Raw genomic sequence first — 55,786 nt, 5'->3', positions numbered from 1 at the left:
CCCCGCGCGGCCAGGGTGCGCCCGACGCCCTCCATCGGATCGGCGGCGTTGGCGGATGCCCCGTGCAGCAGCACCACGGTGCCCCGCGCGCCCTCGCGGGGCCCGGCCTCGATCGTGGCGAGGCGCCCGCCCGTGACAGCCACGAAGGGGCCGGCGGGCGGATGCTGCGCCCCGACCCGCAGGGTGATGATCAAAGTCGCGAGGGCGCCGGCCGCGAGAACCGCGCCGACCAAAGCCGCCGCGAGGCCGAGGAGCGCCGCGAGCGCATTCAGGGCGACCATCAGAGTTCGCGGCCGTCGACCTCGGGGGTGAGTCGATCGATGGCGTCCTGCAGCTTCTCCATCCGCGGATAGAGGGCGGAGGCGCGCCGGAAGCATTCGAGGGCCCGCCGCTTGTCATCGACGGATTGATAGATCCGGCCAAGGGCCGCCCAGGCCTCGAAATGGCGCGGCTCCAGCACCAGGGTGCGTTGCAGGTCGGCGATGGCGGCGTATTTGTCGGAGAGCATCCAGAAGATCGTTGCCCGCCGGTTCCAGCCCTCGGCCCAGGCGGGTTCGAGGGCGGTGACGCGGTCCATCAGCTCGGCCGCGAGGGGCAGGTCCTGCGTCGACATCGCCTGGCGCGCGCGCTCGGTCAGCAGGTCGGCCGTGGCGCTACCGGAGCGGTCGAGGCGGCGCTCGATGAGCTTGGAGATGCCCTTGGCCTCGGCCGGATCCTCGGCGCTCTTCAGCCGGTCGTAGAGCTCGTCCAGGCTGGCCGGCGGCTGCGGCTTGGCGGGCCTGGCCTCACCGGGTCTGGCCTCGCCAGTCCGGGACTCGCCGGCGCCTTCACGGCCCTGGCCATCGCGCAGGAGGGTGCCGGACGGGGCCGCCTGGGCGGAGATCGAGGCGGCCAGGAGGGCCGCCGCGAGGGGGAGCGGGACAAAGCGCAGCATCCGGGGAGCTTGTGCCCCTCGCGCAAGCGCGTCAACGCGCTCGCTTGCCGCGTGTTGCCGGTGGCGCGCCCGCCAATGCGGCGGGCGCGAGCCAAGCTCAGCCCTGGCGGGCCTTGAAGCGCTTCTGGGTCTTGTTGATGACGTAGACCCGGCCCTTGCGACGCACGAGCTGGTTGTCACGGTGCCGGCCGCGGAGCGACTTCAGCGAGTTGCGAATCTTCATCGTCTTACTCGGCGCGGTGGAGGCCGGCCGCCCATGCAAAGAGTCTCGGGGACGGGGGCGCCTCACGGCATCCCCGGCGATGGCAGCTGACACATCGCGGAAAGGCGGCTCCCTTATCAGGATTCGCCCCGTCAAGGCAAGACTTGGAAGGCAAGACTTGGCGCGATGCGCGGCGCGGCGCGGGGGACGAGGCTCGGGCGGCGTTCGAAGAGAGCCCTGAATGCCTATTCGCCCGTGTTCTCGCCGCGATGCCCCGCGCAAGGCAACGGCCGCCGGAGAGGATTCCGGCGGCCGCTGAGACTGTGTGTGGTCCCGATCCGGCGGATCAGGGTTTCGGCGCGTCGGGCGCCGGGTTGGCGGGCACGGGGCTCGCAGGCGCAGGACTTGCCGGCATCGGGCTCGCAGGCACGGGGCTTGCCGGCATTGGGCTCGCGGGTGCCGGCGCCGGGACTGCCGCGCCGGTCGGTGCTTCCGCCACCACGGGCCCGGCGAGCTCCGGATACGTCTCCACCACGTGGGCGCCGTTCAGGGGCTTGCTCACGCCGTTGTGGCAGGTGGTGCAGTTCACCTTCGGCACGTCGCCCAGCGCGCCGAGGCGGTTGCGCGGGAAGGTCGAGAGCAGCGGCTCGAGGTAGTTGCCGTTGAGGTCGCGCACCATCCGGATGCCGTGCCAGGCCGCGACACGCTGGGGCGTGCTCTCGGACCAGTTCGAGATCGCCCGGGTGTTGTGGCAGAAGGTGCAATTCACCCCCAGCCCCTGCGACATGTGGATCATCAGGCCGTAGGTCTTCTCCGCCGCCTGGATCGGCTTGCCCTTGCCCGTGGGGAGCGCCGTGGTCGCGTTCACCCGGATGACGTTGTTGTCGATCTCCTTCTGGCCGAGGAACTCGGTCAGGGTGTCGTAGGGCAGCGAGCTGAGGCCGACGGAGGGTTTGGCGAGGTTCTGGCCGTTGTTGCGGGGGATGAAGCCCGAGGTCGCGTTCGGGCCCGGATCCGTGAACCAGACGTTGGCGGGGACGGGCTGGCCGCGATGGCAGGTGTAGCAGGTGACGCCGACGTCGTGGACGTGGCTCTCCTTCCAGGTGCTGTTGATGTGCTGGGTCATCTGCAGCATGCGCCGGGCGACGCGCTTCTGGTAGAGGCTGTCATCGGCCATGTTCTCGGTGTTGTGGCAATAGGTGCAGCCCTGTTCCGGGCTGACCCACTCCGTCATCGAGACCATCAGACGGTTGAACTCGTTCGTGGTCAGGTTCTGCAGGACCTTGACGTTCTCGTAGGTCTTGCCGGCGAGTTCACCCCCGGGCTCGGCCGGGTCCGCCGGCGCCGGCGCCACGTTCTCGGCCTTGACCGCGATCGCGTCCGCCCGGGACTCGACCTGGTCCATGCCGGTGCCGCGGAAGCCGTTCTGGCTGACGGCGAGCGGGGGGCGGGTCCATCCCGCCGTCCCGAACATCGCGATGGTGAGAAAGAGCGCGGCGACGGCGCCCGCAACTCCGAGGACAGGCTTCATGGCGTCCCTCCGGGCGCGCTGAGGGGATCGACGATCGGACCGTAGATGTGGGGATAGGACGGGGCGACGCCGTGCTTGACCGCCCAGAGGTACCAGTTGTCCACGACCGTGCCGGTGAGCAGGATGCCGATGCCGCCCGTCAGCGTCGTCAGGACGGCGAACCACCAGGCCCAGCGGTGCACCGATTCCATGGTGGCGTTAAAGCCCATGGTCCAGCGCCAGAACAGGGCGGCGCGCTCGGTGGCGGTGCCGCGGTTGACGATCTGGTCGATCTCACGCTCCGAGCCGTAGCGGCTCGTCGCCAGGATGGTCGCCCCGTGCATGGCGAAGAGCAGCGTCGACCCGTACAGGAAGACGATCGAGAGCATGTGGAACGGGTTGTAGAAGAGGTTGCCGTAGCGCAGCGAGAAGGCGGCCGTCCAATCGAGGTGCGGGAAGATCCCGAAGGGCACGGCCTCGCTCCACGAACCCATCATGATCGGCCGGATGAAGCCGAGGACGAGGTAGAGCCAGATGGCGCTGGCGAAGGCCCAGGGCACATGGGTGCCGAGGCCGAGCGCCCGGGCCCGCCGGTAGAGCCGCACCCACCAGAGCAGGATCGAGGCGGTGAGGAAGAAGCCGGCGATGAGCCACCAGCCGCCCTCGTTGAGCGGTGGCAGGATCTTGAGGCCGTATTGCGGGCGCGGCGGCTCCAGGGCGAGCCAGGGGAGCTGGCGCACGAACTGCACCGGGTCCCAGTTCACCGAGGCCCACATGTTGAGCCCGATGATCTCGAAGGCGATCAGGCCGCAGGCGAAGGAGAGCGCCCCGAGATAGCCGATATAGATCGGACCGACCTGCGCGTTGCCGATCAGCCCCATCAGGTAGCTGTGGAACGGCGTGCCCCAGCGCTCGTCGACCGCGACCGGCACGCCCATCTCGGGCTCGACCGGCCGGACCTGCACCTGTGTGAAGATGTTCTGGTAATAGGCCATTGCCCGCCCTCCCCCTCAGCGCCAGACCGGCAGGTTCAGCCACCAGCCCCACCATTCCGGCCAACCCTGCGTCCAGAACGGCCCGCTGAGCACGATGCAGACGGCGCTCCAGAAGCCCGCCGACAGGGCCAGGAACAGGCCGAGGCGGTGGATGCCGAGCGTGCCGATGGAGTAGCCGATGGTGTCGCGGAAGAAGGTGTCCTCGTGCTCGGGCGTCTTCACCACCTCGCCCTTCGGCGGATTGGTCGAGGACAGGATCAGCGAGCCGTGGAGCGAGAGCGCGAAGGTCGTCGTGAAGAAGAACGACACCGCCAGCATGTGCGCCGGATTGTAGTGGAAGTGCAGGTACTGGTAGCCGGTGTTCGAGACCCAATCGAGGTGGCTCAGGATGCCGTAGGGGAATCCGTGGCCCCAGGCGCCCATCAGGAAGGGGCGGATCACCACCAGCGTCACGTAGGCGAAGATCGCCACCGAGAAGGCGAAGGGCACGTGGTAGCCGATGCCGAGCTTGCGGCAGATCTCGACCTCCCGCAGCGCCCAGGAGCAGAACGCCCCGATGGCGCAGAAGGTGATGAGCTGCCACAGGCCGCCCTCCTTCAGGGGGGCGAGCGCCAGGCCGTACTTGATGTCGGGCGGGGCGATGTTGATCTGCCAGATGTTCCAGGTCGGGCCGATCGCGGCGCCGTACAGGATCAAGGCCGTGCCGAGCACCGAGAAGAACAGCGTCGTGACGCCGAAGAACCCGACATAGAACGGTCCCACCCAGAAATCGAACAGGTCTCCGCCGACGAGCGTGCCGCCGCGGACGCGGTATTTCTTTTCGAAGCTCAGCATCGCCATCGCGGGTACCCTCCGGGCGGAAGCGGTTCAGGCGAACGGGGCCGGTTCGCCACCGGAACAGGCGAGCGCGCGCATCGCGCGGCCGCTCGCGGGGTCGCTGCGGGCGGGGGCGGTCACCCGCGCCTCCGTCCGCTGCTGGTCTCGGGGTGGCGGCCGGCCCCCGGGCGGCGCGCGCGCCGGCCGGGAACCGATGCCTCGGTCACGCCAGAGCCGGCGTCACGCCGGTGTGGGCGTCACGATCTGCAGCGAGATCGCGGTCTTGGGCGCCTTCGGGCCTTCGAGCCAGTTGAACCGGTCGGTGCTGAGCAGGATGAAGTGGATCAGCAGGGCCAGGACGAACAGGAAGGTGAAGAGCGCCACGAGGGTGCGCCGGGGATCGAAGAGAAGCCAAACCTTGTGCATGGTGTGCTCCTCCTCAGGAGATCAGCGAGACGAGGCCGTGGGCGGCGCTCGTCATGCTGTCCAGGGCGGCGTAGCCCTTGGGTCCAGGCAACCACGGGCGCCACATCCAGACGAGGATGTGGGCGACCACGGCGATCGCCGTGAAGATGATGAAGCTCGTCAAGAAGATCGCGTGGAACTCCTTGGCTTCGGGTTCCGTCAGCCCGGACAGGCTGCTGGGTCGTTCAATTCCACCGGCCATCGATCGATACCTCCGCTTTGGCTGGCCGCGCTCCCGGGGAGCGCGGCGGGTGATGCCGGGCGGCATGCTCGCCCCGGCAGCACTTCCACCTGGTCACCGGTACCCGGTCACCCGACGGAAGCGTTTTGGCCGCCTCGGGCTCAGCCCATGAAGGCGAAGGGAATGGCCGAGACCGCCATGGCCTTGGCCTCGCCGAAGACCGAGCGCCGGGCGCTCAGGCCGGAGGGCGGGGCGGTGGGGTTCGGCGACCGGCCCGGCCGCAGGCGCTGCGCCAGGGCCGCCACGAGGAAAAACGGGTAGGTCGCAGCCAGAATGATCCGGAACTGCGTCTCTTCCTGATGGAGGCGCGACGTCGCATTCATCCCACGCATGGTGCTGCTCTCCTGCTGGCGGCCCCGGCGGGGCGACGCTGGCTGAACGGGTCGGGACATCGCCCGGTATCCGTGCGCGAAGGCGCCGGACGGGGCAGGCGATGAGGACAGGGATCGGGTGAGGGAGCCGCCCGCGCTCATGCGGCGGCTCCGAGCTTGAGGCCCTCATGGGCCGCCTCGACATGGTCGGCCGCGACGCCCTCGGCCCCTGCGCGCCGGGCCTCGCGCTCGGCGGCGTCGCGCAGGCGCTTGGCCATCGAGATCCGCACCAGGACCGGCTGGCGCTCGACGAGGGCGTTCAGGGCGACGCGGGCCGCCTCGTCCCAGGCCATCTCCCGGTGGGCCCGGGCGGGCGTCGCCTCCACCGCATCCATGTCGCGGGCGAGCGGCAGGATGTGGAAGAGCATGTCGAAGAGCGCGTTGCAGACCTCCTGCACGAGGTAGGTGGCGCCCGCGTAGCCCATGAAGGGCGTGCCGGTGTGGCGCCGGATGATGGCGCCCGGGAACGAGGCCGGCACGAACACCGCCCGCGCGCCGGCTTCGGCGAGGTACATGCGCTCGTTGAAGGAGCCGAACAGGACCAGGGGCGGGCGCTGGGCGATGGCCTCGCGCACGGCGCCGTTGTCGGGCTTGGCGCCGGGCTTGCGCGCCACCGCGAAGGTGCAGGGCAGGCCCATCTCCGTCTCGAGGAAGTGGCGCACGCCGCGGGCATAGGTCTCGGTCGCCACGATGCCGAAGCTCGCGGTGCCGAAGAAGTCCTGCGTCACCGAGCGCCACAGGTCCCAGACCGGCTTGATCGTGGTGTGCTTCTCGCGCTCGATGAAGGGTTCGGGGTCGAGGCCGAGGATCGCGCCGAGGCTGCGCAGGAAGGCGGTCGTGGAGAGGACGCCGATCGGCGCCTGCAGGTAGGGCCGGTCGAGGGCCTCGCAGAGGAGGCGTCCGAACTCGCGGTAGAGGCAGATATTGGCGTCGGCATTGACGAGCTTCGGCACGTCCTGGAGGTGCGATCCGAGCGGGAAGGTCAGGTTCACCTCCGCCCCGATGCCCTCGACGAGGCGCCGGATCTCGGCGAGGTCGGAGGGCATGTTGAAGGTGCCGTAGGCCGGGCCGATGATGTTGACGCGCGGGCGCTCGCCGTCCTGGCGCTGGGGCCGGGCCGGGATTCCCTTCTTGGCAAAGCGCTTGGCGCCGTGCTCCTGCCACAGCCAGTTGATGGCGCGGTCGGCGGCCTGCCACTGGTCCTCGTCGATGGTGCGCGGCAGGAAGCGCTGGATGTTGGTGCCCTCGGGCGTCACGCCGCCGCCGATCATCTCGGCGATCGAGCCCGTGACGACGACGCTCGGCATCGCCGGGTCGAGGGTGGCGTGCGCCCGCTTCATGGCGCCCTCGGTGCCGTGCCGGCCGAGTTCCTCCTCGGCGAGCCCGGTGACGACGATCGGCAATTCGTGGGGCGGCAGCGCGTCGGTGTAGTGCAGCACCGAGGTGACCGGCAGGTTCTCGCAGCCGACCGGGCCGTCGATGACGACCTGCAGACCCTTGATGGCGGAGAAGACGTAGGCCGCACCCCAGTAGCCGCCGGCCCGGTCGTGATCGAGGACGAGCATCAGGCCATCTCCCCGATCGGATCATGCGCGTGGGGCTTCGCCTTCGGGGCCGGGGCCGCATTCTTGCGGAGCTTCGGGACGTCCTCCCAGATGCCGGCCGCATGGCCCTGCCCGACGCCGGTGAAGAAGCTCCGCATCGCGTCGAAGCGACCCTTGTTGCCGAGAGCGGCGTTGACGACCTGCGCCAGCGAGCCGGCGCCGGCGACGCCCATCAGGGGGCGAGCCGAGATCAGGTTGGTGAAGTAGAGGGCCGGAATGCCGGCCTCCTTGGCCTTCTGCACCACCGGCGTCGTGCCGATGGCGAGGTCCGGCCGGAACGCCTGGAAGGCCGCGAGGTCGTCCTCGAGGGAGGCCCGGTAGCGGACCGTGACGCCGCGGGCTTCGAGCCAGTCGCGATCGGCCTCGGAATGGGGCGTGCGCGGGCAGGCCGTGCCGACATAGGCGAGGTCCGCGCCGCTCTCCACGAGAAGGCGCCCGACCAGAAGTTCCGAGCCCTCGTAGCCCGAGAGCGTGATCCGGCCCCGGATCGGGCTCGCGGACAGGGCGCCCCGGATCGCCGGGAGGAGCCGGTTCTTGGCGGCCTCGACGGTCGCGCGCTTCACGCCGCAGGCCTCGCCGATCCGGTCGAGCCAGCCGGCGGTGCCGTCATGGCCGACCGGGGCCGAGCCCACGATCGGGCGGCCGGCGGCCTCGAATTCGCGGATGCTCGCGGTGTAGAACGGATGGATCGCCGCCACCGCCGCGCCGTCGAGGGCGGCGTAGAGCTCGCGCCATTCCCGGGTCGGCACGACCGGGCCGGCATCGAGGCCGAGGGTGTCGAGCATGGCGCCGATCACGACCGGGTCGGCCGGGAACATCTCGCCGAGGAGCGTCACGGTGGGGCGGCCGGCCCGCCCGCCGCACGGCGCCTGGACGGGACCCTGCTCGGCCTCGTTGCGGGCGACCTTCAGCATGGCGCCGGCCAGCACGTCCTTGGCCTCGGCATGGGTCGGCACGCCGAAGCCCGGCACGTCGATGCCGATGACCCGGACCCCGTCGATCTCCTTCGGCAGGAGTCGCAGCGGCACGCCGGAAGCCGTCGGCACGCAGAGATTGATCACCACCACGGCATCGTAATCGGCGGGCTTGGCCACCTGATGCACCGCCTCGCGGATGTCCTCGAACAGCTTGCCGGTGACGAGGGTCTCGGAATTGAACGGGACGTAGCCGACCGTGCGCTTGGCGCCGTAGAAATGCGACGTGAAGGTCAGCCCGTAGACGCAGCAGGCCGAGCCCGACAGGATCGTGGCCGTGCGGCGCATCCGCAGCCCGACCCGCAGCGAGCCGAAAGCCGGGCACATGCTCTGGGGCTGGTCATGAGGGCCGGCCGGGTAATCCTTGGCGAGCTGATCGAGGGTCTCGCTCATGCCGGCGGCGTTCGCCGCCGCCCGCATCGCATCCTTGCCGGCGTGGCAGCCATGGCCATCCTCGCTGGTCGACGCAAGGCTGACGATCTCGGCGGAGGGCGACACGGATGCCTGCGCGCTCTGGTGAGCCGAGGCGGGCTTGTCGCGGCGGGCGCGCAGGTCGGCGATGTCGAGGGTGACGGCCATCGCCTAGACCTCGTCGTAGACGACTTCGAGGGACGGCTTCGTCACCGGCGCGGTGCCGCACATATCCTCGAAGGTGGCGGGCTCCAGCACCACGTCGCGTCCGACGGTCTCGCTGGCGAAGAGGCCGAGCAGCGCATCCTGGCTCAGCGTCCGGGGCTGGTGCGGGACGGCCTCGGCGACGTTCGCCGCGAGGTCCGCGAAGAGCGGGCCCCAGCGCCCGTCGGGCTTGCCGATGATCTCGTAATTCGCGCTCTTGCGGCGGATGTCCTCGTCGGCCGGGATCGAGGCGAGGACCGGGATTCCGACCGCCTCCGCGAAGGCCTGCGCCTCGCCGGTGCCGTCGTCCTTGTTGATGACGAGGCCGCCGACGCCGACATTGCCGCCGAGCTTGCGGAAATACTCGACCGCCGAGCAGACATTGTTGGCGACGTAGAGGGATTGCAGGTCGTTCGAGCCGACCACGATGACCTTCTGGCACATGTCGCGGGCAATCGGCAGGCCGAACCCGCCGCAGACCACGTCGCCCAGGAAGTCGAGCAGGACGTAGTCGAAGCCCCATTCATGAAATCCGAGCTTCTCCAGGAGTTCGAAGCCGTGGATGATGCCGCGCCCGCCGCAGCCGCGCCCGACCTCCGGGCCGCCGAGCTCCATCGCGTAGACGCCGTCGCGCTTGAAGCAGACGTCCCCGATGGCGACCTGCTCGCCGGCGAGCTTTTTCCGGGTCGAGGTCTCGATGATGGTCGGGCAGGCCCGACCGCCGAACAGGAGCGAGGTGGTGTCGCTCTTCGGATCGCAGCCGATCAGCAGCACCTTCTTGCCCTGCTGCGCCATCATGTAGGAGAGGTTGGCCAGGGTGAAGGACTTGCCGATGCCGCCCTTGCCGTAGATCGCGATGATCTGCGTCTCCTTGGTGGCCGTCGTCGGCACCGGATCGGGACCCTCGCTCGCCTCGGCCCGGAGGGCGCCAGTGAGATGCATGTTCATGACGCGGCCCTCCAATCGAGGATCATCTTCAGGCATTCGGGGTCGCCGAAGGCCGTGCGATAGGCGGCCTGGGCATCGCTCGCCGGCCGGCGATGCGTGATCAGGCCGTCGAGGGAGAGCGCACCGCGCTCGATCAGCGCCGTGACGGCGGTGAGGTCGTGGGGCCGGAACTCCGCCGCGACCCGGATGCGCGCCTCGCGCAGGAAGGCCGGCGGGAAGGTGAAGGCGAGCGGCGCCTCGTAGAAGCCGGCGAGCACGATCTCGCCGGAGCGGGCAAGGCGCGCGATCAGGATGTCGAGGAGGCTCGCATCCCCGCTGACATCCGTGATCGTGGCATAGTCGCGCCGCTCGTCGCTCTCGGGCGCCACGACCGGGTAGCCGAACCGGCCCTTCGCCCGAACGGGGTTCGTCTCCCACACGGTCGGGGCGCCGCCGGCCAGAACCGTGAGGCGCGCCAGGAGACGCCCGAGGACGCCGTGGCCGACGATCAGTGAGCGTTCGCCCGGGCTGATGCCCGCGAGCGCGTGGTAGGCGGTGGCCGCGAGCGCGATCAGGATCGCCCGCTCGCCGAGACCCGGATCGACCGGGACGAGGCGCTGGCCCGGCACGATCAGGTGGGAGGCGGCGCCGCCGAACAGGCCGCGAACCTCGCCGAAGCAGCGGGCGCCGGGAACGAACACGGTCTCGCCGACGCTGCGCCCGCTCGCCGGGCCGGCCGCCATGATGGTGCCGACCGATTCGTAGCCGGGGACCAGCGGGTAGCCCATGCCGGGAAAACTCGGCATGCGGCCGGACCAGAGGAGGCGCTCGGTGCCGGTGGAGATGCCGCTCCAGGAGACGGCCACCACCGCGTCGTCCTCGCCCGCCGGGCTCAGCGGCAGGCGCGAGAGCGCGAGCTGCTCCGGTTGTTCGAGAACGACAGCGAGCGCGTCCATCAATCGATGCCTTTCCGCCCGTGTTTCCCGGCCCTGCTCCCCGGTGGATCCGGGGCTGTGTCCGTTGCTGTCAGATTAAACTGACATTAGAGACCGTCAAGTGTTCTTTACACATGTTCACGATAACGCGTGGCAACCATCATCCCGGCCAAAAGCGGGCGGCGCGTCGGAACCTTGCGGATCCGCGTGAATCCGGCTGCCCTCAAGAGGCTGGCGAGTTCGTCGGGCGTGCGGGCCCGGCCGCTGCCCATCGCCAGCAGGTAGAAGCCGAAATAGGCGTCCGCGACGGGCTCCGCCCCGGGCGTGCCGGCCATCGGCTCGGCGATCAGCAGGGTGCCGCCCGGCGCGAGCGCCGCGTGGGCGGCCCGCAGCAGAACGGCGACCCGGGCGTCGTCGTGATCGTGGACGATGCGCACGAGCGTGATCAGATCCGCGCCCCGCGGCAGCGAATCGGTGAGGAAGCTGCCGCCGTGGCAGGCGATGGGATGATCGAGGCCGATTCCGGCGAGCCGGGCGCGGGCGCGCTCGGCGACCGGCGGCAGGTCGAACAGCATCACGCGCAGGCTTGGGCAACGCCGCGCGGCGGCCTCGGCGAAGACGCCCTCGCCGCCCCCGAGGTCCAGCAGGTCGGCATGGCGTGAGAACGGGTAGGCGTCGAGCACGTCCTCGGCGATGAGCGCCTGGGAGGCCGACATCAGGCCGCTATAGGCGGCGACCGATTCGGGCGCGACGCGACCGGGCTCGGGCGCCCGGGCATAGGGCCAGTAGCCCGAGAGGCGCGTCTCGCCGGCCTCGCCGCGCAGGAGCGCCACCGGATCGCGCAGGTCGTCGTAGAGCATCGCGTGGTGCTCGATCATCGCCCCAATGGCGGGGTTGCCGAGGAGCGCCGCGCCGAGATCGGCCAGCGCGAAGCGCCCGTCAGGCAGGCGCGTCACGAGATCGAGGGCGGCGGCGGCGCGCAGCAGGCGCTCCGCCCGGTCCGGGCTCAAGCCAAGCCGCGATCCGAGCGCGGGGATCGCGAGGGGGCCGTCGCGGAGCAGGCCGAACAGGTCGAGCCGGATGCAGGCGAACAGCACCTGCGCGTAGACGAAGCCGGCGCAGAGGTCGAACAGCGCGCGGGTGTTGCGCTGCGCCGTCCGCCGCGTCAGCCAGAAGCCCGCCGCCCAGCGCTGGAAGGCGGGGCTCGCCACCCGCGCGTTGCGGAAGGCGAGCCAGCGCTCGCGCCAGCTCGGCCGCGGGGCGCGGGTGCCGGGGTCCGGCCCGGTCCGGGTCAGGGGGGCGTCCATGCCGTCCGCGCCCTCGGCCCGCCTCAGACCAGCGCTTCCTGCGCGAGGCTCGCGGGCAGGAACAGTCGGGTCTGCGCCGCGATCTCCGCCCGCAGAGCCTCGGCGCCGGGACAGGCCGGGATGACCTCGATCGCTTCCCGAGCGAGGCGCTTCAGGCGCTCGAGCGCGCCGCCCATGCCGAGGAGCAGGGCCGCGTTCGGGCGCCCGAGGGTGGCGTCGCGCCCCGCCGGCTTGCCGATCTCTTCCTGCCGGCAGGCGACGTCCCGCAGGTCGTCGGCGACCTGGTAAGCCTCGCCGAGGCACTCCCCGAGGAGGCGCCACGGCAGCGGCGAGACCCCCGCCGCTGCCGCGCCTGCCACGGTCGCGGCAGCAAACAGCGCGCCGGTCTTGGCCTGCTGGTAGTTCGAGAGGGCGACCTCGGGTTCCGATTCCCAGGCCTGGCCCGCCACGATGCCGGCGGGCGAGCCGACCGCGCGGGCGACGAGCCCCAGGAGGGCGCCGAGCCGCTGGGGCGAGCGGGCGGTGCCGCGCGCCAGGGTCTCGAAGCCGAGCACGATCAGCGCGTCGCCGGTGAGGACCGCCAGCGGCTCCCCGAAGGCCACGTGCACCGAGGGCTTCTGGCGCCGCATCGGCGCATCGTCGAAGCAGGGAAGGTCATCGTGCACGAGGGAGGCGCAGTGCAGCAGCTCGATGGCGGCGGCGGCGGCGTCCGAGGCGGCCGGGTCGTCGTCGCCGCAGGCCGCCGCGACCGCGAGGCAGAGGCGCGGGCGGATGCGGTGGCCTCCGGGAAAGACCGCGTAGCGGATCGCCTCGGCGAGGCGCGGCGGCGCACCGGGGGCCTCGGCATGGGCCACCGCGATGTCGAGAACACGCTCAATCCGCCTGCCGGCTTCCATGACGACCTCCCTGCGTGTCTTTTCAGATTGTCAGTTCATAGTGTCATCTATTATTGACACTTGTCGGTGTCGAGATCAATCGCGGTTCAGGAATCGGCGTGCGAATGGAGCGGAGGCAGCAGGTGGTCGTGATCGGGGCCGGCATCGCCGGCCTCGTCGCGGCCCTGCGCCTGGCTGCCGCCGGCCTCGCGGTCACGGTCCTGGAACGGGGGGCGCGGCCGGGCGGCAAGATGCGCTCCGTCGCGGTCGGCGGGCGCCCCGTCGAGGCCGGACCGACGGTCTTCACCATGCGCTGGGTCTTCGAGGAGGTGTTCGCCGAGGCCGGCGCGCATCTCGCCGAGCGGGTCAGGCTCAGCCCGGCCGGCATCCTCGCGCGGCATGCCTGGAGTGCGGGCGAGCGCCTCGACCTCTTCGCCGAGACCGATGCCTCGGCGGAGGCCATCGCGGCCTTCGCGGGGCGTGCCGAGGCGGAGGGCTACCGGCGGTTCTGCAGCCGGGCCGCCGAGGTCTACCGGACCCTGGAGGGGCCCTTCATCCGCAGCGAGCGCCCGAGCCCGATCGATCTCGGGCGGCGGGTCGGGGTGTCGGGCCTCGGCGGCCTCTGGCGCATCCAGCCCTTCGCGACCCTGTGGGGGGCGCTCGGCGACTATTTCCGCGATCCGCGGCTGCGCCAGCTCTTCGGGCGCTACGCCACCTATTGCGGCTCCTCGCCCTTCGAGGCGCCCGCCACCCTGATGCTCGTCGCCCATGTGGAGCAGGCGGGCGTCTGGTATGTCGAGGGCGGCCTGAGCCGGCTCGCGCAGGCCGTGGCCGACCTCGCGGCCGAGCACGGAGCCGAGCTTCGGCTCGGAACGCCGGCGCGCCGCATCCTGGTGGAGCGCGGGCGCGTCACCGGCGTCGAGGCCGAGGACGGAACGCGCTTCCCCGCCGACGCGGTCCTGGCGGGTGCCGACGTGGCGGCGCTCGGCGCCGGCCTGTTCGGGCCCGAAGCCGCGCGCGCCATCGCGCCCATGCGGGTGGCCGAGCGCTCCCTCTCGGCCGTGACGTTCTGCGTCGCGGCCGAAGCGGAGGGCTTCCCCCTCGTGCGCCACAACGTCTTCTTCTCGGGCGATTACCGGGCCGAGTTCGCGGCGATCCGGCGCGGGGACCTGCCGCCCGATCCGACGGTCTATCTCTGCGCTCAGGATCGCAGCGACGGCGACGCCGCCCCGGAGGGCCCCGAGCGGATCCTCTGCCTCGTCAACGCCCCCGCCCGGGGCGAGCGCCCCCTCACGCCCCAGGAGATCGACCGATGCGCGACGACGATGCGGGCGCGGCTCGCCGCCTGCGGCCTGAGCCTCGCGACGGAACCGGGCGGCGTGACGACGACGCCCTCGGGCTTCGAGGCCCTGTTCCCGGCGACCGGGGGCGCCTTGTACGGGCGAGCCTCCCACGGCTGGACGGCGACGTTCCGGCGGCCGGGGGCGCGCACGCGCCTGCCGGGATTGTATCTCGCGGGGGGCAGCGTGCATCCGGGCCCGGGGGTGCCGATGGCGGCGCAGTCGGGCCGGATCGCGGCGGACAGCCTCCTGGCGGATCTCGGCCTGAGCCGCGCTTCGACACGCCCGTCGGCCGGGGCGGCTACGCGTGGTGGTACGTCGATGCCCTGAGCCAGGACGGGACCCAGGGCCTGACGCTGATCGCCTTCATTGGCAGCGTGTTCTCGCCCTACTACGCCTGGGACACGGCGCGGGACCCGTTCGACCATTGCGCCCTGAACGTGGTGCTCTATGGGCGGCCGGGGCGCTTCTGCATGACGGAGCGCGGACGCTCCGCCCTGTCGCGGGACGCGGCCGGGATCCGCATCGGTCCGAGCGCGATGGAGTGGGACGGCACCGACCTTCTCATCCGGATCGACGAGGTCACGGCGCCGATCCCCACGCGGGTGCGCGGCACGGTGCGGCTGCGCCCGCCCGGGTTCACGCCGGGCCCCTTCACCCTCGACGCGCACGGAGCCCATCGCTGGTGGCCGATGGCGCCCTCCTCCCCGGTCGAGGTGCGGCTGGAGGAGCCGGGCGTGCACTGGTCGGGCACCGCCTATTTCGACACCAATCACGGGGACGAGGCCCTGGAGGATGCCTTCACCAGCTGGACCTGGTGCCGGGCCGATCTGAGCGACGGCGCGGCGATCCTGTACGACGTGCGCCGCCGGGACGGATCGGGCCAGAACCTGTCGCTGCGCTTCGACCGCACGGGGGCGCGCCGGGAGATCAAGCCGCCCCTCGCGGCCCGCCTGCCGCCGACGCGGCTCTGGCGCATCCCGCGCTCCACCCGCAGCGACGACGGCACGGCGCGGGTCGTCCGCACCTTCGAGGACACGCCGTTCTACAGCCGCTCGCTGCTCACCGCGACGCTGGCGGGCGAGGTGGTGCAACCCGTCCACGAGAGCCTGTCGCTCGACCGCTTCCGCAATCCTCTGGTGCGCCTGATGCTGCCGTTCCGGATGCCGCGCCGGGCCCGCTGAGCCCTCAGCCGAGTCGCGCCGCGATGTGGTCCGCGACCCGGAGCGCGTTGGCCACGATGGTCAGGGTCGGGTTCACGGCGCCGATCGAGGGGAAGAAGCTCGCATCCGTGACGTAGAGGTTGTCGATCTCGTGCGCCCGGCAGGTGAGGTCGAGGACCGAGGCGGCCGGGTCGGTGCCGAAGCGCAGCGTGCCGGCCTGATGCGCCGTGCCGCTCAGCGGGATGTTCTTGCCGAGGTAGAGCGAGCGCTCGAACAGATAGGTATAGGCGCCGCCGGGCCGCAGCAGGTCCGAGAGCTTGTCGCGCAGGCGATCATGGGCCTCGCGGTTGGTCTCGTGGATATCCAGGATGGTGCGCCCGTCCCGGTCGATCGTGATCCGGTTGTCGGGATGGGGCAGATCCTCGCTCTGCAGCCAGAAATCCATCGAGTGGCGCGCCACCATGTCGAAGGGGGCATCCGGCAGGAAGCCGGTCCATTTCGGGAATTCCTCGCCGCGGATCTGGTCCGGATGCGTCTTGGCGCACATCTGGATCAGGCCCATCGGGTATTCCCAATCCTTCGATTCGAAGTAGAAATCCGAGACCGCGAGCGTCTTCTGGAAGACCGTGTCGTTGACCTCCTTCGAGAGCGCCATTAGCACCGACATGTTGTGGCGCATGTAGTTGCGGCCGACCTGATCCGAGCCGTTGGCGAGCCCGTTCGGATGCGCCGCGTTGGCCGAGCGCAGGAACAGCAGCGCCGAGGAGAGGGCTCCGCAGGCCACCACCACGATGTCGGCGCAGTAGCGCTCCTCCGCGCCGTCCCGGGTGACCTGGACCCCGGTCACGCGCCGGCCCGCGGCGTCGGTCTCGAGGCGCGACACGTAGGCGCCCGTGAGCAGCGTGACGTTGGGGTGGGCGGCCAGCGTCGGATCCACGGTCATCACCTGCGCGTCGGCCTTGCCGTTGAGGAGGCACGGGAACCCGTCGAAGGCGTCGCAGCGGATGCAGATGCTCGTCGGCGTCGGCTTGCCGTTCCGCTCGTCGAGGCGAATGCCCAGCGGCAGGTGGAAGGGGCGCAGCCCCACCTTCTCCCAATCGTCCGAGAGCTTCTGGATGCGCGGCTCGTGGGCGACGCCCGGGTAATCGTAGGGTCCGCTGGCCCAGGGCTCGGTCGGGTCCTCGCCGCGATTGCCGTGGACGGCAAAGAGCGTCTCGGCCTCCTGATAATAGGGCTCGAAATCCGCGTAGGAGACGGGCCAGGCCGGCGAGATCCCGTCGACATGCCGCACGGCCTCGAAATCGCGCGCGCGCAGGCGCAGCAGCGCGGCTCCGTAGACCTTGGAATTGCCGCCCACGTAGTAATGCAGAGCCGGGCTGAAGGCGCGCCCGTCTCCGCCGTACCAGGTCTCGCGCGCCTGATAGGCGCCGTCGACGAAGACAGTCCTGGCGTTCCAGTTGTCCTGGCTGCGGGGCAGGTAGTCGCCGCGCTCCAGGAGCAGGATGCGCTTGCCCGTGCGGGCGAGCCGCTGGAACACCGAGCCGCCGCCGGGCCCGCTGCCGATGATGATCACGTCGTAATGATCCTGGGACATGGCCGGCTCCGGGTCTCGCGCGATGCGTGCGGCCAACGTGACCGCAAAGGCTGCGTTCCGCAGCGCAGCGGGATCAAATCTTCGCGTCCCGCAACGCTTCGTCCTGCACCGCACACAGACCGGTGAGCCTCCGCAACCCTGCACAGGCGCGGGCGTTCACCCGCCGGCCCCCGCATCCGGCAGGCCCGGCCCGATCGCGCCATTGCGCCCTGCGCGTGTGGAAGTCCCTGAGGAGAAACCCGATGGCAGACGACACGGCCGGATCCCCGCCGAGCATGCCCTACTGGCACGTCTATACCGATCCCGGGGGCGTCAGCCGCCAGAAGCGATTCCACCTGACGCAGTTCGAGCTGAAGGGCATCGACCCGCAGACCGCGCCGCAATGGAACGACAAGCTGGCGCCTGCGCAGGCCGCCGTGACCTTCACGGTCCTGCCGGTCGGCTGGGTCGGAGAGTGGCACGAGAATCCGCGGCCGCAATGGATCGCGGTCCTGACCGGGCGCTGGTTCGTGGAGACCATGGACGGCCACCGGGTCGAGATGGGCCCGGGCGAATTGATGTTCGGCGAGGACCAGAACACGAGGCCCCGAGACGGGCGCAAGGGTCATCTCTCGGGCACGGTCGGGAGCGAGCCCTGCACCATGATGGTGACGGGACTTCTCGTGGAGCCGACGGTCAACCAGCCCGGCCGCTTCAAGTAGGGCGGCCGGCATGGAGGCCTTCGAGTTCTGCGACCCGCGCTTCAAGGCCTTCGTCCTGCCGAACGCGCCGCTGGAGATGCTCGCCGAGGGCTTCCGGTGGTGCGAGGGCCCGGTCTGGTTCGGGGACCGGGACGAATTGCTGTTCAGCGACCTGCCGAACAACCGCGTCATGCGCTGGAGCGAGGCGGGCGGTCTGAGCGTCTTCCGGGCGCCCTCGAACTTCGAGAACGGCCATGCCCGCGACCGGGAGGGGCGGCTGATCTCCTGCTCGCATCGGGGCCGCTGCATCACCCGGACCGAGCTCGATGGACGCGTCACAGTCCTGGCCGACCGCTATCGCGGCAAGCGCCTGAACTCGCCCAACGACCTCGTCTGCAAGTCCGACGGCACGATCTGGTTCACGGATCCGCCCTACGGCATCCAGACGGATTACGAGGGTGGCAAGCAGGAATCCGAGTTGCCCGCCGCGGTCTACCGGCTCGATCCGCGCGACGGCGCCCTCACGGTCGTGGCCGACGATTTCGCGGGACCGAACGGCCTCTGCTTCTCGCCCGACGAATCGCTCCTCTACATCGCCGAGAGCGGCCTGCAATTCGTGCCCGATCCGGTGCAGCACATCCGGGTCTTCGCCGTGCAGGAGGAGGGTTTGCGAGACGGCCGCGTCTTCCACACGATCACGCCGGGCTTCGCCGACGGCTTTCGCTGCGACGAGGACGGGAATCTGTGGTCGAGCGCCGCCGACGGGGTGCATTGCCTCGACCCCGCCGGGATTCTCCTCGGAAAGATCCGGGTGCCCGCGACCGTCTCGAACCTCGCCTTCGGCGGGCGCAACCGAAGCCGCCTGTTCCTGTGCGCCTCGCACAGCCTCTACGCCATCTACGTGAACCGCCGGGGGGCGCGGCTGCTATGAGCGGGATCCAGGCTCTCCACGCCATCAGCCGCACCGTCGCGGATCTCGCCCGGACCGAGGCGTTCTACCGCGACGGGCTCGGCTTCGTGCGCGAGGCGCCGCCGGAGGCGGTGCCGGCGTCGCTTCTCCAGGCCATGGCTCTCCCCGACGCCCCGGCGCAGCGGCTGACCATGCGGCTCGGGCAGCAGGCCGTCTCCTTCCTGGCCTTCGATCCACCGGTCGCGGCCGACCCGGCCTCGCCGGCCGCGACCGATCCCATCTTCCAGCACATCGCCATTCCGGTCCGCGACATGGAGCGGGCGATGGCGGCGCTCGCGGTGCTTCGTCCCGAGCCGATCAGCCAGGGGGGCGCGCTGACTCTGCCGGAATCCTCCGGCGGCGTCGCGGCCTTCAAGTTCCGCGACCCCGATGGGCACCCGGTCGAGCTGATCCACTTCCCCGGCGGGGATGCCGCGGCGCGCTGGAGCGGCGCGCCCGGGCTGTTCCTCGGCATCGACCACTCGGCCATCACGGTGACGGATCTCGACGCGGCCCTCGCCTTCTATGCCGGCATCCTCGGGCTCGGGCTCGGGAGCCGCAGCCTCAATCGCGGGCCGGAGCAGGCCCGCCTCGACGGTGTTCCCGATCCCGAGGTCGACGTCGTCGGGCTGATGCCCCCCCGGGCGACGCCGCATGTCGAATTGCTGCATTACCGCCGGCCCGTCGCGCATCCGGGCGCGACCGCGCGGTTCGGCCCGCGCGACGCCGCGACGACCCGCTTCGTCTTCACGGCTGAGGACGTGCCGGCCCTCGTGGACCGCGTCCGGGCGGCGGGGTATCCGGCCACCCTGTCGGAGGACGGGAGCCTCGCCTACGGCACCGGCCCGGACGGCCACGGCTTCCTGCTCACCGGCGCCTGAGATCCGCGCGGCTGCGTGGTCGAGGCCGCAACGCCTGGCTCGCCGGCCGCCGGCGCGGCGCCGACCGTTGCGGCGCCGGGGAGACTTGACGCCCCGGAGACCGTGCGTCCAATGCCGCGCCCGATACAGCCTGTCGGGACCGCGCCTCGCCCGGGCTCCGCCGGATTGCCGCGTCCGGCGGGGATCGGCGCCGGAATCCGACAGGCGCCAACACCCGAGGCCCCGGATGCCGCCGCTCCTTGCCCTGCCCTTCCCGGCCATCGACCCCGTCGCGGTGGCGATCGGGCCGATCACCATCAAGTGGTACGCGCTGGCCTACATCGCCGGGCTGGTCGGGGGCTGGTACTACGCCCGCCGCCTCGTCATGGCCGACAGCCTCTGGGGCGTGGTGCGCCGCCCGAGCCTCGCCGACATCGACGACCTCATCGTCTGGGTGGCGCTCGGCGTCGTCCTGGGCGGCCGCATCGGCTACGTGCTGTTCTACAATCTCCCGATGTATCTCGACGACCCGATCGAGATCTTTGCCATCCGCAACGGCGGCATGTCGTTCCATGGCGGCTTCCTCGGGGCCATCCTGGCGATGCTGCTCTTCGCCCGCGTGCGCAAGCTCAACGGCTACACCCTCCTCGACCTCGCCGCCGTGGTGGTGCCGATCGGCCTGTTCTTCGGCCGCATCGCCAATTTCGTGAACGGCGAATTGTGGGGCCGCATCGCGCCCGACTTCCCCTACGCGGTGGTCTTCCCGACCGGCGGTCCCCTGCCCCGCCATCCGAGCCAGCTCTACGAAGCCGCCAGCGAGGGGCTGGTCCTGTTCCTCGTGATGGCGCTGGCGGCCCGGCGCTTCGGCTTCCGCAGGCCTGGCCTCCTCGGGGGCATCTTCGTCCTCGGCTACGCCCTGACCCGGACCTTCTGCGAATTCTTCCGCGAGCCGGACCGTCAGCTCGGCTACCTGTTCGGCAGCGAGCTCGGGCCCCTCGGCGGCGGGATCACCATGGGGATGCTGCTCTGCGTCCCCATGGCGCTGGTCGGGCTCACCTACATCGTCCTGGCGGCGCGCGGCCATACCCGCCCGCGCCGGCCCATCGAGGCGCCGGGTGACACCGCGGTGAAGGCGTGAGCGCGACGCCCCTCGCGGACGAGATCGCGGCCTTGATCCGCGAGACCGGGCCGATCGGGATCGACCGCTACATGGCCCTGTGCCTCGCTCACCCGGTCCACGGCTATTACCGGACCCGCGATCCGCTCGGCGCCCGCGGCGACTTCACCACGGCGCCCGAGATCAGCCAGATGTTCGGCGAGTTGATCGGCCTCTGGGCCGTCGCGCTCCAGGCCGCGATGGGCGCGCCCGAGCGCCTGCTCCTCGTCGAGCTCGGGCCCGGGCGCGGCACCCTGATGGCCGATGCCGTGCGGGCCCTGCGCGCCGCAGCGCCCGGCCTCAAGCCCGAGCTTCACCTCGTCGAGACCAGCCCGATCCTGCGGGCGGCGCAGGCGCGCACCCTCGCCGACGCCGCCGCGGCCTTCGGGGCGCCGATCTGGCACGACAGCCCCGACACCCTGCCGGAGGGGCCCACGATCATCCTGGCCAACGAGTTCTTCGACGCCCTGCCGGTGCGCCAGTTCGCCCGGACCGCCCGCGGCTGGTGCGAGCGCGTGGTCGGTCTCGGGCCCGACGGCCGCCTCGCCTTCGGCCTCGCGCCGGAGCCCGAGCGGAACCTAGCCGCGGAGGGGCCCGAGGGCGTGATCCTGACCCTGCCGGGGCCGGCCCTCGACCTCGCCCGCAGCTTTGCCCGGCGCCTGCGCGACCAGGGCGGCGCCCTTCTGGCGATCGATTACGGCCATGTTCGACCTGGCTTCGGCGACACGCTCCAGGCTGTCGCCGGGCATCGCTTCGCCGATCCCCTCGCGGCGCCCGGGGAGGCCGACCTCACGGCGCACGTGGATTTCGCCGCCCTCGCCCGCGCGGCGGGGGCCGAGGGCGCGCGGGTGCACGGGCCCGTCGATCAGCGCGATTTCCTGATGGCCCTCGGGCTCCTCGCCCGGGCGGAGCGCCTGAAGCAGCGGGCGAGCCCGGCCCAGCGTCTGGCGATCGATGCGGCGGTGGCGCGCCTGACGGATCCGGGCCGGCGCGGCATGGGCCGCCTGTTCAAGGTCATGGCCCTGAGCGCTCCGGGACTGGCGGGCGTGCCGGGCTTCTAGGCACGACGTGAAAGGGCCCGGCCCGCCCTGGTCCGGCGGCCGGGCCCGGTGGGCCGTCCTCGTCCGGGGCTGGCGCTCATCCCTCGAAGGTGCCGAACCCTTCGGAGCTCGTGGCGGGCAGGCGCGGGGCCTGGGGTTCGTTCGGCAGGGCGCCCGGATGGGTGTGCGCGCCCTCGCGGTCGCGATGGGTGTCATTCTCGAAGGCGCCACGCCCGGAGCGGAGCACGGGATCCGGTACGGAGGGCCAGATAGGGCGGTCGGGCTGAATGTTCTGAGCCATCGTCCTTCCTCGACTGGTGCGGCACTGGGCTTGGATCAAGCGGGATTCAAAATGCAGATCCGGGGCCCAGGTTCCGTCCGAAGTGTAGTCCCGTCGGGGCCTCGGGACTACCGGCAAGGCGGGGGCCTTCACACGCCACCGTGCCGGCTCCTGATCGTACCGTTTCCCGCGCGCTTCGCCAGGCTCCCACGACGGAACCCATCGTCTCGCGGGCCCGGCTGAGCTATGCCGACCCGCGCCCCGAACCCGAACCCCGAGACCGCCATGTTCCTCGAAGCGCCCGAGCTCAGCTCGCATTCCTATATCCGCCACGCCTTCTTCACGCGGCAGGGCGGCGTCTCGGAAGGCGTCTACGCCGCGCTGAATGGCGGAATCGGCTCGAACGACGCGCCGGCGCGCGTCGGCGAGAACCGGGCGCGGATGTGCGCGCAACTCGGCCTCCCGGCACCGAACCTCGTCAGCCTCTACCAGGTCCACTCGGCCGAGGTGGTCACCGTCGAGGCGCCCTTCGCGCTGTCCGAGCGCCCCAAGGCCGACGCCATGGTCACCCGCATGCCCGGCCTCGCCCTCGGCATCGCCACCGCCGATTGCGGTCCGATCCTGTTCGCGGACCCCGAGAACCGCGTCGTCGGCGCCGCCCATGCGGGTTGGAAGGGCGCCCTCGGTGGCGTGATCGAGGCCACGATCTCGGCCATGGAGGGGCTCGGGGCCGAGCGCGGCCGCATCGTCGCGGTGCTGGGCCCGACCATCGCGCAGGAATCCTACGAGGTCGGGGCCGACCTGATGGACCGGTTCCGGTCCGAGGCGCCCGGGAGCGAGCGCTTCTTCGCGCAGGGGCTGCGGCCCGGCCACGCCCAATTCGACCTGCCTGGCTTCATCCTGGCCCGCCTGGAGGAGGCCGGGATCGGCGAGCCGGCGTCCGTCAACCTGTGCACCTACGCAGATGCGGAGCGCTTCTACAGCTACCGGCGCACCACCCATCGGGGCGAGCCCGATTACGGTCGGCTGATTTCCGCCATCGCGCTCACGCCCTGAACCGCCACATTTCGCGCCGAGGGGTGCGACATTTTGTCAAAGCGGGCGCGGCGAAAAAAGCGTGGCCGTTATTGAACCTTGGCCATTCGACCGCGTTTTGACTGCAAGGTGCCAGGGAAGAATGAGGCGCACATTGCCACAAAGGGGCCGCCTTCACGGCGGTCGGCGTGGTCGCCCAGCAACAGCATCCCGAGTGCCGCTGACATAAGACGGGGAACCCGTACCGGACGCAATCCGCCAAGGAGCGCCGGTGCTTACGGATAGAGGACCAGACCATGAAATCCATTCTTCGGGGCGCAACCGCCCTCGCCGGCATCGCGTTCGCCGGCTCCGCCCTCGCTGCCGATCTGCCGCGCCGCGCCGCTCCCCCGCCGGTCTTCGCTCCGGTTCCGGTCTTCACCTGGACGGGGTTCTACGCCGGTTTCAACGCCGGCTACGGCTTCGGCACCCAGGATGACCGCGCCCCGACCGTGATCGGCGTTCCCGCCGGCCCGACCGCCGCCTCCAGTCTGTTCGTCACCGGCGCGGGCGCTCCGGCGGCCGGCGTCGTCGCCTTCTCCAACCGCAACAGCAACGACGGCTTCGTCGGCGGTGGTCAGATCGGCTACAACTACCAGTTCACCCCGGGCTCGGGTGTCGTGATCGGCGTCGAGGCCGATGCCCAGTACGTCGATTTCGGCCGTAACCGGAACCGCTTCGCGGCGGCCACCGTGCCGGGCGGCGGCGTGCAGGCCGGTTCGCTGGTCTTCAACCCGAACGGCATCTCGGGCCTCGACTACTTCGGCACCGTTCGCGGTCGCCTCGGCTACGCCTTCGACCGCACCCTCGTGTACGGAACCGGCGGCTTCGCCTACGGCTCGGGCGGCGGTCGCCAGTTCGGCCTGCCCAACAGCTCGACCGACAGCTTCCAGACCGGCTGGGCTGCCGGCGGCGGTATCGAGTACGCGCTGCCCACCGACTCGTTCCTGAACTTCTTCCGCTCCTCGGCCGTGACGCTGAAGGTCGAAGGCCTGTACGTGAACCTCGACCAGGGCAACCGCAACAACGGCGCCTTCGCGGTCACCCCGAACGGCACCGTCCTGACGACCGCCGTCGGCCGCCGTCAGGACACCGAGTTCGCCGTCGTGCGCGCCGGCCTGAACTACAAGTTCGGCAGCTACTAAGCCGAACCGAACGTCCCGCTGGCGCTCTGCCCGCGGGACGCCCGGTCCCAGCGTGATCCTGCCCGATCCCGCGTGATCGCGTGAAGAAGCCCGGCCGAGAGGCCGGGCTTCTTTCGTTGGTGGGGGATGATGGCCCGCCGATCCGGATGCGGATCGACGCGGCCGAAAGCACGGCGAAGTTTCGATCGCCCCCCTGACAAAGTCGGAGCGCCCTCCCCATCTCGATGGCGCCCGCCCGGGGCGCTGAGCGCCGCCGGCAAGCCTGTAGGAGGACGACTCCATGAACAGCGAAGAACGCGACGTCATTGCCGGTATCTTCCAGCGGCTCGAGCAGGCCTCCAGCCAGCCCCGCGACGGAGATGCCGAGCGCTTCATCGGCGAGAAGATCCGGGCCCAGCCCTACGCGCCCTACGCGATGGCGCAGCTCATCTACGTGCAGGAAGAAGCGATCAAGAGCCTGAACCAGCAGCTCGAGGAGGCGCGGCGCAGCCAGCAGGCCCAGCCTCAGGGCGGCGGCGGCTTCCTGTCGAGCATCTTCGGCGGCGGCGCGCGCCAGGAGCCCCAATATCCGCCCCAGCAGCAGCGGCCGGCGGGACAGCCCTGGGGCAACCAGGGTGGCCCGCAAGGCTATCCGCCGCAAGGCTACCCGCAGCAGGGCGGCCCGCAGGGCTACCCGCAGCAAGGTTATCCGCAGCAGGGCGGGCCCTGGAGCGGCCAGCCGCAGGCGCCGGCGCGGGGCGGCGGCTTCCTGGCCACCGCTCTCCCGATGGCGGCGGGCGCGGCGGGCGGCATGCTGCTCGGCAGCGCCCTCTCGAACGCCTTCGCGGGCGGGCATTCCCAGCTCGGCAGCGCCGCGGCAGCCGGCCTCGGCGGGGGCGGCGAGACCATCGTCGAGAACAATTACTTCGGCTCCGGCGATGGCGGCACGCAGGATTTCGGCGCGCCCCTGGGCGGCGCGCAGGATGCGTCCTTCGACAATGATGCCGGCGGTGATTTCGACGGCGATCTCGGTTCGGGCGGCGACGACGACTGGGCCTGAGTTCATCTGACGCGACGGGAAGGCCCGGTGCCGCGAGGCGCCGGGCCTTTCTCATGCGCGCCTCGCGTCGCGCGGCTCAGAGCACCTCGACCCGGGTGCCCACCGGCGCGCGCTCGTAGAGGTCGATCACGTCCTCGTTCATCATCCGGATGCAGCCGGAGGAGACCGATTGGCCGATCGTGTGCGGCTCGTTGGTGCCGTGGATGCGGTAGAGCGAGGAGCCGAGATAGAGGGCTCGGGCGCCGAGTGGGTTCTGCGGCCCGCCTTCCATGTGGCGCGGCAGGTCCGGCCGGCGCTTCAGCATCTCGGGCGGCGGGGTCCAGTCCGGCCATTCCTTTTTCTGGCTGACCGTCTTCAGGCCGGACCAGGCGAAGCCCGGGCGGCCGACGCCGATTCCGTAGCGGATCGCCTGTCCGCCCGGCTGGACCAGGTAGAGATGGTGGGAGGGCGTATCGATCACGATCGTGCCCGGCCGCTGCGAGCCGCTATAGGCCACCACCTGGCGGGTGAATTGCGGATCGATGGCGCGCCCGATGCGGGCGACGTCGCCGGAGGCCTCCGGCGCCTGCGGCAGGGCCGCGAGCCGGACCGGCGGAGCGGCCTGCCCGTAGGCCTGCCCATAGGATTGGCCATAGGCTTGGCCATAGGATTGGCCCTCATCGGGAAGCGGATCGCCGGATTGGAGGCGCCGCGCCGTCGGCCCGCCATACCCGTAGGCCGCCGGATGGTTCGGCAGGGTGCCGCCCAGGTCGACCGGGTTCGGACGAAGGGCCCGGGGCTGCCCGCCTCCCGTGATCAGGTACTCGATGAAGCCGCCGCCATACTGGCCGGCCGACCCGGATTGCGCGTAGCCGGCCCGCGCCTGGGCCGAAGCCGCCCCGCATCCCGGCCCCGCCAAGGCCGCCGCGGCCAGTGCCGCCGTCACGCACAACCCCACACGCATCCCCGAACCCCTCCAGCCCGTCCGGCCGGAAGCAATCAGGCCGGCCTGGACCGACGATCGGCCGCGTCCCCGAGAATCGGATGAAAAAACGTGGTGAATCCTTCACGCGACCCCAGTCGTCCCGAATTCGTCCGCGCGCATCGTCAATGGCCAGTAAAAGTTTCGAACGCGCGCCGCGGCATTCAACAAGTGGCAACCACTCTTCGGCATTTTCGGAGGGACCACTCCTGCGGGCCGATCCGACACGATGACCATCAAGCGCTACCGCATCGAAGACAGCCTCGGACTCGCGCCCGCGTCGGCCGGCGAGGCTGCCCCCACCGCCGGGATGTCCGCCGCCCAGACGGCACGCCTCGACGAGATCCTGGGTGCCATCCAGACCCTGCAGCGCCTGACGCAGGCGAGCGCCAGCGAGACGATCGACGCCTGCCGCCGAGAGCTCAACGAGGCCTTCTCGATGCGCGGCGAGCTCGACCTCATGAAGGAGGCGATCACCCGCACCAAGCAGGAGATCGCGGCGCTCCACCGCTCGGAGAATTCCGGCAAGGGCATGCGGCGGGCCGCCGACGAGCTCGATGCCGTGGTGGGCTCCACCGAGCGCGCCACGACCTCGCTCCTCACCGCCATCGAGGATATCGAGACGAACGCCAACATGCTGCGCGCCTCGATGGGCAAGGCCGGCCAGGACAATGTCGACGCGATCCTCGAGCGCGTCATCGTCGCCTACGAGGCCTGCAACTTCCAGGACCTGACGGGCCAGCGCATCAGCAAGATCGTCGGCGTGCTGAAATTCGTCGAGGACCATCTCGACCGCGTGATCGAGGCCTGGAGCGGCCTCGACAGCTTCCGCGACTTCGCGAGCCTGCAGGATGCCGGCCCGAATATCGACGACGAATCCTCGCTCCTCAACGGCCCGAAGCTCGAGGACGATATCGGTCACGTCGACCAGACCGACATCGACGCCCTGTTCGACTGAGAGCGCGCGGGAAATCGCGCTCCCGGCTCCGCGCCGGCCCGGCCGCCCCTTTCCTCGCGAATCGGGCGGCCTTAAATCATCGCGGATGAGCCGCAGGACGCAGACAGACGTTCCCCCCGACGCGTTCGACGACGGCGAGGGCCCGGAGGACTTCTCCGACGCGGCCCCCCTCGACGAATCCCCGGAGATCGATTTCGATTTCGAGCCGGGCGCCGTCACGGCCGGCACCGAGGTGATCCGCCGTTTCTGGACGACGTTGCCGACCTCGCCCGGGGTCTACCGGATGTTCGACGACAAGGGCGACGTGCTCTATGTCGGCAAGGCCAAGAACCTGAAGGCGCGGGTCGGCTCCTACGCGCGGGGCCAGGCGCATTCGAACCGCATCGCCCGCATGATCTCGCAGACGGCGGCGATGGAGTTCGTCACCACCGCCACCGAGACCGAGGCGCTGCTCCTCGAAGCCAACCTGATCAAGCAGCTGAAGCCCCGCTTCAACGTGCTGATGCGGGACGACAAGTCGTTCCCCTACATCCTGGTCACGGCGGATTCCGAGGCGCCGCAGATCATCAAGCACCGGGGCGCACGCCGTCGGAAGGGTAGCTATTACGGCCCCTTCGCCAGCGTCTGGGCGGTCAACCGCACGGTGAACGCACTCCAGCGCGCCTTCCTGCTGCGCACCTGCACGGACAGCTACTACGAGAACCGCACGCGGCCCTGCCTGCTCTATCAGATCAAGCGCTGCTCCGGCCCCTGCACCGGCGAGATTCCCCTCGACGAGTACCGGACGCTCGCCGACAGCGCGAATGCGTTCCTGGCCGGCAAGTCCAACGCCGTGAAGGACCGGATGCGCGCCGAGATGCAGGCCGCCTCGGACGCGCTCGAATTCGAGCGCGCCGCGCGCTACCGCGACCGCATCGCCGCTCTCTCGGCGATCCAGGGCGCGCAAGGGGTCAACACGCAGGGTGTGGAGGAGGCCGACGTCTTCGCCCTCGACGAGCAGGCGGGGCAATTCTGCATCGAGGTGTTCTTCTTCCGGAACTTCCAGAACTGGGGCAACCGCGCCTATTTCCCCAAGGCCGACCGCTCGATGACGCCGGACGAGGTGCTGGGCTCCTTCATCGGCCAGTTCTACGACGACAAGCCTGCGCCCCGGATCGTGCTGACGAGCCACGCGGTGGAGGATGCCGAACTCGTCGCCGCCGCCCTGTCGAGCCGCACCGAGCACCGGGTCGAGATCCACCTGCCGCAGCGGGGCGAGCGCCGCAACCTCGTCGATTACGCCCGCCGCAACGCCAAGGAGGCGCTGGCGCGGCGCCTGGCCGACACCGCCTCGCAGGGCAAGCTCCTGACGGCCCTGGGCCAGGCCTTCGGCCTCGCGCGCAGCCCGCGCCGGATCGAGGTCTACGACAACTCGCACATCATGGGCACGAACGCGGTCGGCGGCATGATCGTGGCGGGCCCGACGGGCTTCATGAAGGCCCATTACCGCACCTTCAACATCAAGTCCGAGGAACTGACCCCCGGCGACGATTACGGGATGATGCGCGAGGTCCTGCAGCGCCGCTTCAAGCGCCTCGTCAAGGAGGCGCCCCGCACGGCCAACGAGGCGGCGGTGGCGGCCCTCGAAGGCGGCCCGCCCGAGCCCGTGCCGGAACCGCAGGCCGATTCCGACGCCTTCCCGGCCTGGCCCGACCTCGTGCTCATCGACGGCGGCAAGGGCCAGCTCGATGCCGCCCGCAAAGCGCTGGAGGAGATCGGCGTCACGGACGTGCCCCTCGTGGGCATCGCCAAGGGGCGGGACCGGGATGCGGGGCGCGAGACCTTCTTCGTGCCCGGGCGCCCGCCCTTCAAGCTGCCGCCCCGCGACCCGACGCTCTACTTCGTGCAGCGCCTGCGCGACGAGGCCCACCGCTTCGCCATCGGCAGCCACCGGGCCCGGCGCAAGCGCGAGATGGTGCGCAATCCCCTCGACGAGATCGCCGGGATCGGACCGACGCGCAAGCGCGCGCTCCTGCACCATTTCGGCACCGTGAAGGCGATCCAGCGGGCGGCTCTGGAGGACCTCGCCAAGGCGCCGGGCGTCAATGCCGCGACGGCGCGGGCCGTCTACGACTTCTTCCATGCGGGAGCCTGAACCGTTGCCCGACGACGCCGAGCGGTTGACGCTGTCACCGGCCCGTGATTTCACCGCGCCGATGAACGCCGTCCTCCCCCGACGTCGGTCGCAGGCTTGGACGCTCGCGAACTGTCTCACCTACGGCCGCCTGGCCGCGGTCCCGGTTTTGGCCGGTCTCCTGTTCTGGCCGGACGAGGTCGGGGCGCGCTTTGCCGCGCTCGCGATCTTCGCGCTCGCGGCCATCACCGATTACCTCGACGGCTACGTCGCCAGGACCTATGCCCAATCCTCGGCCCTCGGGCGCATGCTCGACCCCATCGCCGACAAGCTCCTGGTGGCGGCCTGCCTCCTGATGCTCGCGGCCGACCACACCATCACGGGGCTGAACCTGTGGGCCGCGATCGTGATCCTCTGCCGCGAGGTGCTGGTCTCGGGGCTGCGCGAGTATCTCGCCGAGCTGAAGGTGAGCGTGCCGGTGAGCCGGATCGCCAAGTGGAAGACCACGGTGCAGCTCGTGGCGATCGGCTTCCTCGTGGCGGGTCCCGCCGGCGAGACGATCCTGCCCGGTACCGTCAAGATCGGCCTCGGCCTGCTCTGGATCGCCGCGGCCCTGACGATCTGGACCGGCTGGGACTACATGAGAGCCGGGATCAAGCACGTCATCGACGACCCGCGCTGATCCGAGAGGGTTGCAGAGCATGAAGCTCGTCTATTTCGCCTGGGTGCGCGAGCGCGTCGGCAAGGCCGAGGAGATCGTGACGCCGCCGGCCGGCATCGCCACGGTCGCCGACCTGATCGGCTGGCTGCAGGGCCGGGGCGAGGAATACGCCTACGCCTTCGAGAATGCCGGCGTGGTCCGCACGGCGATCGACCGCGTCCACGCCAAGCCCGAGGCCGCCATCGCGGGCGCGCGCGAGATCGCGTTCTTCCCGCCGATGACGGGCGGGTGATCGCGCCACCCGCCGCTCGGGCACACCCCGCCCGGCCCTCACGCCGGGCCGAGGGCCTCGCGGAAGGCCCGCAGGTTCGTCCGCATCATGTCGAGATAGGTCGGTGCCGGCCCGGCCGGCCCCGAGAGCGCGTCCGAGTAGACCTTGCCGCCGATCTTCGCGCCGCTCTCGCGGGCGACCTGCTCCATCAGGCGCGGATCCGCGATTGTTTCGAGGAACACCGCCGGAATCCGGTCGCGGCGGATCTGGCGGATGATCTTCGCGACGTCGCGCGGGCTCGCCTCGCTGTCGGTGGAGACGCCCTGGGGGGCGATGAAGCGCAGGCCGTAGGCGGCGCTGAAATACCCGAAGGCGTCGTGCGTGGTGATGACGCGGCGGTGCTCGGGCGGGATGCCCGCGATGGCGGCGCGGATCTCCGCGTCGAGGCGGTCGAGCCTGTCCAGGTAGGACGCGGCATTGGCCGCGTAATCGGCCGCATGGGCCGGATCGACCGTCGTGAGCCCGTCGCGGATATTGGCGACGTAGACCTTCACGTTGGCGATGCTCTGCCAGGCATGCGGGTCGGCCGCCTGGTCCGTGTCCGGCGCTCCGGGCGCGTGGTCATGCGTGTGCTCGTGCCGCCCCGGGATGGTCGCGATGCCCTTCGCGGCGACCACCAGGGCCGCCTTCGCGCCGGAGGCCTTCACCAGCCGCTCGATCCAGCCCTCGAAGCCGAGACCGTTGATCACCACGATGTCGGCGCGTGCCAGGGTGCGGCTGTCCCCCGGGGCCGGGCTGTAGCCGTGCGCGTCGGCATCGGGGCCGACGAGGCTCGACACGGCGACATGCGCGCCGCCGACCTGCCGCACCAGATCCGCCAGGATCGAGAAGGTCGCGACCGCCCGCACCGGCTCGGCCGCGCGTGCCGGGGCGGCGCACGCCATCAGGGCGAGGCTGAACCCGAGCACCAGCCACCGCCCCGTCACCCATCCCCGCATCCCGTCCTCGCTCCCGCACGCTCGTGGACCCCTTAATGTAACATTGTTGCATTGCCAAGCCGCCGCGGACGGGCCTTTGTGTCCGGATCGTTTCCGGAAGATGGACAAGCTGTCATACGGCCGACAGCGCGCCGCCATGCAAGCTCGGCCATTCTCGGATCCAGCGCTCGGCCCCGCCGGCGCCTCGAGAAGTCCTGACGGAGAGTCCGATGCGCAGATCCGTGATCACCGCCACCCTCCTGGCCGGCCTCGCCGCCCTCGGCTTCGTCGGCGCAGCCGCCTCGCGCGAGGGGGACGAGCCCTTCGGCGCGCGGCGCGAGATGGGCCGCTGGAGCAATCTCTCGCCCGAGGACCGGGCCGCCTTCGCGGATGCGCGGATCGCGGCGCTCCATGCCGGGCTCAAGCTCAATGCCGACCAGGAGAAGCTGTGGCCGCCGGTGGAGAGTGCCATCCGCAACCTCTCCAAGCTCCGCCGCGAGCAGCGCATGGCGATGCGCGAGCGCGGCCGCATGATCGACGACGCGCCGGGCGCCCTGCGGGCGATGGCGGATGCGGCGACCGCCCGCGGCGAGGCCCTGCGCAAGCTCGCCGACGCCTCGCAGCCCCTCTACGCCACCCTCGATGCGGACCAGAAGCGGCGCGCCCTGTTGCTCGCCCGGCCGATGCGCCCGCATTTCGGCCACGGCCACCGGCACCATGGTGGGGACGACCGCTAGCCGCGATGCGGCTTGATCCGGGGCGGCGAGAGCGGCAAACACCGCCTTCACCGTCGCTCCGGACGTCGCGCGGGGTGGCGCCCCTCGCGCGAACGATCGGACGTCAGCATGGCGCGCCTCCCCAAGGGCGACACCTTCCCCCTCCTCCGCCGCCTCTGGCGGGACTGGCTCTCGCCCCACCGGGCGACCCTCGGGGTGGTCCTCGTCCTGATCGCGGTCGTGGGCGCCGCGACCGGGCTCTATCCGGCCCTGATCAAGGCCGCCTTCGACGCCTTCGACAACAAGGACACGAGCGCGCTGGCCTACGGCCCGCTGATCGTCATCGCGGTCACCTCGATCCGGGGCTTCGCCCTGTTCGGCCAGACGGTCCTGACGAACCGCGTCGTCACCCGGGTCGAGGCCGACATGCAGGCGGCGCTCTACGGGCACCTGATCGAATCCGACCTCGCGCAGCTCGGCCGCGAGAGCCCGGCCGCCTTCACGCAGCGCTTCACCACGGATTTCGCATTCATCAAGGAGGCGCTGACCCGCATCTCGACGGTGCTCCTGCGCGACGTGGCGATGCTGATCGGGCTCGTGGCGGCGCTGATCTGGATGGATCCGGTCCTGACCCTCGTCGCCGCCGTCACGGTTCCGTTCGTGGCCGGGCCGATCGGCCGGGTCGGCAAGAAGCTCCGGCGCGTGTCCACCACGACGCAGGAGCAGATGGGGGCCACCGCGAGCCTGATCTCCGAGAGCCTCGCGGGCGCCCGTGTCGCCAAGACCTACGCGCTGGAGGGCTACCTCAAGGGGCGCGCGGCCGAGGCCCTCGACGGGGTGCGCCGGCTCAAGATGAAGGCCGCCAATGCCCGCGGGCGCCTCGATCCGCTGCTCGAGATCGGCGGCGGCCTCGCGGTGGCAGGCGTAATGATGCTGGTGGGACAGCGCGTGATGTCGGGCGAGCGGACCGTGGGCGACTTCACCGGCTACGTCGCGGCGCTCCTGCTCGCGGCCCAGCCCGCCCGCGCGCTCGGGACCCTCAACGCGATCCTGCAGGAGGCGGCCGCCGCCCTGCACCGCTACTTCGCCCTGATGGACGAGGCGCCCGAGATCCGTGAGAGCCCGGGCGCCGTGCCCCTCAGGGTCGATCGCGGCGAGATCCGCTTCGCGGATGTCCGCTTCCGCTACCGACCCGACGCGCCGGCCCTCGAGGGCATCGACCTCGTCGTTCCGGCCGGCACCACCACCGCGCTCGTCGGCCGCTCGGGCTCGGGGAAATCCTCCCTCCTCAACCTCGTGCCCCGCCTCTACGACGTCACGGGGGGCCGGGTGACCATCGACGGCCAGGACGTGCGCGACGTGACGACGGCCTCCCTGCGCGCCGCGATCGCGGTGGTGTCGCAGGAGGTCGTGCTGTTCGACGACACCATCGCGGCCAATATCGGCTTCGGCCGCCCCGGCGCGAGCCAGCCCGAGATCGAGGCCGCGGCGGAGGCGGCGGCCGCGCACGGCTTCATCACCCGCCTGCCTGAGGGCTATGCGTTCCGCGTCGGCCCGGCCGGGGGGCGGCTCTCGGGTGGGGAGCGCCAGCGCGTGTCGCTTGCCCGCGCCTTTCTCAAAAACGCGCCGATCCTCCTCCTCGACGAAGCGACGAGCGCCCTCGATTCCGAATCCGAGCACATCGTCCAGGCGGCCCTGGAGCGCCTGATGCGGGGCCGCACCACCCTCGTCATCGCCCACCGCCTCTCCACCGTGCGCGATGCCGGCCTGATCGTCGTGATGGAGGCGGGCCGCGTGGTCGAGACCGGCACGCACCAGGCCCTCTACGCCGCGGGCGGCGCCTATACCCGCCTGCACCGGTTCCAGCTCTCGGAGGACGGTGCGGGGCCGGGTCTCCTCGCACCCACCGAGACGTGACCGGCGAGGCTCTGACCGGACCCGGGCCCGCCGCCTAGTTTACGCGGAACAACCGGTCGCGGAGGTGAACATGGCGAGCGAGTCGTTCGGGCGTTTGAAGGATGGCCGCCCCGTGACCCGGTACACCCTGACGCGGGGTGCCCTCCGGGTGCAGCTGCTCGATTACGGCGGCATCGTCAGCCGCCTCGACGTGCCCGACCGCTCCGGCCGGATCGCGAACGTGGTCCTGGGCTTCGCGGACCTCGCCGATTACGAGGCCCGCAGCCCGCATTTCGGCGCGATCACGGGCCGCTACGCCAACCGCATCGCGGGCGCCCAGTTCAGTCTCGACGGCCACGCGTATCGCCTGCCCGCCAATGACGGCCCGAACACCCTCCACGGCGGGCCGAACGGCCTCGACAAGCAGATCTGGCGCGTGGAGACGGCGGAGGAGGCCCGCCTCGTCCTGCATCACCGCAGCCCGGACGGGGCGGAGGGCTTCCCCGGCAATCTCGACGTCACCGTCGCCTACAGCCTGAGCGAGGACGCGCTGCGGATCGATTACGCCGCCTGGACCGACCGGCCGACCGTGATCAACCTCACGAACCACAGCTACTTCAATCTCGCGGGCGAAGGCACGGGCGACGTGCTCGGCCACGTGGTGGAGATCGAGGCCGACGCGTTCACGCCGACGGACAAGGGCCAGGTGCCGAACGGTGCGATCGCGCCGGTCGCGGGCACGCCCTTCGACTTCCGGGTGCCGACGGCCCTCGGCGCCCGCATCCGCACCGGCGTGCCGCAGCTCGCCTTCGCCAAGGGCTACGACCACAATTTCGTGCTGCGCGGTGGCGTCGCGGCGCTGCGCCGCGTCGCCACCGCGCTGGACCCGTCGAGCGGGCGCCGGATGGAGGTCTCGACCACGCAGCCGGGCCTGCAACTCTATACCGGCAACAACCTCGACGGCACGCTGACGGGCACGATCGGCGGGCTCTACCGCTCCGGCGACGCGGTCTGCTTCGAGACGCAAGGCTTCCCGGACGCGCCAAACCGGCCGGATTTTCCCTCGACGGTGCTGCGACCGGGCGAGTGCTTTCAATCCACGACCGTGTATCGCTTCACCGCGGCGTGACGGCGAACCTGCGCAGGCGCGCGACGACCGTCACGATGCCGCTCGAAAGGTCCTGAGCTCAACCGCCGCATCCCGCGGTGCCGGAGCCCTCCCGCGCGACGTCCGGCCGAGAGCCGGATCCTAGTGATTCCGGATCAGTGAGGACGGCGCGCGGCCCTCCTCACATCCCGTGCCCCTCGGTCTCGACCAGGATTTCGCGCTTGCCGGCATGGTTGGCCGGGCCGACGAAGCCCTCGGTCTCCATGCGCTCCATCAGCGAGGCGGCGCGGTTGTAGCCGATCTGCAGGCGGCGCTGGATGTAGCTCGTGGACGCCTTCTTGTCGCGCAGCACCACCTGGATCGCCTGCTCGTAGAGGTCGCCGCCAGCCTCGCCGAAGGAACCCTGATCGAACACGGCGCCGTCCATCTCGATCTCGTTGGCGGAGCCCTTGGCGCCCTTCTCGGTCTCGCCGGACCCGTCATCGGCGGTGACGGCCTCGAGATAGGCCGGCCGGCCTTGGCGCTTCAGATGCGCCACCACGCTCTCGACCTCCGCATCCGAGCAGAACGGCCCGTGCACGCGCGTGGTCCGCCCGCCGCCGGCCATGAACAGCATGTCGCCCTGGCCGAGCAACTGCTCGGCGCCCATCTCGCCGAGAATCGTGCGCGAGTCGATCTTGCTCGTGACCTGGAAGGAGATCCGGGTCGGGAAGTTCGCCTTGATCGTGCCCGTGATCACGTCCACGGACGGGCGCTGCGTCGCCATGATCAGGTGGATGCCCGCCGCCCGCGCCATCTGCGCCAGCCGCTGGATCGCCCCCTCGATCTCCTTGCCCGCCACCATCATCAGGTCGGCCATCTCGTCGACCACGATCACGATGTAGGGCAGCGGAGACAGGTCCATCTCCTCGTTCTCGTAGACCGCCTCGCCGGTCTCGCGGTCGAACCCGGTCTGCACCGTGCGGGTCAGGATCTCGCCGCGCGCGCGCGCCTCGTCGAGACGGGCATTGAACCCGTCGATGTTGCGCACGCCGACCTTGGACATCTTCTTGTAGCGCTCCTCCATCTCGCGCACCGCCCATTTGAGGGCGATCACCGCCTTCTTGGGGTCGGTCACGACGGGGGAGAGCAGGTGCGGGATGCCGTCATAGACCGACAATTCCAGCATCTTCGGATCGACCATGATCAGGCGGCACTCTTCCGGGCGCATCCGGTAGAGCAGGCTGAGGATCATGGTGTTGATAGCCACCGACTTGCCCGAACCCGTGGTGCCGGCGACGAGCAGGTGCGGCATGCGGGCGAGGTCCGCGATGATCGGCTCGCCGCCGATATTCTTGCCCAGGCACAGCGCGAGGCGATGCTTCGTCTCGACGAAATCCACCGAGGCCAGGAGTTCGCGCAGATACACGGTCTCGCGCTTGGCATTCGGCAATTCGATGCCGATGGCGTTGCGGCCGGGCACGACCGCCACGCGGGCCGAGACCGCCGACATCGAGCGGGCGATGTCGTCGGCGAGCGAGATCACGCGGCTCGACTTGGTGCCGGGGGCGGGCTCGAGCTCGTAGAGGGTGACGACGGGGCCGGGGCGCACCGCCAGGATGTCGCCGCGCACGCCGAAATCGCTGAGCGTCGCTTCCAGCAGCGTGGCGTTCTGCTCCAGCGCGTCCGCCGAGACGAGGCTCGCGGCGGACGGGCCGCGCGGCTCCGCCAGGAGTTCCAGGGCCGGATGGTCGTAATCCTCGGGATCCTGGATCGGCGGCGGCGCGGCGCGGCGGACCGGGGCGGGCGGCGGAACGGGGGCGGAGACGCGCGAGCGCGGCGCCTCGGCCGGAACCTCGTCGCGGATGAGACGGGTTTCGTCGTCCCGGTCGTCGCCCTCGTCGTCGTGCAGGATCGGTGCCGGGGCGGCGCGGCGCGGGCGGACCGGCTCGCCCGCCTCCGCACCCTCGAAGACCGGCTCGCGGCGGCTCTCAGTGCCGGAGGCTTGCGGCGGCAGGTGGGTCGCCCAGGGCGCGTCGTCGCCCTCGAAGGCGCGCCGGGCCGCGATGGCCGGCGAGGCCCCCGCATAGGCGAGACCCCCGGCGGCGTCGGCGCGTTGCGCCTTCCAGGCCTCGACCCGGGCGCCGAGGGCCGCGCGGCCCTGCATCACCGCCTGGGCGACGGCGCCGAGGGAGACGATCCCGAGGCTCGGCTCGTCCGCGTCGTGGCGGCCGTCGTAGCGGCTGTCGGCCCGGCCCGGCAGGGCGCGGCGCGCCGGCTCGCGCGCCGACCGGTAGGGAGCCTCGTCCTCCTCGTTGTCCTCGAGGCTGACGCCGACCCGGCAGGCACCCGTGAGGCTCAGGATGGCGATGCCGGCGAAGACGAAGCCCACGAGGGCCGCGGCCGGGCCCGAGATCGCCCCCACGATGGTGCGGGCGGCCGACATCAGGGAATCGCCGGTCACGCCGCCGAGGCCCGTGGGCAGGGGCCAGCGGGCGGTCGGCGGCAGGGCGCTCGCCACCGCGCTCGCGGCGCAGAAGCCGATGATCCAGAGGGCGATTCGCATGCCGCCGCGCGGCAGGTCGCGGGCGCGCATCAGGCGGATGCCCCAGAGGGCCGGCGGCAGCGCGAAGGCGAGCGAGCCGAGCCCGAGGAGCTGCATGGCGAGGTCGGAGACGACCGCGCCCGGCGCCCCCAGGACGTTGTGGGCGGCATGGTCGGTCGCGTGGTTCAGGCTCGGGTCGTCGATCGACCAGGTGGCGAGGGCCACCGTCAGGGCGACGGCGCCCGCGAACAGCAGGAGCCCGCCGAGCTCCGTCAGCCGCCGCGCCAGGAAGGGCCGCAGCGTATCGACGAAGGTGTCGTAGGGCGATGCGGAGCGGCGAAGCGAGCGCATGCGGGACCGGGCACGAAAAGGGACAGCGAACCTCACGCTACGGCCATTCCGTTAACGCCCATTTAAGGTTGAAGAACCCTCGCCCTGTGCCGGTTCAAGGACTTAACCCGCCCGCGCTCGCGGGGGCGCCGTCCGGGTGGTGCAAAACCATCCGGGATATGCGAAATCCTGCGCCCATGAAGATCGACGGAAAACCCTACCGCACCATCTGGCCCGCCGCCGACGGCCTCAGCGTCGCGGTGATCGACCAGACCCGCCTCCCCTTCGCGTTCGAGCTGCGCCGCCTCGCGGCGCTCGACGATGCCGCCGAGGCGATCCGCACCATGATCGTGCGGGGCGCGCCCCTGATCGGGGTGACGGCCGCCTACGGCCTCGCCCTGGCGATGCGGGAGGATGCGAGCGATGCGGGGCTCGACCGCGCGATCGAGACCCTGGCGGCGACGCGGCCCACCGCGATCAACCTGCGCTGGGCGCTGAACCGGGTCGCCGCGACGCTGCGGCCGCTGCCGAGCCAGGCGCGCTTCGCCCATGCCTTCGCGGAGGCCGGCCGCATCGCCGAGGAGGATGTCGCGAGCTGCCGCGCCATCGGGGCGCATGGCGGCCACATCCTCGGCGACCTCGCCCGCGACAAGGGGCGCCCCATCAACGTGCTGACCCATTGCAACGCCGGCTGGCTCGCCACCGTCGACTGGGGCACCGCCCTCGCCCCGATCTACGCCGCCCACGATACCGGCGTGCCGGTCCACGTCTTCGTGGACGAGACCCGGCCCCGCAACCAGGGCGCGGCGCTCACCGCCTTCGAGCTCAACGCCCACGGCGTGCCCCACACCGTCATCGCCGACAATGCGGGCGGTCACCTGATGCAGCACGGCGGCATCGACGCCTGCATCGTCGGCTCGGACCGGACCACGGCGAGCGGCGACGTCTGCAACAAGATCGGCACCTACCTGAAGGCTCTGGCAGCCCGCGACAACGGCGTGCCGTTCTACGCCGCCCTGCCCTTCTCGACGATCGACTGGAGCCTCGACGACGGCGTCGCCGAGATCCCGATCGAGGAGCGGGACGGGCGCGAGGTCAGCCATCTCACCGGCCGCCTGCCGGATGGCGGCTTCGCCACGATCGAGGTGGTCTCCCCCGGCAGCCCCGTGGCGAACCCCGCCTTCGACGTGACGCCCGCGCGCCTCGTCACCGGCATCATCACCGAACGGGGCGTCGCCGAGCCGAGCCGGGAGGGCCTGCTGGCGCTCTATCCGGAGCACCGCCGGGCGGCGTGAGGCGCGGGACTGGGTTGGGGTGCCTCACGGCCCCCATTGCCAGAACACCATGCCGGTGAAGGCGAAGACTTCCGTCCCGTGCTGGTTGCGGGCGGCGTTGCGCATCGTGGCGAGGCCCCAGCCGGGGCGGCTGGCGGAGGCGCGCTTGTCGGTCAGCGTCGTGGTGTAGGTGAGCGTGTCGCCCGCGTAGACGGGGGCGAGCCAGCGCAGGTCGCGGAAACCCGGCGAGGAGCCGAACAGGGGCACCGGCCCCCGCTCCGCCGTGAGGGCCGCGTCGCGGGTGCGCGTCGCGATCATCCGCTTCATCCACACGGCGGCCGTGTGCCAGCCCGAGGCGCAGAGCCCGCCGAAATGGCTGCGTCGCGCCGCCTCCGGATCGAGATGGAAGTCCTGCGGATCGTAGGCCCGCGCGAAGGCCATGATAACGTCCGCCGTGAAGACGTGCGGCCCGAGGTCCCGCGTGGTGCCGGTCTCGGCGCGTCCGAGGAACGGCAGGATCTCGGCATCCGTCGGCTCCGCCACGGGCGCGGCCTCGGCGAGCTTCACCACCCGCGGCGGCAGGGGCGCGGCGTCGCGCCGGGGCAGCATCACCGTGAAGGCCTGGCTCATCACGGCCTCGTCCCGCTGGTTCAGAGCCGTCATGGCGAGGCGCAGGAAGCCGCGGTCGGGCTTCGAGGTGGAGCCGCGGCAATCCTCGACCGTGACGGAGAGACGGATCGCGTCGTCGGGCAGGACCGGCTTCAGCCAGCGCAGCTCCGTGATCCCGGGGGACCCCATGGAGGAGCCGCCCTGGAAGACGCTCGCCTGCAGGAGCCGCATGCCGACCGCTGCCGTGTGCCAGCCCGAGGCGATGAGGCTGCCCACGAAGGTGTCCTGCGCGGCGGCCTCGTCGGTGTGGAAGGGCTGCGCGTCGAAGTCGCGCGCGAAGGTCACGATCGCCTCGCGCGTGAGGATGAGCGCGGGACTGGCGATCACCTGGCCCTTGGCGAAATCCTCGAAGCAGACGCGCGGCATCGCGGCCTCAATTCGCGAAGCGGAAATGCAGCACGTCGCCGTCCTGCACGAGGTATTCCTTGCCCTCGAGCCGCAGCTTGCCGGCATCGCGCGCGCCGGTCTCACCCTTGAGGCTGGTATAGTCGGAGAACGCGATGGTCTCGGCCCGGATGAACCCCTTCTCGAAATCCGAGTGGATCACGCCGGCGGCGGCCGGCGCGCGGGTCCCCTTGGGAATCGTCCAGGCCCGCGCCTCCTTGGGGCCGACCGTGAAATAGGTGATGAGGCCGAGAAGCTCGTAGCCCGCCCGGATCACCCGGTTGAGGCCGGGCTCGGTCAGGCCGACCGCCTCGAGGAACTCGGCCTGGTCGGCCTGGGGCATCACGGCGATCTCGCTCTCGATCTTGGCCGAGACCACCACCGCCACGGCCCCTTCGGCCTTCGCGCGGGCCATCACGGCGTCCGAGTGGGCGTTGCCCTTGTCGGCGTCGCCCTCGTCGACGTTGCAGACATAGAGGACGGGCTTGGCCGTCATCAGCCCGAGCTGCTGGAAGAGGCGCTCCTCCTCCGGCTTGCGCGTGACGAGGCGCGCCGGCTTGCCGTCGCGCAGGTAGGGCAGCGCCCGATTGACGAGGTCGAGGAACTCCTTGGCCTCCTTGTCGGCGCCCCGGGCCTTCTTCTCGAGCGCCACGACGCGCTTCTCCAGGCTCTCGAGATCGGCGAGCATCAGCTCGGTCTCGATCGTCTCGATATCGGCGGCCGGGTCGACCTTGCCCTCGACATGGGTGACGTCGCCGTCCTCGAAGCAGCGCACCACGTGCGCGATGGCATCGACCTCGCGGATATTGGCCAGGAACTGATTGCCGAGCCCCTCCCCCTTCGAGGCGCCGCGCACGAGGCCGGCAATGTCCACGAAGGTCAGGCGGGTCGGGATGATCTCCTTCGACGCGGCGATGCCGGCGAGGTCGTCGAGGCGCGGATCGGGCACCGCCACCTCACCGACATTCGGCTCGATGGTGCAGAACGGGTAATTCGCCGCCTGCGCCGCCGCCGTCTGCGTCAGCGCGTTGAAGAGGGTCGACTTGCCGACATTGGGCAGGCCGACGATGCCGCATTTGAAGCCCATGAGACTCGTTCCGCTGAAGCAGGCCGTCCGGGGAGACCCGGGAGGGGATGATGAGGGCGAGACCCCGGACTGACCCGGCCCGGGATGCCGCCTCGGTGAGAATCGACCGGCCGACGCGTTGACGGCCCGGCCCGGCGCGGCGGGCGCAGGGGATGAGGGCGCCGATCAAGGACGCCGTCCGGGACCTCGACGCGGGTCTCCTCGACCGTCGTCGATATCGGGGTCCTGCGGATTCGTGTCAATTCCGGGCCCCGAGGGTCTTCACTTCGTCCCAGCCCCGGCCCGCCATGGCGAGGTGGACCTTGTTCTGGAAGCCGGCATCGTCGGCCCTGGCCAGGAGTTCCGCGTGGTCGGCCACCGCGCGGCAGAGATCCTCGACCCAGGGCTCTTCCTGCTTGCCGAAATCGTTGAGCACGTAGGCGTGGACGAGCGCCTTGTCGCCCGGATGGCCGATGCCGAGGCGCACGCGGCGGTAATCGTTGCCGCACTGGGCCGTGATCGAGCGCAGGCCGTTATGGCCGGCATTGCCGCCGCCGAGCTTCACCCGGAGCTTGGCCGGCGCCAGATCGAGCTCGTCGTGAAGCACGATCACGTCGGAGAGCGGGATCTTGTAGAAGCGCTGCGCCTCCGCGACCGCGCGGCCGGATTCGTTCATGAAAGTCTGGGGCTTCAAGAGGATCGCCCGCTCGGTGCCGATCCCCACCTCGGCGGCCTCGCCCTGGAACCGGCGGCGGAACGGGCTCGCCCGGTGCAGGCGGGCGATCTCGTCCAGAGCCAGGAAGCCGATATTGTGGCGGTTGCGGGCATAGCGCGAACCGGGATTTCCAAGGCCGACCAGCAGGCGCATCGCTCGGGTTCTCTCGGCTGCGGGCGCCGGGCTCGCGGCTATGGCCTCGCAGGGCTTGGGTCTGAAACGCGAACGCCCCGACCTTGCGGCCGGGGCATCTCGTCGGGACGTCGAGCGCGGGCGAAGGCCCTGCCGCTCACGCCTCGGTCTTGGTCTCGCCGGCGTCGTCGCCCTCGGCCTTCTCCTCGGCGGATTCGGCCGATTGCGCCTCCGCGATCGCGGCCTCCTCGGCCTCGACCTCGGCGCCCAGCACCGTCGGCGGCACGATGTTGGCCACCGTATCGGTCGCCTCACCCGTGTAGGTGACACCGGCCGGCAGCGTCACGTCCGTCATGTGGATCGCGTCGCCGATCTGGCGGCCGGTGAGATCGACTTCGATCGCATCGGGGATCTGGTCGGGGGCGACCGTGAGGGCGAGCGTGTGGAGCACGATGTTGAGCGTGCCGCCCTTCTGCTTGATGCCCGGCGCGGCGTCCTCGTGCACGAAATGCACCGGCACCTCGACCGTGACGGTCTGGCCGGCCACGACGCGCAGGAAATCGACATGCAGGGGCGTGCCGTTCACGGGGTCGAGCTGGAAGTCGCGCGGGATGACGCGGGTCTTGCGGCCGCCGGCATCGACCTCGAACACGGTGGTCTTGAAACCGCCGGCATAGATCAGGGTGCGGGTGCGGATGAGGTCGATGGCGATGGCCTGCGGGGCCTGGCCGCCGCCGTAGATGACGGCGGGAATCTGGCCCTGGCGACGAACGGCCCGGGCGGCCCCCTTGCCAACCCGGTCGCGTGCCACGGCCTCAAGCGGCTTAACAGCGCTCATGGCGTGATCCTTTCAACGTGAATGAGGTGAGAAACGCCAAAGGCCGCCCGAAACGGACGGCCCCGAACCGATCCCCACGCGCCCGTGCCTCCAAGGGTGTCTGGCGGGCGCGTCGGCTCCATACCCGCCTGACGCTCAAAACGCAATTGCCCTGGCAGATGAGCCAGTGCGTTTGGCGATCGATACGATGATCTGAACGGATCCAGATTGCGTTCTGGGCAAGGTCGCCGCTGGGCAGCCCGAAAACCAGATGGGAAGGATGATGGAGCGGGAAAGGTCGGCGAAAGACGCGTGAGACCAGACGGCGTTTGATCGGTGTCCCGCGAGTGCCGGGCGCGTTTAGTCGAAGCCGACTGGCGCTGTGTGCAGCTGCGGCCTTCATCTGTCCTGAAAGCCACTGTCCTGAAAGCCACGAGGGCGCGACCAACCCCGCGGCCTAGGCCCCGCCGTGTCGGGCTACCCGCGAATGGCTCTGTGAGAGGCAGTCTCCTTGTGGTTCCGCCCGGGCACCGTCGGTAGGATAGAGCCGTCAACCCAGTAGCAATCGTACGCCTCAATACATTGACCTGCCAAGCACGGCCGTGCAATCCAGGGATTAATGAAAAGCAATAACGTTAGTTAAGAACTATAGCCTAAGAACATTATCAGGGAATATTTGTACGAATGGCTACACCGACCAATCTCGAAACCTATTTCCTCGACCTCATCAACCAGACCCGCGCCAGCGCTGGGGTCAAGCCTCTCACCTTCGACGGCGAACTCCTGGATGCCTCCGACGCGCACAGCGCCTGGATGGACCAGACCGACACATTCTCCCACACGGGCGTGAACGGCTCCTCCCCCGGTGATCGCGTGGCGGATGCGGGCTACGGTGCGCAGGGCTGGGGCGAGAACATCGCCTACGTCAGCGGCGGAATGGATGAGGCCACCATCCAGCAGTTGCACACCAACCTCGTGAATTCACCCGGCCACTACGCGAACATCATCAATGGATCGTTCGAGGAGGTTGGGATCGGCCTGAAGGAAGGCGTGATTGGTGGCTACAATGTCGTCTTCGTGACGGAGGATTTCGGTACGCCGAACGCCGCTGAGCGCGCGGAGGCGAATGATGTGGGAGGCACGGCCACCGCTCCGGTGAGCACAGCTCCGGCGCCCACCGATCCGGTTACCACGGCACCGACCACGAGCACCGAGCCGGTTGCTGCCACTCCGACCCACGACGCGGCTGTTCCGACTCCGGCTGCTGATCCGGTTACCGCGGCACCGACCACTGAGCCGGTTGTTGCCACTCCGACCCACGACGCGGCTGACACCACCCCGGCTGCTGACCCGGTCGTCACGGCACCGAGCACGACCACCGAGCCGGTTGCCGCCACTCCGACCCACGACGCGGCTGATACCACGCCGGCTGCTGACCCGGTTACCACGGCACCGACCACGAGCACCGAGCCGGTTGTTGCCACTCCAACCCACGACGCGGCTGTTCCGACTCCGGCTGCTGACCCGGTTGTCACGGCACCGACCACGACTGCCGAGCCGGTTGCCACCACTCCGACCACAGCTACCCCGACGCCAACGCCTTCCGCTGATGGTCAGACCACTGGCGGAAACACCCCGGGTAACGATATCGCCTACGGCCACGGCCACGGCCACAGCTTCGTGTTCGACAAGGCTCACGGCGGCCGTGATCACGGTTGGGACTTCTCCCATGTGACCGAGAAGTCCGGCTGGACGCATACTGACACAAACACCCACGTGGCCGATCAGGGTTCACATGGCTGTGACGCGTACCTCTCCGGTGATGTGAACGCCCATACCGATGCGATCCAGACGCTCGGTGTGCATCACTTTGGACACGGTGACTTTATCCTCTGACGACAAGGCCCCCGGTTCGGCCGGGGGCCAGCCAACCTTAGAGATACCGTTCCCCCGTTGCGCTCCATCCGGTGGGTCCCCGCCCCTGATCGGAGTGCCGCTTCACATCGCAGGCACAGCTCTACACCGACCTCACGCTGGGCCCAGCGCAAAACATAGATCAGTTCCGTACGCCTCTCTGGACCGATGAATGTAACGACTATGACCCAGCCTGAGTGGGTACGGCCTTCGCTGTCCGATGACGCCTGAGGTGAGTCGATGGGAGCAGCGGCCCACCGCAACGTGCTGACCGGCGAGAGCCGTCATTTGAGATCCGTCTAATCAGGCGGCCTATTGACAGCTGCACTTTACACCAGCGTGCCGCTTGTCTCCGGCCATGTTCAGAAAGGCTGGACGGCTCAGGGCGCATTGCAAATCGGTCTGTCGCAGGATGCCCCGTGATGCCGCACAGACAGGTGGCCGCCCATCTCAAGGTGCTGATATCTTCGCCGGTAAGCGTTACAATCGACAGATCAGTGCCGCGAAGCGCCGCACTGCAGATTTCCGCTGCGAGAACGCCCGCCGCTCGTATCGCTCCAAGCGCGCGAGCTTCTGGAGGAGGTCCGCAGAAGGGAAAAGGGTCGATGCGATGTCTGTGCCTGTTTCGGCCTGCAGAGCGTGAACTTCTTCTCGGATTAGGGTGCCCTTGAACGCCTGAACGCGCCGGAGGTGAAACTGCGCCTCGGCGACGGCGCGAGCCGCATCCAGGATGGCGGCATCACCACCGTGCGCGCCCGCGATCAGCGTCGCGAGATGCTCGGTCTCCTCCGGCGCGTCAGGGTTGGGATCCGTGGCAGCGAGGCCGTGTTTGCGCGCGTTCTGGGCGGAGCGCGTCCGGCCCGCCGCCGTGCGCGGACCGGTGCTGGCCAGCGCATTCTGACGATTGGCGCGGATAGCACGCTCGGTCGTCATGGCTCAGATAGGGGCGGTCAAGGTAGCGCCTGCCTCGTGGGCAGGAGAGTCGAGGTCAATAACCTCCGCGGCCGCGTTCCTCAGTTGCTGGCTGAAGCCTGCCCGCCTGCGCTCGACCTCGCGCAGGAGCGTGTCCCGCCGGTGATCAGTGGAAGCGATCATGCGCTCCACCCGCTCGACTTCGGAGAGTCTCAACTGGAAAGCCTGAGCGGTGACGTCCGCCGGTGTGAGCCCCCTCGCTTGGAGCATTCGCTCCATCGCTGCGGTCTCAGTCTTACTGTTTTGAAGCCACCCGAATGCGAGAGTTGTGGCCTCTCGCTGGTGTTCAGACTTCGACGTGAAGGGGTTATGATTCTCGTTCTCAATGACCGGCAGAATCAGCGCTGTGCCGGCCTCTAGCCGTCCCTGGTTCAGAATTTGGCTCCGCCAGCGACGGAGGCGTTTCGCCTCCCAAACCAGGTCGACGATGTCCTTCACCCAAATCGCCTCGATGACGTCTGAGGGCTTGACCTGCTGAATGATGATTCGCAGGAGCGCTTCGTATTGCTCCGCGTTTTCACCGGGGAGAAGCGGGCGGTCGGCGAACAAGAAGTCAAGGTGCTGCGGGATCGCCGGCATGATCTCGCCCGAGGCGCTCAGATCAGCCTGAGCACCATGAGCCGGTGCAGGCTTCGCATCTGTCTGTCGAATTGTCATTGGATCCGCTGTTCCTGACACGTTCTCTATAGTCGATGGTGTCGCGTGGGTACAAAGGCGATCTCTCGGCTTCAACAAGGGATTCCCCCAAGAAGGATCGGGTACGGGACGGGCCGCCTCCACGTCGGATGCTCTCGGGCCGGCGTCGACGTCGATCTGAACGGGAATGACGTGGTCACGGCGAACGACCGTACCGTTGACCTTTCGCTTGAACGCGCTGGCGCGCGAGGCGGGCAGAGGATGGGCGGCCAGGGCGGCCCCGAGGTGGCGCAGCTTCTGACGCTTGGCGCGCGCGGTGCGGGCATGATCGTCGCGTGTTTTTGCCCGACCACAGATCTCATGCGCCGGCCCCATGTTCTCAAGGGCGTCGGCCCCGCCGAGTTCGAGGGCGCGGATATGCTCAACGATCCAGCGCTCACGGACCCCGTCGATGCGCTGGTTGCAGACGACACAGGTGCCGCTCGTGCGCTCCCAGGCCTGTAGTCGGCGACGCGCGGAGAGGGAGCCGCGCGGCGTGGTGCCGACATCTTCAGGGATGACGAAGGGCATCGTGGCGCTTGGGCTTGGGGGTCGAGCGGTTGGCCAGAGCTTTGATCGCGCGATAGGACAGGCTCTCCCAGTCAGAGATAAGTTGCTCGTAGCGCTCGATGAGGGCCTTGAGCTCGGCGTCGTCCTCGCAGGATACGAGCTTCGCTTGGAGACCTAAGGAAGAGACGGTTGAGCGTGCGGGATCAGCCGCGCGCGTGCGCAGTCGTTTCTCGGGCATGAGGTGCCTCGTGGGTCGGAGGATTTGGAGGCGGGTGTGCGGCGGTGCTCTGACCGCCCAAGCTTTTGTCTCAGCGCGGGGTCGGGACTGGGCCGAAGGCCTCTGCCGGGCGGGATCGGGGTCGCTCCGGCAAGACTTCAGAGCGGCGCAGCTTCGGATCCTGCTCCGGCTGGCGCATTGAATTTTGCGATGATTGACCGCGACCCGACGAAGCTAGGTTTTCCCGTCCTTCCGCGCTCATGGAGCGGGCCGTCAGGCGAGATCGAGGATCTCTATCCCGCTGAGCCTCGTGTTGCTCAAGATAGAGCGCAAGGCGGCGCGCGGCCTTAGCGGCCTGCCAGGTTCCTTTGAGAGCGGCCGAGAGGCAGATGTTCCAGGGCTCGCCTGTGACTGAGCGACGAGCCTTCGCTGCGGTGATCGCCGCTGACATGATGGCGCGGAGGTCATAGCTGTTTGAGACAGCCAGCGAATGAGAATGGGCCGAAGTGCGGGCGCGATCAGCGGCCAGCTTTATGAAAGCCTGCTCACGGCAGTGAGCGACGCGCTCACCTGGAGCGAATGCAATGCGATCTGCACGGAGATCGCGTATGGCAACAGACCAGGAGAGAGGGCGGCGGCACGACATTGGGAATTCCCATCTGATATATGTCGCCCTAAAAGTGCAATTCTTCCTTCCGTTAGTCAACCACAAAAGAGATAGGTTATACAAAAATGGCAATCACGCGGGATCAATGCCGCGCCGCGCGTGCCCTCCTTGAATGGACCCAAGACCGGCTGGCCGAAGTGTCATCGGTTTCCAAGAAAACGTTGGTCGACTTTGAAGTAGGCAAGCGCACGCCCTATGACCGCACCATTGCCGATATCACACGTGCGCTCGAAGCCGCAGGCATCGAGTTCATACCTGAGAACGGCGGAGGAGCTGGCGTTCGATTCCGGGACCGACGAACCGCCGGGGCGAGGACTTGAAGAGGAGAGCCCGCGCGCAAGCAAGTCATTCCCCCGCACTTGTATGATGCAATGAGGGCGGCCCTGTGCCCGGGCTCGAAATGCTACGGCGCTTCTGCGCTATGACATTTCGGAGACATGCCGCGGTTGCAGCTCTCGGGAACTGCGAGCACCGTCACGAATAGACGGATCGCTCCAGCATAAGAGGGCCGCCCTTAAGTGCTTAAGGTTTAATTTGCCGAGGAGACTTAATCAGCGCCGCACGTCTTAGGGAAATCACTCACTCGATCAACGAAAAAGGCGACCGATCGGCTAGGTTGCTGATCGGTCGTCATTCAATAATTAATCTACAAAGGCCGCACGCTCCAGATTCAATGATCCGGCGGGTTGCTTGTAACGTCTCGGACTTCGTCAGACTTCAGCCCCATCCCCTCCAATGTGGCGGAGGAAAGCTCTTTTACGGTCTCAATCCTATCGCGAGGTGGCGAGCCATTGATCGCTGTGTTCACCAAGAAGAGGGCGCGCTTCGGCTCGCCTTCGGCAACGGCGAAGAACCTTACAGAAGGCGGCTCACCGGGAACTGTCACCCTGACCATCCAGCCGTTCATGCGCTTCTGACTCCCTTCTTGAGGGGCTAACGATACGGGAACGGCAGAAAAACACAAACCGAGTGCCAGTGCCCCCATTTGCGGGAAGCGGCGATTCCGATGCTTCTGACGGTGACTAAGCCGCTGAAACTGCGCGCTCATCATCGCCGTCCGGCTTCGCTCGCGTCACAAGCCGCTCTAGCTCTAGAGACGCTTGGTCAACGCCTTGGTCACGCGCGGCCTCAAACCAGCGGCGAGCTTCGGACTCATCGCGCAAGCCCGCCAAGCCTCGGGCCAGGTACTGACCCACGAGCAGCTGTGCGCGCGCATGACCGCGTTCTGCTGCCTCCCGAAAACACTGTTGAGCGAGCCAGGGATTGGCCGGGATGTCATGGCCCCCATCATACAGAGCTCCGAGCGCAAACATCGCGCCCACATGCTCTTGCTGTGCCGCTTTCCGGAACAGGTCGAGTGCGCGCTGATGGTCCTTTTCACCGCCGCGTCCATTCACGAGCATCTCCGCCAGCATAACCTGTGCGTCGACCAATCCGCCCTCAGCCGCTCGGCTAAGCCAGATACGACCTTCGGCTTCGTCGCTTGGCACGCCGCGTCCTTCGACTAACATCCGGCCATACCAGAACTGTGCAGTTGGGAGACCTTCGGCCGCTCGTCTCAGCCACGTCGCGGCTTCCCGCTCGTTCCGAGCTCCTCCAACTCCTTGTGCGAGACACACGCTCAAATTGAACGCCGCAGTTAAGTCGCCTTGCTCAGCCGCACGCTCGAACCAATGACGCGTCTTGGCATGATCCTCCGGTTCACCCTGACCGCTCAGAATGAGATTTGCGAGATCGACTTGCGAGGCCTCATTGCCCATCTCCGCCGCCCGCCGGAGCCAATGAGCTGCTACGTTGGGATCGATATCAACGCCCGCCCCGACAAGATGCAACTGGCCCAACGCTCTCGCCGCTCCGGCGTGTCCCAGTTCCGCCGCGCGCTCGAGCCACGTGACAGCTTCCACATAGTTGGGCGCGAGGTCACCACCCTTCGCATGGAGAAAGCCAACCAACGCCGCCGCGTGTGCGTCGCCCCCCAACCCAGCTCGGCGCAGCCAGGTCTCGCCGAGAATGACATTCCGCTCGACGCCTTCCCCATTCAGCAGCGCTAGACCCCAGCAGGTTTGTGCGGAACGAATGCCCTTCTCCGCTGCCTCTCGATACAGCTGGGCCGCGGCCGGCAAGTCACGTGCTACGCCGATACCGACCTGTGTCAGGGCACCTAGGAGAGTCAGGGCATTCGGTAAACCTGCGGCGGCGGCTTTAGCGACGGCACTTGCTGCCTTGGTTTGGCTGTCATCGTCCGTCGCGGTCTGCAGACGCAGCATTCCCAAGCCAAGAGATCCCTGCGGGCAATCTGCATCTGCAGAGCGCTGGTACCACGTTTCCGCCTCCGCTAAGTCGCGTAACGCCAATGGGCCGGATGCGAGTATATAGCCGAGAAGTGCCTGCGCTTCAGACGATCCACTCTCAGCCGCCCGACGACCCCAAATCATCGCCGTACAAAAATCGGGCTCTTTCGCAGCTGCTTGAGATGGATCTTCATGTGAGAAGAGAGTCGACGGCGTGTTGGCAACAGAACTCTCAGAGATGTCACCCCTGGCGTAGATCAGCGCCAGGCGAAACTGAGCGTCGACGTGCCCCTGTCCCGCAGCAGCGGTCAACCACCGAACCGCCTCTATGACGTTTTGCGGAACACCGATTTCGTCGAGATAGCATTGCGCCAGCCGATACTGCGCTTCGCTTGAGCCAGAGCGCGCCGCGTGCGCGATCTCTGCGACGCCTTCCTTTGCTCGCCCACGCTCGAGCAAATTGACCCCGTTCCGTAAGCGAGCCGCTGACGATAAAGGAGCGATCAGGCGATCAACGAAGCTCATGAACGCTTTTATCCGGTGGGTTTCGGCGCTTCAAGGTTCCCGCATTCCCTCGAGGCCGACTGGGAGGATCCGCGCGAAGAGATACTTGAGAAGTGTGCGCTCGCCAGCTTTGACATCGGCAGTGATGGGCATTCCCGGCTTCATCTCGAAACCGCCCGGCACGCCATGCATCTTAATGTTGTCGATGGTGACCCGGGCTTTGTACCAGACAGTCTGCTGGCCTTGCCCTCCAACACTCCCACGCTGATTTTCCTGCGCGCCAGTAAAACTGTCAGCGCTGATGGTGCGAACGAAGCCTTCGGCGAGGCCGTATTGTACGAATGGGAACGTGTCGAACTTCACCGTGACCCTCTGTCCAAGTTGGACATAGCCGGCGTCCTCTGCTGCTATGCGGGTCTCAACTTCAAGCGGAGCATTTGTGGGAACTAGCGTGATGAACTGCTCACCAGATTGCATGACCGAGCCGACCGAAACTCTCGCCATATTGAGAACCACAGCATCTTGTTTCGCACGCAACTCGACGAGTTGGCGTCGTAGCGAGGCCTTCCGCAGTCCTTCCTTGGCGTCATTTAGGGCGCGTGAGCGGAGTGTCAGTTCTTGATTGATTTGCGTCTTCCACTGTTGCTCGAACGCGTCTCGCTCCGCCATCATCTGCTTCAGATCGCGTCCCGCACGTTCAGCCGTCCCGGTTGCGTCCGTTAGGTTGCGCTGCATTTCAATGCGCTGATCTTGCGCAACGAGTCGGTTCATCTGACTTCCTACCTGCAAGCGTTCCAGCTCACGCCGTTTTGACTCCAAAACAGAAGCAATATCGGCTCTCTGACTGAAAGCCTTCACATCGTGCTCGGCGCGGGTCAGCTGAGCCTGAAGGCCGCTGATTTTTTGGTGGAAGCTCTCCATCTGGTATCGGTACTGTGACTGCCGCTGCCCGTACAACGCAATCTGAACGGCTGCCGCGGCATCCGAGGTTTTTGGGGTGTATGATCGTCCAGACGTTTCAGCGTTCAAGCGGTCAACCTCCGCTTGAAGACTCTGGACCTGCGACTCGAGCGCGCTGGCATCAGCATTGGAGAAAGTCGGATCGAGCTCGGCGAGAAGATCCCCCTTCCGCACGATTTGGCCTTCATGGACGTAGATCGAGCGGACAATGGCTGTCTCAAGTGGCTGTACGACGGCAGTTGGCTCGGTAGAGACAACGCGCCCGGCGCCTGTGACCACCATATCGATTGGGAGCAGATCCAGGACTGCCCCCGACGTTACGATTAGCGTCACGATAACCCATAGCATGCTTCGAGCCGCGGGCTTGACCGGGGTTTCCAGCAGTGCAGCCGTCGGAGATTGAAATTCGAGCAGCGCCAAGGCTGCCGCCTCGTCTGCGCGCCGCGCTTGCCCGCCGGACCATAGGCTGAGAGCACCGCTAGCCATTCTACTTATTCCCCAGCCGCAATGGATTTAAGCTGCGTCTGACGACTTCGTTCCGAATGCCTATTTTGCTGCTGCCACAGCTGCCGATAAATAGCACAGCGTTCGAGAAGTTCATCGTGCGGACCTACGTCGATCGCGGCTCCTTTGTCCATGACTAGGATTTGGTCGCAATCCACCAGAGACGAGAGGCGGTGTGAGACGATCACCATGGTGCGGTCTTTGGCAATTCGAAGGAGATTGGCGTTGACCAGAGCCTCACTTTCCGGATCGAGCGCGCTCGTGGCCTCATCGAGAATCAGGAGACGCGGATTGACAATTAGGGCGCGTGCAATCGCGAGCCGCTGACGCTGCCCGCCTGACAAATTGGCCGACCCCTCTTCAATCCAGGTCTCGTAGCCATGCGGCAGCCGCTCGATGAATTCTTCTGCGCCTGACATGCGGGCTGCCTGGACCACATCGTCCAGGGTCAGCCCTGGACGACCCGCGATGATATTCTCTCGTACCGTCCCTCGGAACAGGAAGTTGTCCTGCATGACCACTCCGAAGCTGCGCCGGAGATGTGTCAAGTTGATTTCGCGCAGGTCGGAGCCGTCGATCTTGAGCCGGCCGCTGTAATCACGGTTGATGCCTTGAAGTAGCCGCGCAATGGTCGATTTGCCCGAACCGCTGCGCCCGACCAGGCCGAGCATCGTCCCTGCTGGAATGCTGAAGTTGACGCGATTGAGCGCCAGCGCCTGGGAGCCGGGATACCTAAAGCTCACGTCATCAAACGTGATTTGGCCGGAGAATTTCGGCCGCAGACCACCCCGCGTTGCCGCCGTTTCAGTTGGATGGTTGAGGACTTCCGAGACCTGCGAGATTGACGTACGAACCTCCTCAATGTCCTGAGTCAGCTTCGCCAGGCCTATGAGAGGGCTCGCGACCCGTCCACCCAACATCATAAAAGCGATCAAGCTGCCAGTTGTGATCCCGGTTGTGCCTGCCGGCGCCACGAGAACGATGTAGGCGCCGCACATCAGCACACCGCGGTCGACAAACCGCTCTAGCGGAGTGGTGACGGTTTGCGCCCAGTTGGCGATCCGGCCAGCTGCTAGGCGGGCGTGACCAGATTCTGCGACCCGCTCGTCCCATTCCTGCTTGCGAGTTTCCTCAATGGCTAGCGATTTGACCGTACGCATGCCGTGCACGGTTTCCACGAGCAGCGAGCCCTTCTTTACCTCGGCGGCAATTAACTGAGCATATACTTGGCGTATAGCGGGGAGGAACCAGAGGACCGTCAACCCTATGCAGAATGAAGCAGCCAGAACCATCCAGGCCAGTGCCGTGCTCATCCAAAAAAGAAACGGTAGAAGAATGAGCAGCGTGAACACGTCTAGTATCGTGCTCACAAGCTTGCCCGTCAAAAAATCTCGGATCTTGAAAATCTGAGAAATTTTGTGAGTTGTCTCGCCGGTGGGGGTTCTTTCGAAGAACTCGACCGGAAGCGCGAGAAGACGACGAAAAACATGAACATTGATGCGCGCGTCAAGCCGTGTCGACATCACTTCGACGATTTCGCGCCGAGCGTAACCGAGGAGCGTCTCATATCCGGTGACCAGCACCAGCATCAACGAGATGAGTGCCAGCGTCGAGAGCGTGTGGTGTGTCATCACACGGTCAATAGCCGCCATCGTCAGGAATGGCGGCAGGATCTGTAGTACGCTCATGCTCAGCGAAGCCACAAGGACTTCGCGGAGATTGCGACGCTCGCGCAAAACGAGTTGCATGAGCCAAGAAAACGAGAATGGCGCCTCGTCGAGGGTCGTTCTCCGTTCACGCCGAATCAGCAGTACGTCACCTTGCCAAACTTGCGACAGCCGCAGTTCGTCAACTGCAATGGGGGCCTGCTCTGGCGTGAGTGGGTTCGCGATAAATGCAACACCCTTTTCAAGATTGCGCCCCGTTAGGAGTGCAGCACCACCATTGGCCAGCAGAAGGACGACTGGTGCCCCTTCTTCGAGCCGAAGGAGCTGCCGCCAGCGAACACGGGTTGCTTTCGCCCACAGGCCCGCGCCTCGAACCCAGGCTACTAGAGATGCAGGGGAGGGAACGATTTCGTTCCGGTCAGACCGGAACTCTAAATGATCGAGCTCCGTGCCATAATGATGCGCAACCGCGGTGACGGCTCGTAGACGCGATTGCGTTGAAATGCTTGCTTCAGGTTTTTCGCTGCCCGGAGTGGCTACGCAGGCTGTTTCGAATGCAAAGGGACCTTTACGCGTATCCGGGAGATGAGGATCAGAGGGAACGCTCAAGGACTTTAACTCCACGCGTACGATCTTAACCGCGAACTCTGCGCGCCGTTGCACGTGAGCGTGGAGGTTGGCAGTCCGCGTCGGGAACTCTCGTATGGAGCATCGAAGCGTGCGCGGCCATACATCTATCGTTATATATTCAATAGATCATGGGTTTGGACTACCAAGCGACATCCGTGCGGCGCGCACTCCTGATTGCGATACGCGTCCACTTCCGTACCAGCCGCAGCCCCACCTGCAGGGCAGCTGAAGGATGCAACTGTTCGCTCGTCTCATAAAACGATGGTTGAGAACTGTATAACCATTGGCATATGGCGGCAGCTCGGTCCTGCGGACTAGACACATGGAGAATAGATCAGGCTGCAGCAATTGCGGGCAGGATCATGATTTGTGGGCGCAGCGGACGCTCCCAAGTAGACACCCGTTAGTAAGGGAACCCTGGCTATGGCAACGACTGAAACAGACGGCGTGGTCAGGTTTAACGGTACTTCCTCTAAGGGTGGTGACGTAATCTATTTTTACTCCAGAACGATCTTACCAGATAACAGTCTTAGTAATAATTATGTTCTTCTCGGAAGTACAATTTCAGCTTTTGCGAATCTTGAGCCTGGCAGTCCGTCCGGCACCGGCGGCTTTACGTTTACTACTGACATGCCGGCTGGGAATTACGTGTTTTACGCCCAAGATCTGGCGAACATAAACGCGCAAACTGGGGGTGGTGGCGGGGGGAATCCGGCGCCATCCGACGCGAACGGTACTCCAGGTAATATTGTTTCATTAACTTATTCGACCAGTACGCAAAATAATGTTTCATTCGTTTCTACTAGCCTTGGCGATCAGACGGCCAATACAAGCCTCTTGTTTACCAGCGCTGCCTCTGTGAGCACCACGAGAGGAGCGACCGGCGCCACGGGTGCGACCGGAGCTACGGGTGCGACAGGTGCCACCGGCTACACCGGAGCCACGGGTGCGACCGGCGCGACCGGAGCCACGGGTTACACCGGAGCCACGGGAGCGACCGGCGAGACCGGAGCGACGGGTGCGACGGGTTACACCGGAGCCACGGGTGCGACCGGAGCCACGGGAGCCACCGGCGAGACCGGAGCGACGGGTGCGACGGGCTACACCGGAGCCACGGGTGCGACCGGAGCCACCGGCGAGACCGGAGCAACCGGAGCGACGGGTTACACCGGAGCCACGGGTGCGACGGGTGCGACCGGAGCGACGGGTTACACCGGAGCGACGGGAGCCACCGGCGAGACCGGAGCAACCGGAGCCACGGGTTACACCGGAGCCACGGGTGCGACGGGAGCCACCGGCGAGACCGGAGCGACGGGTGCGACGGGCTACACCGGAGCCACGGGTGCGACGGGAGCCACCGGCGAGACCGGAGCAACCGGAGCCACGGGTTACACCGGAGCTACGGGTGCGACGGGAGCCACCGGCGAGACCGGAGCAACCGGAGCGACGGGTTACACCGGAGCCACGGGTGCGACGGGAGCCACCGGCGAGACCGGAGCCACCGGAGCCACGGGTTACACCGGAGCCACGGGTGCGACGGGTGCCACCGGCGAGACCGGAGCCACCGGAGCCACGGGTTACACCGGAGCTACGGGTGCGACGGGAGCCACCG

The 55,786-nt window shown here is 68.6% G+C and carries 52 protein-coding genes (1 of these 52 cut by a window edge); 21 read left to right on the top strand and 31 right to left on the bottom strand.

What is annotated here, in order from left to right:
* From F6X53_RS18045 to F6X53_RS17975, 15 genes are all read right to left on the bottom strand, one after another.
* Positions 1-281: the beginning of an alpha/beta hydrolase gene (locus F6X53_RS18045; RefSeq protein ID WP_151001581.1), read on the bottom strand. Its footprint begins 733 nt before the window's first position; only the first 281 of its 1,014 coding nucleotides appear in the window; its start codon is at positions 279-281; the stop codon falls past the left edge of the window.
* The gene (locus F6X53_RS18040) at positions 281-934 is read right to left on the bottom strand and encodes a tetratricopeptide repeat protein (RefSeq protein ID WP_238296095.1); all 654 of its coding nucleotides are present in this window, start codon (positions 932-934) and stop codon (positions 281-283) included. Before F6X53_RS18040 ends, F6X53_RS18045 begins: the two co-directional genes overlap by 1 nt.
* Before the next feature lie 97 nt (positions 935-1,031).
* Complete coding sequence (ykgO, locus tag F6X53_RS18035; RefSeq protein ID WP_003601867.1) at positions 1,032-1,157, bottom strand: type B 50S ribosomal protein L36; 126 nt, start codon at positions 1,155-1,157, stop codon at positions 1,032-1,034.
* Between the two features lie 325 nt (positions 1,158-1,482).
* Positions 1,483-2,667, bottom strand: coding sequence for a photosynthetic reaction center cytochrome PufC (pufC, locus tag F6X53_RS18030; RefSeq protein WP_151001580.1), 1,185 nt, complete (start codon positions 2,665-2,667; stop codon positions 1,483-1,485).
* A complete protein-coding gene (gene pufM / locus F6X53_RS18025; protein WP_151001579.1) occupies positions 2,664-3,641 on the bottom strand; it encodes a photosynthetic reaction center subunit M in 978 nt (325 codons plus the stop codon). Before pufM ends, pufC begins: the two co-directional genes overlap by 4 nt.
* A gap of 15 nt (positions 3,642-3,656) precedes the next feature.
* Positions 3,657-4,481: a photosynthetic reaction center subunit L gene (pufL, locus tag F6X53_RS18020; RefSeq protein WP_151001578.1), complete on the bottom strand. Its 825-nt coding sequence runs from the start codon at positions 4,479-4,481 to the stop codon at positions 3,657-3,659.
* A gap of 216 nt (positions 4,482-4,697) precedes the next feature.
* A complete protein-coding gene (pufA, locus tag F6X53_RS18015) occupies positions 4,698-4,883 on the bottom strand; it encodes a light-harvesting antenna LH1, alpha subunit (RefSeq protein WP_151001577.1) in 186 nt (61 codons plus the stop codon).
* Positions 4,884-4,896: 13 nt separating this feature from the next.
* Positions 4,897-5,124 (bottom strand): light-harvesting antenna LH1, beta subunit, encoded by a 228-nt coding sequence (gene pufB / locus F6X53_RS18010; protein WP_151001576.1) that lies wholly within the window; start codon positions 5,122-5,124, stop codon positions 4,897-4,899.
* A 140-nt stretch (positions 5,125-5,264) separates the two neighbouring features.
* Positions 5,265-5,495 (bottom strand): hypothetical protein, encoded by a 231-nt coding sequence (locus tag F6X53_RS18005; RefSeq protein WP_238296093.1) that lies wholly within the window; start codon positions 5,493-5,495, stop codon positions 5,265-5,267.
* A gap of 137 nt (positions 5,496-5,632) precedes the next feature.
* Positions 5,633-7,099, bottom strand: coding sequence for a chlorophyllide a reductase subunit Z (gene bchZ / locus F6X53_RS18000; RefSeq protein ID WP_151001575.1), 1,467 nt, complete (start codon positions 7,097-7,099; stop codon positions 5,633-5,635).
* Complete coding sequence (gene bchY, locus F6X53_RS17995) at positions 7,099-8,691, bottom strand: chlorophyllide a reductase subunit Y (protein ID WP_151001574.1); 1,593 nt, start codon at positions 8,689-8,691, stop codon at positions 7,099-7,101. The genes bchZ and bchY overlap by 1 nt, the downstream gene beginning before the upstream one ends.
* A gap of 3 nt (positions 8,692-8,694) precedes the next feature.
* Positions 8,695-9,675 carry a chlorophyllide a reductase iron protein subunit X gene (locus F6X53_RS17990; RefSeq protein WP_151001573.1) on the bottom strand — a complete coding sequence of 327 codons (981 nt, stop codon included), beginning with the start codon at positions 9,673-9,675 and terminating at the stop codon, positions 8,695-8,697.
* Positions 9,672-10,610: a chlorophyll synthesis pathway protein BchC gene (bchC, locus tag F6X53_RS17985; RefSeq protein ID WP_151001572.1), complete on the bottom strand. Its 939-nt coding sequence runs from the start codon at positions 10,608-10,610 to the stop codon at positions 9,672-9,674. The genes F6X53_RS17990 and bchC overlap by 4 nt, the downstream gene beginning before the upstream one ends.
* A 107-nt stretch (positions 10,611-10,717) precedes the next feature.
* Positions 10,718-11,896: a methyltransferase gene (locus tag F6X53_RS17980; protein ID WP_151001571.1), complete on the bottom strand. Its 1,179-nt coding sequence runs from the start codon at positions 11,894-11,896 to the stop codon at positions 10,718-10,720.
* Positions 11,897-11,919: 23 nt separating this feature from the next.
* Entirely contained in the window at positions 11,920-12,792 is an 873-nt protein-coding gene (locus F6X53_RS17975) for a polyprenyl synthetase family protein (protein ID WP_151001570.1), read from the bottom strand.
* Positions 12,793-12,896: 104 nt separating this feature from the next.
* Between F6X53_RS17975 and crtD the strand changes: the two genes are divergently transcribed.
* Together crtD and F6X53_RS17965 are read left to right on the top strand one after the other, a co-directional pair.
* A complete protein-coding gene (gene crtD / locus F6X53_RS17970) occupies positions 12,897-14,441 on the top strand; it encodes a 1-hydroxycarotenoid 3,4-desaturase CrtD (protein WP_151001569.1) in 1,545 nt (514 codons plus the stop codon).
* Positions 14,438-15,295, top strand: a complete 858-nt coding sequence (locus F6X53_RS17965; protein WP_151001627.1) for a carotenoid 1,2-hydratase — start codon at positions 14,438-14,440, stop codon at positions 15,293-15,295. The genes crtD and F6X53_RS17965 overlap by 4 nt, the downstream gene beginning before the upstream one ends.
* A gap of 4 nt (positions 15,296-15,299) precedes the next feature.
* Here F6X53_RS17965 and F6X53_RS17960 read toward each other — a convergent pair whose 3' ends face one another.
* On the bottom strand, positions 15,300-16,868 hold the full coding sequence (locus F6X53_RS17960) for a GMC oxidoreductase (protein ID WP_151001568.1): 1,569 nt from the start codon (positions 16,866-16,868) through the stop codon (positions 15,300-15,302).
* A gap of 242 nt (positions 16,869-17,110) precedes the next feature.
* Between F6X53_RS17960 and F6X53_RS17955 the strand changes: the two genes are divergently transcribed.
* From F6X53_RS17955 to F6X53_RS17935, 5 genes are all read left to right on the top strand, one after another.
* Positions 17,111-17,569 carry a cupin domain-containing protein gene (locus tag F6X53_RS17955; protein ID WP_151001567.1) on the top strand — a complete coding sequence of 153 codons (459 nt, stop codon included), beginning with the start codon at positions 17,111-17,113 and terminating at the stop codon, positions 17,567-17,569.
* Positions 17,570-17,579: 10 nt separating this feature from the next.
* On the top strand, positions 17,580-18,479 hold the full coding sequence (locus tag F6X53_RS17950) for an SMP-30/gluconolactonase/LRE family protein (RefSeq protein ID WP_151001566.1): 900 nt from the start codon (positions 17,580-17,582) through the stop codon (positions 18,477-18,479).
* Positions 18,476-19,378: a VOC family protein gene (locus tag F6X53_RS17945; protein ID WP_151001565.1), complete on the top strand. Its 903-nt coding sequence runs from the start codon at positions 18,476-18,478 to the stop codon at positions 19,376-19,378. Before F6X53_RS17950 ends, F6X53_RS17945 begins: the two co-directional genes overlap by 4 nt.
* 226 nt (positions 19,379-19,604) lie before the next feature.
* Positions 19,605-20,495: a prolipoprotein diacylglyceryl transferase gene (gene lgt, locus F6X53_RS17940; RefSeq protein ID WP_151001564.1), complete on the top strand. Its 891-nt coding sequence runs from the start codon at positions 19,605-19,607 to the stop codon at positions 20,493-20,495.
* Positions 20,492-21,574, top strand: coding sequence for a class I SAM-dependent methyltransferase (locus F6X53_RS17935; RefSeq protein ID WP_238297113.1), 1,083 nt, complete (start codon positions 20,492-20,494; stop codon positions 21,572-21,574). The genes lgt and F6X53_RS17935 overlap by 4 nt, the downstream gene beginning before the upstream one ends.
* Positions 21,575-21,650: 76 nt before the next feature.
* Here the strand turns inward: F6X53_RS17935 and F6X53_RS17930 are convergent, their stop codons facing one another.
* The gene (locus tag F6X53_RS17930) at positions 21,651-21,854 is read right to left on the bottom strand and encodes a hypothetical protein (protein ID WP_151001563.1); all 204 of its coding nucleotides are present in this window, start codon (positions 21,852-21,854) and stop codon (positions 21,651-21,653) included.
* Between the two features lie 264 nt (positions 21,855-22,118).
* Between F6X53_RS17930 and pgeF the strand changes: the two genes are divergently transcribed.
* The 3 genes from pgeF (at position 22,119) to F6X53_RS17915 (ending at position 25,091) form a co-directional block, all read left to right on the top strand.
* Positions 22,119-22,889 (top strand): peptidoglycan editing factor PgeF, encoded by a 771-nt coding sequence (pgeF, locus tag F6X53_RS17925; RefSeq protein ID WP_151001625.1) that lies wholly within the window; start codon positions 22,119-22,121, stop codon positions 22,887-22,889.
* Between the two features lie 275 nt (positions 22,890-23,164).
* Complete coding sequence (locus F6X53_RS17920; RefSeq protein WP_151001562.1) at positions 23,165-24,052, top strand: outer membrane protein; 888 nt, start codon at positions 23,165-23,167, stop codon at positions 24,050-24,052.
* Between the two features lie 280 nt (positions 24,053-24,332).
* Positions 24,333-25,091, top strand: a complete 759-nt coding sequence (locus F6X53_RS17915; protein ID WP_151001561.1) for a DUF2076 domain-containing protein — start codon at positions 24,333-24,335, stop codon at positions 25,089-25,091.
* Positions 25,092-25,167: 76 nt separating this feature from the next.
* Here the strand turns inward: F6X53_RS17915 and F6X53_RS17910 are convergent, their stop codons facing one another.
* A complete protein-coding gene (locus tag F6X53_RS17910; protein ID WP_151001560.1) occupies positions 25,168-26,034 on the bottom strand; it encodes a L,D-transpeptidase in 867 nt (288 codons plus the stop codon).
* 247 nt (positions 26,035-26,281) lie between these two features.
* Here F6X53_RS17910 and F6X53_RS17905 point away from each other — a divergent pair, with 247 nt between their 5' ends.
* The 4 genes from F6X53_RS17905 (at position 26,282) to moaD (ending at position 30,076) form a co-directional block, all read left to right on the top strand.
* Positions 26,282-27,010: a chemotaxis protein gene (locus F6X53_RS17905; RefSeq protein ID WP_151001559.1), complete on the top strand. Its 729-nt coding sequence runs from the start codon at positions 26,282-26,284 to the stop codon at positions 27,008-27,010.
* Between the two features lie 85 nt (positions 27,011-27,095).
* Complete coding sequence (gene uvrC, locus F6X53_RS17900) at positions 27,096-29,144, top strand: excinuclease ABC subunit UvrC (RefSeq protein WP_151001558.1); 2,049 nt, start codon at positions 27,096-27,098, stop codon at positions 29,142-29,144.
* 61 nt (positions 29,145-29,205) lie between these two features.
* Positions 29,206-29,805 (top strand): CDP-diacylglycerol--glycerol-3-phosphate 3-phosphatidyltransferase, encoded by a 600-nt coding sequence (gene pgsA, locus F6X53_RS17895; protein ID WP_151001624.1) that lies wholly within the window; start codon positions 29,206-29,208, stop codon positions 29,803-29,805.
* Positions 29,806-29,824: 19 nt separating this feature from the next.
* Positions 29,825-30,076, top strand: coding sequence for a molybdopterin converting factor subunit 1 (gene moaD, locus F6X53_RS17890; RefSeq protein ID WP_151001557.1), 252 nt, complete (start codon positions 29,825-29,827; stop codon positions 30,074-30,076).
* A gap of 38 nt (positions 30,077-30,114) precedes the next feature.
* Here moaD and F6X53_RS17885 read toward each other — a convergent pair whose 3' ends face one another.
* Positions 30,115-30,999, bottom strand: a complete 885-nt coding sequence (locus tag F6X53_RS17885; RefSeq protein ID WP_238298464.1) for a metal ABC transporter solute-binding protein, Zn/Mn family — start codon at positions 30,997-30,999, stop codon at positions 30,115-30,117.
* A 263-nt stretch (positions 31,000-31,262) separates the two neighbouring features.
* Between F6X53_RS17885 and F6X53_RS17880 the strand changes: the two genes are divergently transcribed.
* The 3 genes from F6X53_RS17880 to F6X53_RS17870 all read left to right on the top strand — a co-directional run bounded on the left by F6X53_RS17880 (position 31,263) and on the right by F6X53_RS17870 (position 34,773).
* Positions 31,263-31,769, top strand: coding sequence for a Spy/CpxP family protein refolding chaperone (locus F6X53_RS17880; RefSeq protein ID WP_151001555.1), 507 nt, complete (start codon positions 31,263-31,265; stop codon positions 31,767-31,769).
* Positions 31,770-31,877: 108 nt separating this feature from the next.
* Positions 31,878-33,665, top strand: a complete 1,788-nt coding sequence (locus F6X53_RS17875) for an ABC transporter ATP-binding protein (protein ID WP_151001554.1) — start codon at positions 31,878-31,880, stop codon at positions 33,663-33,665.
* Between the two features lie 70 nt (positions 33,666-33,735).
* Positions 33,736-34,773 (top strand): aldose epimerase family protein, encoded by a 1,038-nt coding sequence (locus F6X53_RS17870; protein WP_151001553.1) that lies wholly within the window; start codon positions 33,736-33,738, stop codon positions 34,771-34,773.
* A gap of 160 nt (positions 34,774-34,933) precedes the next feature.
* Here the strand turns inward: F6X53_RS17870 and F6X53_RS17865 are convergent, their stop codons facing one another.
* Positions 34,934-37,627: a DNA translocase FtsK gene (locus tag F6X53_RS17865; RefSeq protein WP_151001552.1), complete on the bottom strand. Its 2,694-nt coding sequence runs from the start codon at positions 37,625-37,627 to the stop codon at positions 34,934-34,936.
* A gap of 176 nt (positions 37,628-37,803) precedes the next feature.
* Here F6X53_RS17865 and mtnA point away from each other — a divergent pair, with 176 nt between their 5' ends.
* Positions 37,804-38,901: an S-methyl-5-thioribose-1-phosphate isomerase gene (gene mtnA, locus F6X53_RS17860; protein ID WP_151001551.1), complete on the top strand. Its 1,098-nt coding sequence runs from the start codon at positions 37,804-37,806 to the stop codon at positions 38,899-38,901.
* 24 nt (positions 38,902-38,925) lie between these two features.
* On the opposite strand, the gene F6X53_RS17855 is transcribed toward mtnA, so the two are convergent.
* The 4 genes from F6X53_RS17855 to F6X53_RS17840 form a co-directional block, all read right to left on the bottom strand.
* Positions 38,926-39,915: a MaoC family dehydratase gene (locus F6X53_RS17855; protein ID WP_151001550.1), complete on the bottom strand. Its 990-nt coding sequence runs from the start codon at positions 39,913-39,915 to the stop codon at positions 38,926-38,928.
* A 7-nt stretch (positions 39,916-39,922) separates the two neighbouring features.
* A complete protein-coding gene (gene ychF / locus F6X53_RS17850) occupies positions 39,923-41,020 on the bottom strand; it encodes a redox-regulated ATPase YchF (RefSeq protein WP_151001549.1) in 1,098 nt (365 codons plus the stop codon).
* A gap of 238 nt (positions 41,021-41,258) precedes the next feature.
* Positions 41,259-41,867: an aminoacyl-tRNA hydrolase gene (pth, locus tag F6X53_RS17845; protein ID WP_151001548.1), complete on the bottom strand. Its 609-nt coding sequence runs from the start codon at positions 41,865-41,867 to the stop codon at positions 41,259-41,261.
* A gap of 136 nt (positions 41,868-42,003) precedes the next feature.
* Positions 42,004-42,684 (bottom strand): 50S ribosomal protein L25/general stress protein Ctc, encoded by a 681-nt coding sequence (locus tag F6X53_RS17840; protein WP_151001547.1) that lies wholly within the window; start codon positions 42,682-42,684, stop codon positions 42,004-42,006.
* A 663-nt stretch (positions 42,685-43,347) separates the two neighbouring features.
* On the opposite strand from F6X53_RS17840, the gene F6X53_RS17835 reads away from it, so the two are divergent.
* Positions 43,348-44,559, top strand: coding sequence for a CAP domain-containing protein (locus F6X53_RS17835; RefSeq protein ID WP_151001546.1), 1,212 nt, complete (start codon positions 43,348-43,350; stop codon positions 44,557-44,559).
* 498 nt (positions 44,560-45,057) lie between these two features.
* On the opposite strand, the gene F6X53_RS17830 is transcribed toward F6X53_RS17835, so the two are convergent.
* Genes F6X53_RS17830 through F6X53_RS17820 form a run of 3 tightly spaced genes read right to left on the bottom strand, consistent with a single transcriptional unit; the run spans position 45,058 to position 46,972 of the window.
* Positions 45,058-45,510, bottom strand: coding sequence for a hypothetical protein (locus tag F6X53_RS17830; protein WP_151001545.1), 453 nt, complete (start codon positions 45,508-45,510; stop codon positions 45,058-45,060).
* Positions 45,511-45,513: 3 nt separating this feature from the next.
* The gene (locus F6X53_RS17825) at positions 45,514-46,755 is read right to left on the bottom strand and encodes an HNH endonuclease (RefSeq protein ID WP_151001544.1); all 1,242 of its coding nucleotides are present in this window, start codon (positions 46,753-46,755) and stop codon (positions 45,514-45,516) included.
* A complete protein-coding gene (locus F6X53_RS17820; RefSeq protein ID WP_151001543.1) occupies positions 46,736-46,972 on the bottom strand; it encodes a hypothetical protein in 237 nt (78 codons plus the stop codon). The genes F6X53_RS17825 and F6X53_RS17820 overlap by 20 nt, the downstream gene beginning before the upstream one ends.
* A 711-nt stretch (positions 46,973-47,683) precedes the next feature.
* Here F6X53_RS17820 and F6X53_RS17810 point away from each other — a divergent pair.
* The gene (locus tag F6X53_RS17810) at positions 47,684-47,938 is read left to right on the top strand and encodes a helix-turn-helix transcriptional regulator (RefSeq protein ID WP_151001542.1); all 255 of its coding nucleotides are present in this window, start codon (positions 47,684-47,686) and stop codon (positions 47,936-47,938) included.
* A 350-nt stretch (positions 47,939-48,288) separates the two neighbouring features.
* Here the strand turns inward: F6X53_RS17810 and F6X53_RS17805 are convergent, their stop codons facing one another.
* The 4 genes from F6X53_RS17805 to F6X53_RS17790 form a co-directional block, all read right to left on the bottom strand.
* Positions 48,289-48,525 (bottom strand): hypothetical protein, encoded by a 237-nt coding sequence (locus F6X53_RS17805; RefSeq protein WP_151001541.1) that lies wholly within the window; start codon positions 48,523-48,525, stop codon positions 48,289-48,291.
* Between the two features lie 115 nt (positions 48,526-48,640).
* Positions 48,641-50,434, bottom strand: coding sequence for a tetratricopeptide repeat protein (locus F6X53_RS17800; RefSeq protein WP_151001540.1), 1,794 nt, complete (start codon positions 50,432-50,434; stop codon positions 48,641-48,643).
* A 30-nt stretch (positions 50,435-50,464) separates the two neighbouring features.
* Positions 50,465-51,793, bottom strand: coding sequence for an HlyD family type I secretion periplasmic adaptor subunit (locus F6X53_RS17795; RefSeq protein ID WP_238295967.1), 1,329 nt, complete (start codon positions 51,791-51,793; stop codon positions 50,465-50,467).
* A gap of 71 nt (positions 51,794-51,864) precedes the next feature.
* Entirely contained in the window at positions 51,865-54,153 is a 2,289-nt protein-coding gene (locus F6X53_RS17790; RefSeq protein ID WP_238295966.1) for a peptidase domain-containing ABC transporter, read from the bottom strand.
* A gap of 879 nt (positions 54,154-55,032) precedes the next feature.
* On the opposite strand from F6X53_RS17790, the gene F6X53_RS32910 reads away from it, so the two are divergent.
* Positions 55,033-55,786 (top strand): hypothetical protein (locus F6X53_RS32910; RefSeq protein ID WP_210386392.1); only part of this gene is annotated, 754 nt, incomplete at its 3' end.

Source organism: Methylobacterium soli (genome assembly GCF_008806385.1).
Taxonomy (GTDB): Bacteria; Pseudomonadota; Alphaproteobacteria; order Rhizobiales; family Beijerinckiaceae; genus Methylobacterium; species Methylobacterium soli.
This window is presented reverse-complemented; position numbering and strand designations above follow the sequence as displayed.

Excerpts from the sequence above, each read along its gene's own strand:
- moaD (WP_151001557.1), top strand. The coding sequence starts at position 29,825 with ATGAAGCTCGTCTATTTCGCCTGGGTGCGCGAGCGCGTCGGCAAGGCC.
- F6X53_RS17880 (WP_151001555.1), top strand. The coding sequence starts at position 31,263 with ATGCGCAGATCCGTGATCACCGCCACCCTCCTGGCCGGCCTCGCCGCC.
- F6X53_RS17990 (WP_151001573.1), bottom strand. The coding sequence starts at position 9,675 with ATGAACATGCATCTCACTGGCGCCCTCCGGGCCGAGGCGAGCGAGGGT.
- F6X53_RS17915 (WP_151001561.1), top strand. The coding sequence starts at position 24,333 with ATGAACAGCGAAGAACGCGACGTCATTGCCGGTATCTTCCAGCGGCTC.
- pufB (WP_151001576.1), bottom strand. The coding sequence starts at position 5,124 with ATGGCCGGTGGAATTGAACGACCCAGCAGCCTGTCCGGGCTGACGGAA.
- F6X53_RS17905 (WP_151001559.1), top strand. The coding sequence starts at position 26,282 with ATGACCATCAAGCGCTACCGCATCGAAGACAGCCTCGGACTCGCGCCC.
- bchC (WP_151001572.1), bottom strand. The coding sequence starts at position 10,610 with ATGGACGCGCTCGCTGTCGTTCTCGAACAACCGGAGCAGCTCGCGCTC.
- F6X53_RS17865 (WP_151001552.1), bottom strand. The coding sequence starts at position 37,627 with ATGCGCTCGCTTCGCCGCTCCGCATCGCCCTACGACACCTTCGTCGAT.
- F6X53_RS17980 (WP_151001571.1), bottom strand. The coding sequence starts at position 11,896 with ATGGACGCCCCCCTGACCCGGACCGGGCCGGACCCCGGCACCCGCGCC.
- pgeF (WP_151001625.1), top strand. The coding sequence starts at position 22,119 with ATGTTCCTCGAAGCGCCCGAGCTCAGCTCGCATTCCTATATCCGCCAC.
- F6X53_RS17950 (WP_151001566.1), top strand. The coding sequence starts at position 17,580 with ATGGAGGCCTTCGAGTTCTGCGACCCGCGCTTCAAGGCCTTCGTCCTG.
- F6X53_RS17945 (WP_151001565.1), top strand. The coding sequence starts at position 18,476 with ATGAGCGGGATCCAGGCTCTCCACGCCATCAGCCGCACCGTCGCGGAT.
- mtnA (WP_151001551.1), top strand. The coding sequence starts at position 37,804 with ATGAAGATCGACGGAAAACCCTACCGCACCATCTGGCCCGCCGCCGAC.
- F6X53_RS17820 (WP_151001543.1), bottom strand. The coding sequence starts at position 46,972 with ATGCCCGAGAAACGACTGCGCACGCGCGCGGCTGATCCCGCACGCTCA.
- pth (WP_151001548.1), bottom strand. The coding sequence starts at position 41,867 with ATGCGCCTGCTGGTCGGCCTTGGAAATCCCGGTTCGCGCTATGCCCGC.
- pgsA (WP_151001624.1), top strand. The coding sequence starts at position 29,206 with ATGAACGCCGTCCTCCCCCGACGTCGGTCGCAGGCTTGGACGCTCGCG.
- F6X53_RS17885 (WP_238298464.1), bottom strand. The coding sequence starts at position 30,999 with ATGGCGTGCGCCGCCCCGGCACGCGCGGCCGAGCCGGTGCGGGCGGTC.
- ykgO (WP_003601867.1), bottom strand. The coding sequence starts at position 1,157 with ATGAAGATTCGCAACTCGCTGAAGTCGCTCCGCGGCCGGCACCGTGAC.
- F6X53_RS17975 (WP_151001570.1), bottom strand. The coding sequence starts at position 12,792 with ATGGAAGCCGGCAGGCGGATTGAGCGTGTTCTCGACATCGCGGTGGCC.
- pufC (WP_151001580.1), bottom strand. The coding sequence starts at position 2,667 with ATGAAGCCTGTCCTCGGAGTTGCGGGCGCCGTCGCCGCGCTCTTTCTC.
- F6X53_RS17870 (WP_151001553.1), top strand. The coding sequence starts at position 33,736 with ATGGCGAGCGAGTCGTTCGGGCGTTTGAAGGATGGCCGCCCCGTGACC.
- F6X53_RS17835 (WP_151001546.1), top strand. The coding sequence starts at position 43,348 with ATGGCTACACCGACCAATCTCGAAACCTATTTCCTCGACCTCATCAAC.
- pufM (WP_151001579.1), bottom strand. The coding sequence starts at position 3,641 with ATGGCCTATTACCAGAACATCTTCACACAGGTGCAGGTCCGGCCGGTC.
- pufA (WP_151001577.1), bottom strand. The coding sequence starts at position 4,883 with ATGCACAAGGTTTGGCTTCTCTTCGATCCCCGGCGCACCCTCGTGGCG.
- F6X53_RS17910 (WP_151001560.1), bottom strand. The coding sequence starts at position 26,034 with ATGCGTGTGGGGTTGTGCGTGACGGCGGCACTGGCCGCGGCGGCCTTG.
- uvrC (WP_151001558.1), top strand. The coding sequence starts at position 27,096 with ATGAGCCGCAGGACGCAGACAGACGTTCCCCCCGACGCGTTCGACGAC.
- ychF (WP_151001549.1), bottom strand. The coding sequence starts at position 41,020 with ATGGGCTTCAAATGCGGCATCGTCGGCCTGCCCAATGTCGGCAAGTCG.
- bchZ (WP_151001575.1), bottom strand. The coding sequence starts at position 7,099 with ATGCTCGTCCTCGATCACGACCGGGCCGGCGGCTACTGGGGTGCGGCC.
- F6X53_RS17810 (WP_151001542.1), top strand. The coding sequence starts at position 47,684 with ATGGCAATCACGCGGGATCAATGCCGCGCCGCGCGTGCCCTCCTTGAA.
- F6X53_RS17805 (WP_151001541.1), bottom strand. The coding sequence starts at position 48,525 with ATGAACGGCTGGATGGTCAGGGTGACAGTTCCCGGTGAGCCGCCTTCT.
- pufL (WP_151001578.1), bottom strand. The coding sequence starts at position 4,481 with ATGGCGATGCTGAGCTTCGAAAAGAAATACCGCGTCCGCGGCGGCACG.
- F6X53_RS17875 (WP_151001554.1), top strand. The coding sequence starts at position 31,878 with ATGGCGCGCCTCCCCAAGGGCGACACCTTCCCCCTCCTCCGCCGCCTC.
- F6X53_RS17830 (WP_151001545.1), bottom strand. The coding sequence starts at position 45,510 with ATGACGACCGAGCGTGCTATCCGCGCCAATCGTCAGAATGCGCTGGCC.
- F6X53_RS17955 (WP_151001567.1), top strand. The coding sequence starts at position 17,111 with ATGGCAGACGACACGGCCGGATCCCCGCCGAGCATGCCCTACTGGCAC.
- crtD (WP_151001569.1), top strand. The coding sequence starts at position 12,897 with ATGGAGCGGAGGCAGCAGGTGGTCGTGATCGGGGCCGGCATCGCCGGC.
- F6X53_RS17930 (WP_151001563.1), bottom strand. The coding sequence starts at position 21,854 with ATGGCTCAGAACATTCAGCCCGACCGCCCTATCTGGCCCTCCGTACCG.
- F6X53_RS17840 (WP_151001547.1), bottom strand. The coding sequence starts at position 42,684 with ATGAGCGCTGTTAAGCCGCTTGAGGCCGTGGCACGCGACCGGGTTGGC.
- F6X53_RS18005 (WP_238296093.1), bottom strand. The coding sequence starts at position 5,495 with ATGCGTGGGATGAATGCGACGTCGCGCCTCCATCAGGAAGAGACGCAG.
- bchY (WP_151001574.1), bottom strand. The coding sequence starts at position 8,691 with ATGGCCGTCACCCTCGACATCGCCGACCTGCGCGCCCGCCGCGACAAG.
- F6X53_RS17800 (WP_151001540.1), bottom strand. The coding sequence starts at position 50,434 with ATGAGCTTCGTTGATCGCCTGATCGCTCCTTTATCGTCAGCGGCTCGC.
- F6X53_RS18040 (WP_238296095.1), bottom strand. The coding sequence starts at position 934 with ATGCTGCGCTTTGTCCCGCTCCCCCTCGCGGCGGCCCTCCTGGCCGCC.
- lgt (WP_151001564.1), top strand. The coding sequence starts at position 19,605 with ATGCCGCCGCTCCTTGCCCTGCCCTTCCCGGCCATCGACCCCGTCGCG.
- F6X53_RS17960 (WP_151001568.1), bottom strand. The coding sequence starts at position 16,868 with ATGTCCCAGGATCATTACGACGTGATCATCATCGGCAGCGGGCCCGGC.
- F6X53_RS17825 (WP_151001544.1), bottom strand. The coding sequence starts at position 46,755 with ATGCCCTTCGTCATCCCTGAAGATGTCGGCACCACGCCGCGCGGCTCC.
- F6X53_RS17920 (WP_151001562.1), top strand. The coding sequence starts at position 23,165 with ATGAAATCCATTCTTCGGGGCGCAACCGCCCTCGCCGGCATCGCGTTC.
- F6X53_RS17855 (WP_151001550.1), bottom strand. The coding sequence starts at position 39,915 with ATGCCGCGCGTCTGCTTCGAGGATTTCGCCAAGGGCCAGGTGATCGCC.